We start from the raw sequence: 56643 nt of genomic DNA, 5'->3' as shown, positions 1-56643 counted from the left end.
CGACAACACCATCGGTTTTTCCCTGATGTCCTGGGAGCTGGTCGCGTACGACCACGACAGCGGGGCGCCGATTCGTGAAGCCAGTGGCTTGATGCGCAAGGTCGCCAAGGGCGAGCAAGGGCTGTTGCTGGCAAAAATCGACGACAAGGCTCCGCTGGACGGCTACACCGACCCGCAGAAAACCGCCAGGGTCGTGCTTGAGGATGTGTTCCAAAAGGGTGACCGCTACTTCAACACCGGCGACCTGTTGCGCAGCATCGGCTTTGGTCATGCGCAGTTTGTCGACCGCCTGGGCGACACCTACCGCTGGAAGGGCGAAAACGTGTCGACCACGGAGGTCGAGAACATCCTCCTGCGGCACCCGCATATTTCCGAAGCCGTGGCCTACGGCGTGGAAATCCGCAACACCAATGGCCGGGCCGGGATGGCCGCGATCACTCCCGCCGAATCCCTGGCCACCCTGGACTTCGGCGAACTGCTGGCCTTTGCCCGTGAGCAAATGCCGGCCTATGCGGTGCCGTTGTTCCTGCGGGTGAAAGTGAAAATGGAAACCACCGGGACTTTCAAGTATCAGAAGACCCGGCTCAAGGACGAAGCCTTCGACCCGGGTAGAACCGGTGATGATCCGATCTATGCCTGGCTGCCGGGAACCCAGACTTACGTGCAGGTCACGGAGCAATTGTTGTCCGACATTCACGGCGGCAAGTACCGCTATTGAATCTGGCTATGGCCGCCCATGAGAAAAAACAAGTGACAGTGCCAGGACCGCTCGGGAAACTGTCGGCTTTTACGAGTGACAGAAAAGGGAGTGCCCAATGTCAGACAAAAGCCGCCAGATGACCCCCGAAGAAGCCGCTGAATTTGCCGAACAGGTATTCAACAAGGCACGGGAGGGCGATGCGGCGATGATGGCCGCGCTGCTGACCAAGGGTTTGCCGCCGAACCTGCGTAACCACAAGGGCGATACCTTGCTGATGCTGGCCGCGTACCACGGTCATGTGGACACGGTAAAAGTCCTGCTGGAGCACAAGGCCGACCCGGAGATCCGCAACGACAACGGCCAGAGCCCGATTGCCGGGGCAGCGTTCAAGGGCGACCTGGCGGTGATCAAGGCCTTGGTCGAGGGCGGCGCGCAGGTTGAGGGCTCGTCCTTCGATGGCCGCACGGCGCTGATGATGGCGGCGATGTTCAACCGCGTCGAAGTGGTCGACTACCTGATCAGCAAGGGGGCCGACCCGCAGGCCAAGGACGCCAATGGCATCACTGCGCTGGAGGCTGCCAGGACCATGGGGGCTTCCGATACGGTTGCTCAACTGGAAAAACTGCTGGGCTGACGTTGAACCCTTTGGCGAGGGAGCTTTTGTGGCGAGGGGGCTTGCCCCCGTTCGGCTGCGAAGCAGTCGTAAAGTCAGCATATGCGGTCTTTCTGATGTACCCCAATTGAATGTTTCGGGGCCGCTTCGCGACCCAACGGGGGCAAGCCCCCTCGCCACAGGTCCGCATTTCCCTCATTAATGCGCTATCCTTCGCGCCCTCAAAATCCCCCTCGCTACAGGATCCGCCCCATGAAAACCGCACTCGTCGAACTCATCAGCAAAATCAGCTCCGGGTGCATGGGCGAAGACGAAATCCTCAAGGTCGCAGACGAAGCGGCCCAGGCCTACGCCGATCCGCAGGCTTTTCTGAGCGCCAATCCGGACATCAACTACGACGAAACCTTCCCGATCCCGTTGGGTGAATGGGTGGTGGTCGGCAGCCTGCCGGAAACGGTGCTGTTCCAGGCTGACACCTACATGGACCTGTTCGCGCAGATCGTCGCCTCGTTCGGCCCGGGTGTGGAATTCAATCTAAAGCCCAAGCAACTGGCCAAGACCGAAGCCTTGACCGCGCTCAACCGCATCCAGGTGCAAATGAGCAGCCTGAACAAGGAAAACGGGGGCTACACGCTGATGAATTTCAGCCAGTTGCTCGATGACGAATTGCAGGTGGTGCTGGTGTACGGCAATGACGTGCCTCGCGTGCTGCAATTGTGCGCAGAAGCCGGCATCGCAGCCGCGCCCGCCCTGGAAGCCCTGAAAGTGGCGATTCACGTCTGATAGCCAAATACTGTCAAATCAAAGGGAACCCTCACGACGACCGTCTATCCTAAGAGGGCAAATCACCTTTCAGGAGCGTCACCATGGGTTCCACGTTCAACAGCCTGGTTGCCTTGATCATTTTTGCCCTGGACATCTGGGCCATCATCAACGTATTCAAAAGCAGCGCCGAGACCGGGATGAAAGTCCTCTGGGTACTGTTGATCGCACTGTTGCCGGTGCTGGGGCTGATCATCTGGGCCATCGCCGGACCGCGGGGCAACGTCAAAATCTGACCGAATCCCCACAAACAACACCGACCCTGTGGGAGCGGGCTTGCTCGCGAAAGCGGTGAATCAGTCAACATTGATCGTGACTGACACTACGCCTTCGCGAGCAAGCCCGCTCCCACATTCGACCTGTCATGTTCCGCAACGTAGAATGCGCGCCTTTCCCGGTCATTCGAGACGAACGAATGGCCATCATGGGCGGGTAACCGTCCGTTGCCACCCGCATTCATCGGAGCACTTCCCATGAGCAATACCCCGACCAGCGACTACCTGGAAACCCTCTACGAAGGCTACGGCCAGCGTTTTCGCATGGAAAAACTGCTGCACGAAGTGCGCACCGAACACCAGCACCTGGTGATCTTCGAGAACCCGCGCATGGGCCGCGTGATGGCGCTGGACGGCGTGATCCAGACCACCGAAGCCGACGAGTTCATCTATCACGAAATGCTGACCCACGTACCGATCCTCGCCCATGGCAGCGCCAAGCGCGTGCTGATCATCGGCGGCGGCGACGGCGGCATGTTGCGTGAAGTAGCCAAGCACCGCAGTGTCGAGCACATCACCATGGTCGAGATCGACGGCACCGTGGTCGACATGTGCAAGGAATTCCTGCCGAATCACTCCAAGGGTGCATTCGACGATCCACGCCTGAACCTGGTGATCGACGACGGCATGCGTTTCGTCGCCACCACCACTGAAAAGTTCGACGTGATCATTTCCGACTCCACTGACCCGATCGGGCCGGGCGAAGTGCTGTTCTCGGAAAACTTTTACCAGGCTTGCCACCGCTGCCTGAACGAAGGCGGCATCCTGGTGACCCAGAACGGTACGCCGTTCATGCAGATCGAAGAAGTGAAGACTACCGCCGGTCGCCTGCGCAGCCTGTTCCCGGACTGGCACTTCTACCAGGCTGCTGTGCCGACCTACATCGGCGGCTCGATGACCTTCGCCTGGGGCGCGACCGATACCGCTTATCGCAAGTTGACCCGCGAAACCCTGCAACAGCGTTTCACGGGCAGCGGCATCGTCACGCGCTACTACAATCCTGAGATCCACATCGGCGCTTTCGCCCTGCCGCAATACGTGTTGCAGGCAGTGAACAAGCCAAGCAACGATTGATTGGATGAAATGCAACACCTGTGGGAGCGGGCTTGCTCGCGAAAGCGGTGTATCAGTTAGCAATTCTGTCAACTGACACACCCCTATTCGCGAGCTAGCCCGCTCCCACATTGAATTGCGGCGGAACAATTAGCCAGCTAACAAGGTCGAGATGAAGGTAAGCCCATCCATGGGTTTTATCGAGGAGGCATCAATGCAAAAGTGGAAAATCACTTTCGTGGATGATCATGGCGAAACCGTTAACGAGGTCTTTGAGTGCGATGAGCGCCCGGACAACGAGTGCGCCGCCAAGCTCATCAAGTCCCGGCTTCTTCCTGTCGCTGCCGAACTGGATCTGAACGATCTGGAAGGGCGGACCGCCGATGCGAGCGTCAAAGAGCTCAAGTCCCAGAACAGCATTGAAATCCTCGACATTACTGCAATCTGAACAACACCTGTCGCATTCACATCCGGGCCTTGGCAGAGGCTCTATCTTGAGGCTACTCTGCAAGCGAGATCAGCGAATGAATCGCTAAGGTCTGGTCTTGTCAGCTCCATGCTTGTTTCCCGCCGGCACATCGTTTGCCGTCGCTCGCGCTGTTCGGTTGCGGGTGAGGGAGTACGGAAAGTCTATCCATCGTTTTGAGGAGGACGTTTCATGAGCACAGCCTATCAAGAAGACATCAGCAGCAGCGTGCTGCGCCGCATGAAAGAAGGCGGTTTTGACTTTTCACGGTTTCATCCCATCGAGTTCTACGCCATTTTCCCGGATGAGGAGCGGGCACGCAGGGCGGCAGGTCATTTCCACCGTGGTGAATCCCTGGATGCGCAAGTCAGTGTGCGCGACGATGGCGCCTGGGCGCTGGAGTTGTGCAAAGTCATGTATGCCACCTACGACGACATCGGCGACTTCGAACAGGGTTTCGAAGCGGTTGTCGAGCCGTTGGGCGGCATCATCGAAGGCTGGGGTGTGAAACAGGAGGTACGAGGGCGACTCGCATAGGCTTATGAACAGTGACAACCGGCATTGACGGCTGACCTTCGGGTTGGCCGTTTTCATTTATGGCCTGTAGGAGCTGCCGCAGGCTGCGATCTTTTGATTTTGATTCTCAACATTTCAACAAGGCAAAAAAAAGCCGCCTGAGCAGGCGGCTAAAAGGGAAGTTCGGTGTGCTTTTCAGCTAATGCCTAGATTATCCGCACCTGTTACCGGGCAGTGAAATCAACTCTGGCTATGCTGGTGATAGGCGATAGCCACGCCTTGCAATGAAGCGGGGGCGATCAGATTGGAGCATTTGCCGCACAGGAATGGTGCGGTACTTGCGCATTGATTATCCAACTGATTGATATCAAAGCGTTTATGCCGCTGGCACGGGCCTTGCGAAGGTCTGGACGTCCGAGTGACAAGGAGTACGGCATGATCCGCACCTATTTTGATGAGATGTACGATGCCGGCGGCCAGGTCCGCCCGCATTATCGGGAGTTTGCCCGTTGGCTGGCCGAGACGCCTGACGAGCTTCTGGCACAACGGAGACGCGAGGCCGATCTGTTGTTTCATCGCGCCGGGATTACCTTCACGCTCTATGGGGACGAGCAGGGCACAGAGCGCCTGATTCCCTTCGACACCATCCCCCGCAGTATTCCCGCCAGTGAATGGCGGGTCGTCGAGCGCGGCTGCATCCAGCGGGTCAAGGCGTTGAACATGTTCCTCGCCGACCTGTATCACGAGCAACGCATCATCAAGGCCGGCATCATTCCGGCCGAGCAGGTGCTGGCCAACGAGCAGTACCAGTTGGCGATGCAGGGGCTGGACCTGCACCGCGATATCTACTCGCACATCTCAGGTGTCGACCTGGTGCGCGACGGCGACGGCACCTACTACGTGCTCGAAGACAATCTGCGCACACCGAGCGGCGTCAGCTACATGCTCGAAGACCGCAAGATGATGATGCGCCTGTTCCCCGAACTGTTCGCGGCGCAACGCATCGCGCCCATCGATCACTACCCGAACCTGTTGCTCGATACCCTCAAAAGCTCAAGCCCCATCGATAACCCCAGCGTGGTGGTGCTGACGCCGGGGCGCTTCAACAGTGCGTTCTTCGAGCATGCGTTTCTGGCGCGGGAAATGGGTGTGGAACTGGTGGAAGGCGCGGACCTGTTCGTGCGTGACGACAAGGTCTTCATGCGCACCACTGACGGGCCGAAAGCGGTCGACGTGATTTATCGTCGCCTCGACGACGCCTTCCTCGATCCGCTGGCCTTCAACCCGGAATCGATGCTCGGCGTGCCGGGGCTGCTGTCGTCCTACCGTTCCGGCAACGTGGTATTGGCCAATGCCATCGGCACGGGGGTGGCGGACGACAAATCGGTGTATCCGTTCGTGACCGACATGATCCGTTTCTACCTCGATGAAGAACCGATCCTGAAGAACGTGCCGACCTGGCAGTGCCGAAATCCGTCTGAGCTTTCCCACGTGCTGGCCAATCTTCCAGAACTGGTGGTCAAGGAAACCCAGGGCTCCGGCGGTTACGGAATGCTGGTGGGGCCGGCGGCGACGGCGGCGGAAATCGAAGCCTTCCGCGCGCGCATCATCGCCAAGCCCCATGCCTATATCGCACAACCCACGCTGTCGCTGTCGACCTGTCCGACCTTTGTCGAAAACGGTATTGCGCCACGCCACATCGACTTGCGGCCGTTTGTCCTGTCGGGTCGTGAAACCCGGGTGGTGCCCGGCGGCTTGACCCGTGTCGCCCTGCGCGAAGGCTCCCTGGTGGTCAACTCCTCCCAGGGTGGCGGAACCAAGGACACCTGGGTGGTCGAGGATTAAAGGAAGCCTGCCATGTTAAGTAGAACTGCCTCGGATTTGTATTGGATGTCGCGTTACCTGGAGCGGGCGGAAAACCTCGCACGGATGCTCGACATCAGCTATTCACTGTCGTTGATGCCGCAAGACGGCCGTGGCGACGGTTTGCACGAATTGGCCATGCCGCTGTTGATCACCGGCACCCTGGACGATTACCTGGAGCGCCATGGCGAACTGCATGCCGAACGGCTGCTGCATTTCTTCGCCCTGGATGCGGCCAACCCGGCGAGCATCTACAGCTGCCTCGGTGCTGCACGGGCCAGCGCCCATGCGGTGCGTGGGCGCATCACCGCCGACATGTGGGAAAACATCAATGCCACCTGGCTGGAAATTCGCGGCATCGCCGAGCAGGGCCTCAGTCGCTACGGCATGAGCCGTTTCTGCGAGTGGATCAAGGAGCGTTCCCACCTGTTCCGGGGCGCGTCCTACGGCACCATCATGCGCAACGATGCGTTTCGCTTCATTCGTCTGGGGACCTTCATCGAACGGGCGGACAACACCTTGCGCCTGCTCGATGCCCGCTACGAAATGGCCGGCGACCAGGCCGAAGCGGTCAGCGATGGCACCGCTCACGCGTATTACCAGTGGAGCGCGTTGTTGCGGGCGTTGTCATCGTTCGAGGCCTACACGGAAATCTACCGCGACGCCCCTGGCGCCCGGCATGTTGCCGAATTGCTGTTGCTGCGCGCCGATGTGCCGCGTTCCCTGCGCGCCTGCACCGAAGAAATCGACCAGATCCTCGCACAATTGCCGGGGGCCAACGGTCGTCCTGCACAGCGCCTGGCGGCGGAAATGGATGCACGCCTGCGCTACACCGGCATCCATGAAATTCTCGAAGAAGGCCTGCACGCCTGGCTGACCGAGTTCATCCCGCTGGTGCGCCAGTTGGGTAACGCGATTCACAGTTCTTATCTGGAGGCGGCATGAGACTTTCCATTAGCCACGAGACCACCTATCACTACGAAGACAAGGTGCGGGCGAGCATCCAGTATCTGCGGCTGACACCCCACGACAGCGAGCGCCAGCACGTGCTCAGCTGGCAGCTCGACCTGCCGCGTCCGGTGCGGGCGCAACTCGATCCGTTCGGCAATATTCTGCATGTACTGACCATGGATGAGCCTCATGAGGCGATCATCATCGGTGCCCGCGGCCAGGTTGATATCGATGAATTACGTGAGGCCGAACACGAGAGCCAGTCGGCACTGCCGTTTCTGCGCTTCACCCGTTTGACTGAAGCTGATGGCGCCCTGCGTGCGTTCGCCGAGAAGGCGTGCAAGCAACGCCGCGACCGCACGGCGTTGATCGATCTGATGCATGGACTCAACCAGCATATGACCTACACACCCGGTTCCACGGAAGTGGACACCAGCGCGGCCCAGGCCTTTGCCGGACGCTCCGGCGTATGTCAGGACCATACCCATGCGTTTCTTGCCTGTACCCGCAGCCTGGGCATTCCTGCACGTTATGTGTCGGGCTATCTGTACAGCGAAAGCAGCGAACACCTGGCCAGCCACGCCTGGGCCGAAGCCTGGCTGGATGACGCCTGGTACAGCTTCGACGTGACCAACGAACTGGCCCGGCCGGAGCGTCACCTGAAACTGGCGGTGGGCCTGGATTACCTGGATGCCTGCCCGGTACGCGGGATGCGTCGGGGCGGCGGGTGCGAGCAGATGCACGCGAAGGTGCTGGTCTCACCGACGCCAGCGCCGGTGATTTCAGTGCAACAACAGTAGAATCGGGGATACCGCTTCGCGAGCAAGCCCGCTCCCACAGGGGGAACGCATTCCAATGTGGGAGCGGGCTTGCTCGCGAAGAGGCCGGTCCATGCAGCACAAGACTCAGGGCTTGATTTTGCGCCCGACCATATGCTGCAAATACCCCACCAGCATCCCCAGATCCCCATCCGGTAACACCTCGGCCGAGAACCCGGGCATCTTCGCCTGCGGCCATTGGCGCAAACTCTGTGGATCGCGAATGTAGCGCTTGAGGAAGTCCGCGCCGAAATACTCGGTCGGGCTGTATGGAATATTCAGGTCCGGCCCGAACTGCGCATCCCCGGCACCATTGAGTCGATGGCATGCCAGGCAGTTCTTCTGGAACAATGCAAACCCCTTGTTCACCGGATCATCCGCCTTCAAGGACGGATCGGGCAGCAGGGCAGGAAAGCGCTCGGCCACGGGCGCCAGGCGCTTGATGCTCGCCACCTGGAACGGCCATTGCTCGGGGCTGATGTTGCCGGCCTGCGGATCGGTCCAGACCAGGTAGAACGGCCCGGCACCCGGCTTGCCTTCCGATAGCGCTGGCCACGGTTTGGCCAGGTCTTCAATCGCCAGCCAGGCCCGCGCCCCTTGGGTATTGAGTAACGGCGCCGCGGCCATTTCGGCGGCAAAGCCATCCAGGGCCACGGCTTGCAGGTGGTCGTCCGGCTTGATGCCGGTCAGCAGCGCGGACAGAGGTACGGCGCGGTAGCTCATGTCCCGTTTGTAGGAAACGTCGTTGCTGATGTTGATGGTTTGCACTTGGGGATGCTTGAGCAATTCCTCCGTCCGCCAGGTGCGACTGTTCGCGCCCAGCTCCAGATTTAGCTGTGCGGCATAAAGGGGCGAGCCGAACAGCAGGGCCCCGAGCAGAATGAGCATTTTCAAAGTGATTGCCGTCCATGTCGTGGAAGTGCCATGAAGGGTGGCACAGCCACGCTGGCCCGGGTAGCGGGCCAGTCACATTTTGATAGTGGCAATTCAAAAACTGTGACGCCGTATCTTTCAGACGCGACTAGCCGATGACCTTGGTCAGGTTCGGCACTATCAACAACAGCGTGGTGGCAAAAAGGATGAGCCCGGCTTGACGTACTTTCGATTGTTTGAACATGGCTTGACCGCCTTTATTGTTATTTCCTGATGCCTGCCTGCATATCTCCATGTTGGCAGCGCGTTGCACTTCCTGTAGTGACGAGCGCCTCGGCAAAACCCGACGACAACTTCGTACAAGTTCACCTTAGAGCCCGCGCAGCGCTTGGTTTAGATCCATTTCGTATGGTGTTGTCACGATTTGCTTTAAAAAAGGTATGAGGCCTATTGCCAGCTTCTTTGCCGCCCGTTGGCTAGACAGCTTGGTGTCCTGAATCGGTTAATCCGGTCGTTCACGACCGTCCGTCTGAGCGTGTGCGTCAACATCTGTGAGCGCTGCGGTCATTGAATCAAACGCGGCTCGGGCCAAGAGTGAGCGCTCTGCTTTTACTCTCCTGCACTGCGGTTCGAGGACGTCATGACCCAAGCATTGATTTTCGACGCATTACGCACGCCCCGTGGCAAAGGCAAGGCCGACGGCGCCTTGCACAGTGTCAAGCCGGTGAACCTGGTGGCCGGTTTGCTCACCGCGCTGCAGCAGCGCACGGCGCTGGACACCAGCCAGGTCGATGACGTGGTGCTCGGCTGCGTGACGCCGATTGGCGATCAAGGTTCTGACATCGCCAAGACCGCCGCCCAGGTGGCCGATTGGGATGTCAGTGTGGCGGGGGTACAAATCAACCGTTTCTGCGCTTCGGGGCTGGAGGCGGTCAACCTCGGCGCAATGAAAGTGCGTTCCGGCTTCGAGGATCTGGTGGTGGTCGGTGGTGTCGAGTCGATGTCACGGGTGCCAATGGGTAGCGATGGCGGCGCCTGGGCGCTGGACCCGGCGACCAATCTGCACAGCCATTTCACGCCGCAAGGGGTGGGTGCCGACCTGATCGCCACCCTTGAAGGCTTCAGCCGTCAGGACGTCGATGCCTACGCCCTGCATTCCCAGCAGAAGGCAGCGCGGGCGCGGGCCGATGGTTCGTTCAACAAGTCGCTGGTGCCGGTGCAGGACCAGAACGGCATCATTCTGCTCGATCATGATGAGTTCATCCGCGCCGAATCGACCCTGGAAGGTCTGGGCAAGCTCAAGCCGAGTTTCGAGATGATGGGGCAGATGGGGTTCGATGCCACCGCGCTGCGGGTCTACAGCCATGTCGAACGGATCAATCATGTTCACACCCCGGGCAACAGCTCCGGGATTGTCGATGGCGCGGCGCTGATGCTCATCGGCTCCGAAGCCAAGGGCCGGGAGTTGGGGCTGCAGCCCCGGGCGCGGATTGTCGCCACGGCGGTCACCAGTACCGACCCGACCATCATGCTCACCGGTCCCGCGCCGGCGACCCGCAAGGCGTTGGCCAAGGCCGGGCTGCGGGTCGAAGACATCGACCTGTTCGAGGTCAACGAGGCGTTCGCTTCGGTGGTGTTGAAATTCATCAAGGACATGGCGGTCGACCCGGACAAGGTCAATGTCAACGGCGGTTCCATCGCCATGGGCCACCCACTGGGCGCCACCGGTTGCGCCATTCTCGGCACGCTGCTGGATGAACTGGAAGCCCGACGCTTGCGTTATGGCCTCGCGACCCTGTGTGTCGGCGGCGGCATGGGCATTACCACCATCATCGAACGCCTCTGAGCCCGGACTTCAAGGAACCCCGTTATGAGCGAAGCCATTCGTTACGAAAAAGACCAGGACCGCATTGTCGTCCTGACCATCGACCTGCCGGACCAGAGCGCCAACACCATGAACGCGGTGTATCGCCAGGCCATGGCCGACTGCGTCGCGCGCCTGGTGGGCGACAAGGACAACATCGCCGGTGTGATCATCACTTCGGCCAAGAAAACCTTCTTTGCCGGTGGCGACCTCAATGAATTGATCAAGGTCGGCAAGCCCGAAGCCAAAGCCTTCTACGACATGGTGCTGACCCTCAAGGGGCAGTTGCGCACCCTGGAAACCCTGGGCAAACCGGTGGTTGCGGCGATCAACGGCGCGGCACTCGGCGGCGGCTGGGAAATCTGCCTGGCCTGCCACCATCGGGTGGCGCTGGATAATCCTGCGGTGCAACTCGGCCTGCCGGAAGTCACCCTCGGCCTGCTGCCGGGCGGTGGTGGCGTGGTGCGCATGGTGCGTATGCTCGGGATCGAAAAAGCCCTGCCGTACCTGCTGGAAGGCAAGAAGGTGAGGCCGCAACAGGCATTGCAGGCAGGTTTGATCGACGCCTTGGCGACCGACCGCGAAGATCTGTTGGCCAAGTCGCGGGCGTGGATTCTCGCCAACCCGGTGGCGGTACAACGCTGGGATGTGAAGGGCTACCAGATTCCGGGCGGTACACCGTCAAGCCCGAAAGTCGCCCAGATGCTGGCGATTGCCCCGTCTATCCTGCGCAGCAAAACCCAGGGCACGATGCCCGCGCCGGAGAAAATCCTCTGCGCAGCGGTCGAGGGCGCGCAGGTGGATTTCGACACCGCGCACCTGATCGAAACCCGCTACTTTACCGAACTGACCACCGGCCAGGTCTCGAAAAACCTGATCGGCACGTTCTGGTTCCAGCTCAACGAAATCAATGCCGGCGGCTCGCGACCTCAAGGTTTTGCGCCTTATGTCACCCGCAAGGTCGGCGTGCTCGGCGCCGGGATGATGGGCGCCGGTATTGCGTTTGTCAGCGCGTCGGCGGGTATCGATGTGGTACTCAAGGACGTCAACCTCGCCGCAGCCGAGAAGGGCAAGGCGCATTCGGCAGCGCTGCTGGACAAGAAAGTCGGCCGCGGACAAATGAGCATCGAGCAACGTGACGCGGTGCTGGCGCGCATTCAAACCACTGAAAACGATGCTGACCTGGCTGGTTGCGACCTGATCATCGAGGCGGTGTTCGAGGATCGTGACCTGAAGGCCAAAGTCTCGTTGGCCGCGCAGAAGGTCGTCGGTACGGACGCGGTGATCGCGTCCAACACCTCGACCTTGCCGATCAGCGGCCTGGCGTGCGCCGTGCCCGATCAGAGCAAGTTCATCGGCCTGCATTTTTTCAGCCCCGTGGAAAAAATGCCGCTGGTGGAAATCATCAAGGGTGCCAATACCAGCGACGAAACCCTGGCCCGCGGATTCGATTACGTCCTGCAAATCAGGAAGACCCCGATTGTGGTCAACGACAGCCGCGGTTTCTTCACGTCGCGGGTGTTCGGCACCTTCACCAACGAAGGCATTGCCATGCTGGGCGAAGGTGTGAACGCGGCGATGATCGAGACTGAAGCACGCAAGGCCGGCATGCCTGTAGGACCGCTGGCGATCTCTGATGAAGTTTCCCTCAGCCTGATGAGCCATATCCGCCTGCAAACGGCCAAGGACCTGCAAGCAGAAGGCAAGCCACTGACAGAACATCCTGCGTTTGCCGTCATCGACTTGCTGCTCAATGAGTTCAAGCGTCCGGGCAAGGCTGCCGGTGGAGGTTTCTACGAGTATCCGGCGGGCGGCCAGAAACACCTGTGGCCGGAGTTGAAAAAACGCTTCGAGAAAGCCGACGGGCAGATTTCGCCAGTGGATGTGCGTGATCGCCTGCTGTTCGTGCAAGCCATCGAAACCGTGCGTTGTGTGGAGGAGGGCGTGTTGACCTCGACGGCGGACGCCAACGTCGGCTCGATCTTCGGCATCGGTTTCGCCGCCTGGACCGGCGGTGCACTGCAGTTCATCAACCAGTATGGCGTACAGGACTTTGTCGCCCGCGCCCAGTACCTGGCCAAGCAGTATGGCGAACGGTTCGCGCCGCCTGCACTGCTCCTGGAAAAAGCGGCAAAAGGGGAGGCCTTCTAAGGGCGCGATGACACATTTCGGGGCTTGCCTTGTTACCGTGTTTCGAGGCAGGCTCTGGGGTGTGCATTATTCCCATCACGTGTCAGGTATTTTTTATGTCGTTACGCATCTGCATTCTGGAAACCGACCACCTGCGTCCGGAATTGGTTGACCAATATCAGGGCTACGGGCAGATGTTCAAACACCTGTTTTCGCAGCAGCCGATTGCCGCCGAGTTCACCGTCTACAACGTGGTGCAGGGTGAATACCCAAGCGACGACCTGACATTCGACGCCTACCTGGTGACGGGCAGCAAGGCCGACTCCTTCGGCACCGACCCGTGGATCGAAACCCTCAAGAAGTACCTGTTGACCCGCTACGAGCGTGGCGACAAGTTGCTCGGCGTCTGCTTCGGTCATCAGTTGCTGGCATTGCTGCTCGGTGGCAAGAGTGAGCGTGCGAGCCAGGGTTGGGGTGTCGGCACCCACAACTACAAACTGGCTGCCAAGGCGCCATGGATGAGCCCGGTGCGCGAGGAGCTGACACTGCTGATCAGCCACCAGGATCAAGTCACGTCGCTGCCGGAGAACGCCACGGTCATCGCCTCCAGCGATTTCTGCCCCTATGCCGCCTATCACATCAACGATCAGGTGCTGTGCTTCCAGGGGCATCCGGAATTCATCCACGACTACTCCCGCGCCTTGCTGGAGATTCGTCAGGATGCGCTGGGCCAGCAGATTTACTCCAAAGGCATTGCGAGCCTGGAGCAGGAGCACCACGGCACCACGGTTGCTGAATGGATGATGCGGTTTGTCGCGCACAAGCCGGCCGCTGTCAAAGGCTGAAAACATCGCGAGCAAGCTCGCTCCCACAGTGGATCTTCGGTGTTGCAGAGATCAATGTGGGAGCGAGCCTGCTCGCGAAGGTCGTGAACGATAGCGCGTTGAACCAGGTACACAGCGGCGCCCCTGGATTTTTCGCGAGCTCGCTCTTACAACCAGCCGGACCTCTTGAAACTGGCCCACAATCCCACGCATCCCACCGTAATAAACCCCAGCACCCCGAAATAGCCGTAGTGCCAGCCCAACTCCGGCATGTTCTGGAAGTTCATCCCGTAAATCCCCGCCACCGCCGTCGGAAAGGCCAGAATCGCCGCCCAGGCCGCAAACTTGCGTTGCACCACGCTCTGGCGAGAGGCCTCCAGCAGCACCCCGACCTCAATCGTCTGGCTGGCAATATCCGCCAGGGTTGTCAGGTCTTCCATCTGCCGCGTTACATGGATCTGCACATCGCGAAAGTACGGACGCATGTTCTTGTCAATGAACGGGAAGCTCAGCTTTTGCAGTTCTTCGCCAATCTCCACCATCGGCGCCGCGTAACGACGCAGGCGCAAGACATCCCGACGCAAGCCATGAAGTTTCTGAATGTCATGCTCATTCAGCGCACTGCACAGCACGTTGTGTTCCAGCTCATCGATTTCAGCATGGATGGCTTCACCCATTGGCTGGTAGTTTTCGATGACGAAGTCGAGGATGGCGTAAAGTACGAAATCTTCTCCGTGCTCCAGCAGAATCGGACGTGCCTCACAGCGCTGTCGGACATAGGCGTAGGAAGCCGAATGGCCATTGCGTGCGGTAATGATGTAACCCTTGCCCGCAAAGATATGTGTTTCGATGAACTCGAGCTTGCCTTCATTACGAATCGGCGAGTAGGTAACGATGAACAGCGCATCGCCGAAGGTTTCCAGCTTCGGCCGACTGTGCTTTTCCAGGGCGTCTTCAATGGCCAGTTCGTGCAGGTTGAACTGACGTTGCAGGTTGTAGAGTTCCTCGGCATTCGGCTCTTCCAGGCCGATCCAGACAAAGTGCCCGGGCTTTGCCGCCCAGGCTGCGCCTTCGTCGAGGGTGATATTGGTGACTTTCTTACCGGCGCTATAAACCGCAGCAGCAACAACTCTACCCATGATGGTGATTCACTTCTTCTTGGCCGCTTTCAATTGGCAACAAATGCAATGGCAGTGTCGATCAGCTTAGCCTCGCGAGGGTTTGAGAGTCAGTTAAATCTGCCGAGTTCGCCGGTAAAGTCTCGCAGGCAAAAGAAAACCCGCACCAGGCGGGTTTTCTTGTTCAGGCGGCTTGCAGTTGCCGGTCCATCGACTCGATGCATTCACGCATCTGCTCGCGGCACTGGGCAATCAACATGGGCATGTCGTCCAGGCTCAATCCGGCGGTAGGAATCGCCGGCAACGAGCGAATCAGGATTTTCCCGCTGCGCCAGCGGTTCAATTGCATGTGTTTGACGTAACTGCTGACACACACCGGCACGATGGGTACCCCGGCGGCAATGGCCATCTGGAATGCGCCTTTCTTGAAGGGGAGCAACTCCTCACCCAGGTTGCGCGTGCCTTCCGGGAATACCCAGATCGAAGTGTCTTTGTTTTGCAGGGTGTGGGTGGTGGTCAACATCGACTTGCGCGCCTTTTGCGCATTGCCGCGGTCGATCAGCACATTGCCGGCCAGCCAGAACAACTGCCCGAACAGTGGCACCCATTTCAGGCTCTTTTTGCCTATGCACACTGTACGGCGGGGCACCACGTTGCCAAACACAAACAAGTCATAGTTGGACTGGTGATTGGCGATGATCACGCAGCTGTCAGGTTTATCCATCAAAGGCCCGACATCGGTCTTCACCCGCAAACGCAAAATACACATGGCCGGCCACGCATACAGGCGTGCGCACAGGCGGCTGTTGTCCGGGTTGAAAGGCCGGCACAGGCCGAGGATTACACCCAGCACACCCGCCACGATAAAATGCATGCCCATCAATGACATACGGAACAAAAACAGCATTTACAGGCCCCACCGGGACAAAAGGTGGCGCAGTGTACGGATGTGCACTGTTTTCGGCAATTGCTGCCAGAGTAGTGAGAGATAGCCGATGTTTGTGCTGATGTTTCCGACCAATTGGTCAGATGCGGTCTAGAGCGGTTACAGATGTTTAACCAGGACAGATACGAAAAAGCCCGACACGACGGTCGGGCTCTTCGTTGCAGCAGATCAGGGCTTAACCCAAATGCTCCTGGTCCTGGATGATCGCGTTGTCCAGGGCTTCCAGCAGTGCTTTGCGCACTTTCAATTTGGTGTTCTTGTGCGCGGTCATGTTGATCTTCTTCAACTGACGAGCCGCCGCCAGTGCCGTGCCTTGCAGTTCTTCCGCCGACACCACGACATCCAGGAAACCGGCAGCCACGGCGCCTTGTGGATTGAACATCTCACCGTTGACCACCGAGCGCTGAAGCGCCACTTTGTTCAGGCGGTCACGGGCAATCTCGATGCCCGCGTGGTGCATGGTCATGCCGATCTGCACTTCGTTCAGGCCAATGCTGAACGGACCGTCTACGCCGATGCGATAGTCGGCCGACAACAGCAGGAACGCACCCTTGGCCACCGCATGCCCCGGGCACGCCACGATCACCGGGAAGGGGTGCGACAGCAGGCGGCGGGCCAGGGTCGAGCCGGAGGTCACCAGTGCCACGGCTTCTCTAGGACCGGCCGTCATCACCTTCAAGTCATAACCGCCAGAGAGAATGCCCGGCTGCCCGGTAATGATCACCACCGCACGATCAGTCACCGCCTGATCCAGCGCAGCGTTGAATTCGGCAATCACATCCGGGGAGATGGCATTGACCTTGCCATTGCTCAAGGTCAGGGTCGCGATACCGTCTTCGAGATGGTAGGAAATCAACTCACTCATGACGCTATTCCTTTCAATAAAGTTGGGCAGACGTTACCCACCGCCGCAGGCCAGGTAAAGCGCCGTGACTGACCCGCCAGTCACCCTTTGCCTGCCCGCCAGGCGCAGCCCGCCGCGCCTGCTGCGCATTCCCCTCTATATAGATGAGGGTACGAAGCCGGAGATTGGCCGGTTTGCCATGGCCCAGAGGGCGCGCAAACGCTGAATCGCGTTAACCGCATGAAAATTCTGAAAAAAATGTTTGCCATCGGAAAAGCTTTCGACTACATTAGCGCGCCTCGACAGACAGAACATGTTTGAAGAGATACGGTGAAGTGTCCGAGTGGCTTAAGGAGCACGCCTGGAAAGTGTGTATACAGGAAACTGTATCGAGAGTTCGAATCTCTCCTTCACCGCCACATTCTGAAAACCCCCGCAAGCTTACGGTTTGCGGGGGTTTTTCTTTTTCAGTTGTGCCAATCAATACATCCCGCCACTTCCCGAGTCTCCGCTACGTCAGCTCAAACCGCTCTTGCGCATAGTCCTTACCTGCCAGGGTAAGTTCAAAAATGGTGGCGCCGAAAGTACCCCGTGTCACTTTTTGATTCACAAGACGTTTAGCCTGGAGTTGCTTCAGACCCTCTTCCACTTCAAGCTTGCTGAGTGAGACCAGTTTGCAAATCGAGTCCAGGTTTGCAACTTTTCTGAAGTTTGCGTGATAGGCCAAAGCTTCCATCAGCAGCGTTTGGTTATCTGTCAACTGTGGAAACTGTGGGTTGTTCTTTTTGTAAATTTTTCGCTCTATCTCATGTAGCTCGCTGTAGGCTCCCTCATTGCCGCGGTAGTAGATCACTAAAGTCAGGGTGCTGACGAAAGCCACGATAATCGTCAGTAGTGACCAATTCGGCATTGGCGTTTCCAGCTGAAGCCAACTCCATGTACGTAGCAGCCAGCCCTTGGTCTCAGCCAACAACGTCAGCTCGAAGTAAGTGTCGAGCAGCTTTGTGGCAATGATCAAGGCTATAAGGAAGCCTGTGGCCGAGTAGGCCATAGCCTTGCAAGTGAACGGGGAATGATTGCCTTCTGCCGCCATGCTGATGGTCTCAAGTGCAGGGAACCGATTTTTTCAGCATAGCAGCAGGGCACTCTGGCATTGGCCACGCAAGCAGTGAACAAGGCGAGCCGGCTGTTAGACTGTCCGGATTCTTCGAATGGAATCGACATCATGCTCCATCCTCCGCAAGTTTTCGTGGCACAGCCAGGTTCATAGCGACTGTGCCGATGGTCATCGTTCGTTACGCATTACACCCGGTGACCAGCAACTCGGCCAATGATCCCGTGACTTTGCCGGCGTTTGATGCGCTGGCTGAATATCTGAACAGGAATAAACAGCAATGATCACCACCACAACCCACTCCATTGAAGGCCGGCAAATTACCGCCTACCTGGACATCGTCAGCGCCGAGTCAGTGCAAGGGATCAACGTTGTTCGTGACGTATTTGCCGGGATGCGCGACATTTTCGGCGGGCGCTCCCAGACGCTGGAGCGAGCGTTGAAGGAAGCACGCATTCAGGCCACCGATGAGATCAAGGAGCGGGCGCGGGCGCTTCAGGCGGACGCGGTGGTGGGGCTTGACTATGAGATCAGCATGCCGGCCGGCAAGGGCGGGATGGTCGTCGTGTTTGTGACCGGGACAGCGGTCAAGTTGCGATGAGGGATCGCGGCCATTCGTCGGTCACATGGAAATTCGAACGGACAGTCCATTAGTGACCAGCTAGTCTCAAAAGCCTTGGCGGTCGATATTTTTCAGGCAAAGGGCTTGCCGGTGTCGATCCCGCTCTTTGAAAGGGGTGAAGAAATGGCTGATCCGTATATCGAGGACGATGGCGCAGAGTTTCCGATCAACAATTGCGTGCAGTGTGGCCAGACCCAGTATGTGGCCAGTTTCGGCGAAGACCAGACAGAGGTCGACAAGATCAAGACCAGGGCGTGCCGGGTCCTGAAGGGCAAGTTCCTGCCCAAGGTGACAGCACCGGTCAGGAAGTAGACGAACGCAGGCAGACCCCGTCATTGAACGGGGTTTTTCATGTCTGAAAGGTTTTCATGACAAGTTCTTTAAAGTGGGGATCTTTCACAAACTTTTCACAACAGCTGCCGTAGTCTCGACTTATCCGTTAGAAAGCAACACCTGGCCCGTTTCCCCAGCGGGCTTTTTTTTGCCCGTCGTAAAACCTTTTCCAAAATAGCTGTCCAACCGTCGCCAATCGCGAAGTTGGACCGGCGTGCTGGACTCTATCCGCGCAAAAGCATTCAATCTCGCCCCTTTTGTGTACCCCTATTTTTTGAGGTTTTTGTCATGCGTTTAACACTGCCTGCTCTGGTTCTGGGGCTTCTGGTTGCTCAAGGTGCAATGGCCGGTGACGGTACTGCCGCACTGGGTGGTGGCTTGGGCGGCGCATTGGGTAACGTGGTCGGCCAGAAGATGGGCGGCAGCACTGGCGCAGTGATCGGTGCGGGCGTTGCTGGCGCGGCGGGCAGCGCAGTTGCCGCCAAAAAAGGTCATCGCACCAGCGCTGCAATCGGTGGCGGTGTCGGCGCAGCCGGTGGTTCGGTGATCGGTAAAAGCCTGGGTGGCAAGTCCGGTGCCACCATCGGCGCAGGCCTGGGCGGTGCATTGGGCGGCGGCGTAGGCAGCAACCTGGCCAACGGTCACAAGCGTCACTGATGCTGATCCAGATTTGAAACAGCCCGGCTTGATGCCGGGCTTTTTCATATATGAACGATTCCCGCCGCAGCGGCTCAAATCTTCCATACCCCTGAAGAATGCGAGGCGTGCCATGAACTCCAAAACCGACGGCAAACAGAACGCAAGCCCGATGACTCGACGATTGATGTTGCCTGCGATTGTTTTTGGATTGCTGCTTTCCCAGGTAGCGCTGGCAGGCGGTAATGGAGATGCCGCGGTGGGCGGTGGTCTCGGTGGAGTGCTGGGCAACGTGGTTGGTGGCCAGGTGGGTGGCAGTACTGGCGCAGCGATTGGTGCAGGTGTCGGCGGAGCGGCCGGTAGTGCCGTTGCCGCACCCAAGAACAATCGCACCGAAGCGGCGGTAGGCGGTGGTTTGGGCGCGGCGGGCGGATCGGTGGTCGGCAACAGTCTTGGCGGTTCGACCGGATCGGCCATCGGTGCCGGCCTTGGCGGTGCAGCCGGCGGTGCGATCGGCAATGATCTGGGGGATGACAGTGGCCGATCCCATTCCGGTGGCGGCCATAAACACTCGAACAAGCACCACAAAAAGCATCACTGATTGAGTGAGGCATACCATGACTCTGGAATCCGAAGGCACGGAAGACAAAGACCCAAGTGGACAGCCATCCATCAACGATCCCGGCAATGAAGATCCAGGGTCGCTGATGGATGATGCGACGGTGCCACTTAACGATGCTGATGACGCAGGCGATGTGGGAAATATCGAGTTTGATGATGAGGAAGAGGACGAGGACTGATTGAGCCCTGTTGCCGCATCAACCGATCGTCTACCTGGTCGAACGCGTCCATCGCGCAGTCCTCGATATGCCATGACCTGCTCTTGAGGTCAGATGAGAGGTGCGATATGAACACTGATCCAAAGGCCTTCGACGTTGATGAAACTCCGGAATATCCGCTGCCGTCACCTACCGACTCCTTGAGCCGCGACCAACGACCGCCGGACGATGATGCCGGCGTGGAGCAAGTGCCGAGCGACGAGAGCGACGAGAATGTCGAGGCAGATCCGCACGATCGCGGCGATGCAGATACCGAAGGTGCGGGAGAGCCGGCTACTTCGAAGCGGCGGTGAGGATGTCCGGGACTTGAGTGCTTCCTGAAGGAATCGATCCGAGGGGATCGCCCGATCCCAGCGGATCCACCCACCCCGTCGGGTTGCGGGTGTACCGATACGGGTTCAACCCAGCGCCCGGCCTGAGCGGATCCGGCGTCAGAAAACGACCGAAGTCCGGATGGTAATAGCGATGCCGGTTGTAGTGCAGTCCACTCTCAGCGTCGAAGTATTGCCCCTGAAACCGTAAGGGTTGTTCGAGCCATTCGCGACTCGATTTGCGGAGTTTGCCGTGGGCGGTGTATTTGGCCGACCAGACGATCGCACCGCCGTGGCCGGTCAGTTCCTGCGGGGTGCCGAGGTGGTCGAGTTGAAAGTAGTAGGCGCAGGCTTGTGCCCGGCCTTTGCCGTCGAGCAGCGCCAGCGGGCGGAAGCTACCGGGCTCGCCGGGCTCGCTGCACTCGTAGATGTAGCTGCGGTAGTGCCGGGGGCCGCTTTCGGCGATCAGCCGGTCGTCTTGCCAGAAGTATTGCGTGGTGTAGCCTTCAACCGTTTTCTGAACGCGCCGACCGAAAGCGTCGTAGCGATAGCTGACAATTTTACCGTCCGGGGGGCTGACGCCGATCAGGCGGTGCTGGCTGTCGTAGGCGTATTCGGTCACCAGGGGCGGCAGGCCGCGGCGTTCGCGGATCAGATTGCCGAAGGCGTCGTAGTCGTAGTAGCTGCCGTCATTGCCACTGCCACTGCGCTGCAGGCGGTTGCCCTGGAAAACACACGGGCCGGGACGCTCGTGGATCAGCAGGTTACCGGCCGGGTCGTGGGTGAAGTGCTCTGCGCACTGGTTGCGGGCGTGATATACGCCGGTCAGGCGGTCGAGTGCATCGTATTGATAGCGGCGTGAACCGTGGCGGCTGTCGGTAACCTTCAAGAGGTTGCCCTTGGCGCTGTAGGCATACTCACGGCGGCACAGCGGTCGTTGTTTTTGGCTGATGACATGGGCCTGCAAACGGCCTTGCTCGTCGTAGGCGTAATCGCTGAGCAGAAGGCCCTGTTGGCGCTGCTGTTCGCGCCCGCCGACAATACGATGGCGGGTCAGGGGTGTACCGTTGAGGTCGATGGCCGTGAGGGCGCCTCCCTTGGCGTGGTGGTAGACGAGGATACAGGCGTCGGGCAGGTGCAGGCACTTGAGCCGACCACAGACGTCGTAGTCGTAACGCAGGGTGCCCCAGCCCTGATGCTCGGTGATCAGTCGGTCCTGAAGGTCGTACTCGAACTGCAACGGAGAATCCCGGCCGTCATCGACGCTGACCAGTCGCCCGAGCGTGTCGTAGCGGTACTCGACCCGGACCCCATCGGGCAAGGTTTTGACCCGTAACCGCCCGGCGCTGTCACGCTGATAGCCGGTAACCAGCTGCGAACCTTCGTCGCCAAACTCGGTTTTCTTCAGCAATTGGCCTTTGGCGTCGTAGCTGTAGGTGGTACGACGTCCATCGAAGGCGGTTTCCTGTCGGATCAATCCTCCCGGGGTGTAGTCCAGACGGTAAGTGTCGCCCACCTCGTTTTCAATCTCGGTCAGCAACAATTGCGCATGGTCGTAGCGGTACTTCAGCGCGCTGCCGTCGGGGTTGATCCGACGGCTGATCAAATGCAGGTCGTCGGCGTATTCGTAACGGGTTACCCGTCCCAGTTCGTCGGTCTCGGCGGTGATCCGACCGTAGGCGTTGTAGCGCCAGGCACGGCAGGCGCCCGTGGGCAACGTGGTCCGGCTCAGTCGACCCACGGAGTCCCACTCATAACGGGTGATGGCACCGTGTTCGTTCTGCCCGGTAATCCTCCGCCCCAACGCATCGTAGGAAAAAATGCGCTGAGAACCATCGGGCAAGGTTTCTTCCAGCAATTGCCCCAGGACGCTCCAGACAAACCGGTGAATGCTCTGGTCTGGAAAGCGGATCGTCAGCAAGCGCCCCAGCGAGTCGTAGGAATAGTGGGTGGTTTGTCCGTCGGGATCGGTGACGGCAGTGATGTCTCCCTGGGCATTGCGCTGGTAGCTCCACGTCGCCTGAGCGCGGGTGCGGGCGTGCAGGAAACCGTGGCGATACTTGTAGGACGTGGGCGCCTCATCCGGCGCAAGCAGCGCGCTCAGTCGACGGGCTTCGTCATAATGGTATTGGGTGACGGCACCGAGGGTGTCCTGCTCGAAAATCAATCGACCCAGATTGTCGTAGGCCTTGTGCTGTTCGCCGCCGTCCAGCCCGATGTGGCGCACCAGTCGCGCGTATGGGTCATGAACGTAAACCTCTTGGCTGCCGTTGGCGTTGTTCACCGTCACGGTGCCTTGATCGTCCCAGACGTAACGCGCCTCCATCTGCGCAAACGAGGCCCAATGATGGACGCAACGGGCGGTTTTGCCGGAGCGTTCCCACGCCCAGAAGAAACTCGCGCCGCCCGCCAGTTGCCGTTGCAGGATCACGTGCTGCTCGTCGTAGTCATAACGCTCGCTTTCACCTGCGGCGTTGGTCACCTCGACCAAACGCTGGCGGGCGTCGTAGCGGTAGTTGGCCAGTGTCTGTTCGGTGCGCCAGGTGTACGCCTTGGGCCCGCAGCGCTGAAACACCTGATAGTCGACGGCCACCAGGTGCTTGAGGTCATAACGCAGCAGCAAGGCACGATCAGCGCCGTTGTCCAGGCGCTGAATCCGCTCAAGGTCGTCCCGATGTACCGTCAGGCGATTGTCGTAGGCGTCACTGATCGCGATCAGTCGGCCATCGCGGAAATGAAAAAAGCGTGCCGCGTCGCCAGCCTGGGCGAGGATCAGTTCGCCCGGTTCTTCGCCGAGGTAAATCGTCGCCCGCGACAGTCTGTTACGGATCAGTGGGCGCGCCGTCGTCGGCCATGGAAATGGCGTGCGGCGGTTTTCGGCGTCGATCCACAGCACCTGCTCGCCGTGGAATTCCAGATGCTGTGACAGCGAATGCTGCCAGCCGAAACCGAGCCCGTTGTCGAGTTCGACGGTACGGGAGCGATAGAGGCGGGTGAAGTCGAACGGCAAGTTCCCGTCGAGGGTGCCGTCCGTGAGGGCCAGCGAAACTTCACCGGTGACCATCGACACCGGACCGTTTTGGGGGGCGGTGCGCTCGATGGTATCGATACTGGCGGCGAACCTGTGTGCCTGTGTCAGGGAGCCGCTGGCGGGACATGCCAATACCTTTTGGGGATCGAACATCTGCAGACTTTCGCTTGGCGGAATGTAGGACCTGAGACTCTGCGGAGGATCTTCCAGGAAAGAAGTCGGGTAAGTTGGCGTTTGATGTAGGGCGAATCGCTAAATCACGAGAGCCATTCGGCGTGGATCGGGATTTCATCATTGCTCTGAGACAGCCACGCTCGTTATGCTGCTGAATCCTTTAATCCATTCGGGGGCGGGCCTCACCTGCGCCGTCCGGGATGCCTTGGAAAACGGATCAGATGCGATGAATGCACCGCTGAAAACATTCGGCCCGATCAAGGCCGTGATTTTCGATATGGACGGCTTGCTGCTGGATACGGAGGGCATCTACACCGAAGTCACGTCCATCATCGCCGCGCGTTATGGCCGAACGTTCGACTGGAGCATCAAGCAGAACATCATTGGCCGGGGCGCAGGGGATCTGGCGCGCTATGTGGTTGAAGCGCTCGACCTGCCGATTACCGCCGAAGAGTTTCTGGTGATCCGCGAGCCGCTGATGCGCGAGCGCTTTCCTACAGCGCAGGCGATGCCTGGCGCACAGGAACTGGTACGGCATCTGAAGGCCAACAACATTCCCATTGCCGTGGGTACCAGTTCATCGAGCCAGTCGTTTGGTCAGAAAACCACCCTGCACCGCGACTGGTTCACCTTGTTCGACTTCATCGTCACCGCCGATGACCCCGAGGTGGGGGCAGCCAAACCGGCGCCGGATATTTTCCTGACGGCGGCGCGGCGTCTGGGCGTCGCGCCCGAGGATTGCCTGGTGTTCGAGGATTCGCCCTTCGGTGTCACCGCGGCGAAAGCGGCAGGGATGACGGCGATTGCGATTCCGGATGCGGCAATGGCCGACGCCAGGTACGCACACGCCGATGGCATTCTTCGTACGTTGAAGGCGTTCGAGCCGGACGCCTTTGGTTTGCCTGCGCTTGAGTGGGTCTGACAAAGGAAAGTGTGGGAGCGGGCTTGCTCGCGAAGGCGGTGTGTCATTCGACATTGAGGTGACTGACACTCCGCCTTCGCGAGCAAGCCCGCTCCCACATTTGCTTTGCGTTCAACGCATCAGGCGCCGAAACCACCGTCGATGGTCAGGCTGGCCCCGGTGATGTAACCCGCTTCCGGGCTGACGAGGTAGGCGACGAAGCTGGCGATCTCTTCAGCCTTGCCGTACCGGCCCACGGCCATCAACGGGATCAGGCTCTCCGCAAAGTCACCCTCGGCCGGGTTCATGTCGGTGTCGACGGGACCCGGCTGCACGTTATTGATGGTGATGCCTTGCGGGCCGAGGTCACGGGCCAGGCCTTTGGTCAGGCCCACCAGTGCCGATTTGCTCATGGCGTACGGGCCGCCACCGGCAAAGGGCATGCGATCGGCGTTGGTGCTGCCGATGTTGATGATGCGACCGCCTTCGGTCATGTGCCTGGCGGCGGCTTGGGTGGCAATGAACACGCTGCGTACGTTGATGGCCAGGGTCTGGTCGAAGTCTTCGAGTTTAAAGTCGGCCAGTGGTGCGACGGCCAGCACGCCTGCATTGTTGACCAGGATATCCAGGCGACCGAAGGCTTCCACCGTGGCGGACACGGCGCCGCGGATCGCGTCGGCGTCGGCGCTGTCGGCCTTGATGGCCAGGGCCTTGCCACCCTTGGCGGTGATGCTGTGTTGCAACTCTTCGGCTTTGGCTGTCGAGCTGACATAAGTGAAGGCAACGGTCGCGCCTTCAGCGGCCAGGCGCTTGACGATGGCTGCACCGATACCGCGGGAACCACCTTGAATCAATGCCACTTTGCCGCTGAGGTTCTGAGTAGTCATGTCGATCTCCAAGTCCCGAGGCGAGATGTCCCGGTTGATGGAGGCTAGTATCGATTCAGGATTACGAGCTGTGTAGACCATAATTGCGATAGTCTGTGTAAACCAAAAGTTTATAGTGGCGCCTATGGAAACCTTCAGCAGTATCGAATGCTTTGTGCGCAGCGCCGAGGTCGGCAGCTTCGCCGAAGCGGCGCGACGCTTGAGCCTGACGCCAGCGGCGGTGGGCAAGAGCGTTGCCAAGCTTGAGGCGCGTCTGGGCGTCAGATTGTTTCAGCGCAGCACGCGCAGCCTGACGCTGACCGAGGCCGGTCAGTTGTTTCTCGGCGAAGTCAGCACCAGCCTGCACACCATCCAGAATGCCGTGGCCAACCTCGCCAGCGCCGGTGGGCAGCCAGCGGGTACGTTGAAGGTCAGCATGGGGACGGTATTCGGTTGCCTGTACATAGTGCCGATGCTCGGCGAGTTTCTGCGGCGATTCCCGGCGATCAACCCGGACTGGCACTTCGACAACCGCCAGGTCGATCTGATCGGGCAGGGGTTCGACGCGGCAATCGGCGGCGGCTTCGAATTACCCCAGGGCGTAGTCGCGCGCAAGCTGAGTCCGGCGCATCGGGTACTGGTGGCTTCGCCGGATTACCTGGCGGTACATGCGTCAATCACCGAGCCGGACGACCTCAAGCACCACGACGGAATTCTGATCCGCTCGCCGCAAACCGGTCGCGTGCGCTCCTGGCAGTTGACCCACCGCAATCAGCAACACAGCCCGTTGACGCTCAAGGCGCGGATGACCATGAGCGACTCCGAGGCCGCCTGCGTCGCCGCCGAACAAGGTCTGGGCATTGCGCTGGTGAGTATGCCGTTCGCCTCGGGTTACCTGGAGGCGGGCAGGTTGCAGCGGGTGTTGCCGGACTGGTACATCGACGACGGCTACACCTCTATCTATTACACCGAACACAAACTGCTGCCCGGCAAGACCCGGGTGTTTGTCGATTTCATCATCGAGCAGTTTGCCGAGCGGGGGTTGGGGCAGAGGTTCAGTGCGGTTTGAGGCAGGCTCGGGACCGAGGCGTGGCCATCGCGGGCAAGCCACGCTCCCACAGGTATTGCTTCGTTCTCATCACCGCGATACGACGCAGAACCTGTGGGAGCGAGGCTTGCCCGCGATGAACGATAACGCGGTCTACCGGGCAAACCGCCCCGGCCAGCCAATGATGTTTTTCGGCCGCGGCGTCGCATAGGTCCGCACCTTCGAGGTCGACAGTCCCAACCGCACCAGCGACTCGGCAATGGTCACCGCCGCCGTCACCCCATCCACCACCGGTACCCCGGTACGCCGGCGAATCTGCTCGTCCAGCCCGGCCATGCCGCCGCAACCGAGGCAAATCACTTCGGCCTTGTCCTGGGTGACCGCCAGTTCGGCCTGGTGCACGATGGCTTCCAGTGCGCGTTGCGGTTCGTGTTCCAGTTCCAGCACCGCCAGGCCACTGGCCCGAACCGAGGCGCAACGGTCCCACAGGCCCGAGAGCTTGAGGCGGTCTTCGATCAGCGGCACCGTGCGGTCGAGGGTGGTGACCACGCAATAGGCGTGACCGAGAAACATCGCCGTGCTGGCGGCGGCATCGGTGATGTCCACCACCGGCACGTTGAGCAGTTCCTGCAAGCCTTCGCGGCCGTGCTCGCCGTAGCCGGCCTGGATTACCGCGTCGAATGGCTGGTCGTAGGACATCACCCGGTCCATGACCGCGATGGCCGCCAGGTAACTTTCGAAATTGCCTTCGATGGAGTCGGCGCCGAAGTGCGGGGTTAGGCCGACGATTTCCGTGCCGGGTGAGGCCACGGCCTGCGCCGAGCGGGCGATGGCCTGGGTGATGGATTCGGTGGTGTTGACGTTGACCACGAGAATACGCATGGGGAGTCCTTATTGCGGATGGTTCTGCGGCCCGACTTTGCCGGGCCGCCATGGAGTCAATGGCTGACGTTTTCGACCGCGATGGTTTCGCCGCTGACATCGGCGTAGTGCGGCTGTCGCTTGGCGATGATCAGGTAGAGCATTCCGGCGATGCCGGCACCAATCAGCCAGGAGAACGGCGACACGCTGTGGAACCCCGGCACCAGGGCCAGGACGATGGCGATCAGGGCGGCGGGAATGAACGCCGCCACGGCGCGCAAATTGACCCCGCGGCTGTAGTAATAAGGACCGTTGGGGTCTTCGCTGTACAACTGCGGCACGTTGACCTGGCTTTTTCGTACCAGCCAGTAGTCGACCATGATCACGCCGTACAACGGGCCGAGCAGGGCACCGAGGCCGGACAGGAAGTAAACGATCACCAGCGGACTGTCGTAGAGGTTCCACGGCAGGATCAGCACGGCGATGGTCGCGCTGATCAGTCCGGCGCGACGGAACGTCAGGTATTTCGGCGCCAGGTTACTGAGGACGAACGCCGGGGCGACGAAGTTGGCCATGATGTTCACCGCCACGGTGACGATCAGGAACGCCAGGCAACCGAGTACCAGGAAGAAGGTGTTGGGGATCGAGGCGATGATTTCGGTCGGGCTTTCGATGATCCGGCCGTTGATCTGAAACTGCGCGCCGCACAGCAGGACAGTGATGCTGGCGAACACCAGAATATTCACCGGCAAGCCCCAGAAATTTCCGACCTTGATGGTCTTGCGGCACGGTGAAGAGCGGGCGAAGTCGCAGAAATTGAGGATCAAGGTACCGTAGATCGCCAGCCACAGTGCGCCACCGGCAAAGATATTGCGCCACATCTCGCCACCGGTCAGCGGCTCACGGATCGACCAGGCAATGGTCGCGTTGGCCTGCAAGTACATCCACGCGGCGAGGGCGGCAACGGTCAGCAGAATCACCGGGCCGGCGAACGCCTCGTAGCGCCGCACCATCTCCATGCCATAGGCAAGGATCGCCAGTTGCACGAACCAGATCGCGACAAAACACACCCAGCCCAGGGTCGACAGGCCGAGGATCGAGTTGTGGTCGTAGTCGGCGAACCCGGGATGGATCGCCGTCAACAGCACACGGAAAACGACGGACGCGAGGTACGTCTGAATTCCGAACCAGGCGATGGCGATCACGGCGCGGATCAACGCAGGAATCTGCGCCCCATGAATACCGAAACTGATCCGGCTGATGACCGGAAACGGCACCCCGGTTTTCTGGCCCATGTAGCCAGACAGGTTCATGAAGAAGTAAACCAGCGCCGCACCGATCCCCAGGGACAACAGGATCTGCCAGCCGCCCAGGCCCAAGGCATACAGGCCGATGGCAAAGGAGTAGTTGGCAATGTTGTGAACGTCATTGGTCCACAGGGCAAAGATGCTGTAGCGACCCCAGCGCCGGCCTTCGGCCTTGGTCGGTGCCAGGTCCTTGTTGTGCAGTCGAGGACTGAGCACCACGGGGGAGTCCTGCGCCTGATTGTCGGCGGTGTGGGTAGATTGGGGGGAGGGTAGATCCAGAGCGATATTGTTATTGGAGAGACTGGTACGCATTCCGGCAGGCTCCTGATGCTCGACGCCGCGATGACTGTGCATGAGCCTTGGCTCGACAAATCTTCGTCGCGGGTGGCGAATATCATTGGTTACGGGGCATCTGCAGCCTGTACGGGATAGGGCGCTTCAGGCTTGCGGATCTAAAGTGTGTGTATGTTTTGAATTGATTGTATACAAAACATGTATGCACTTAAGCCAGATCCATGCCAGTCGAACGTTCTATGAACGGCGCCGTTCATTTCGTTTTGTTATGGTTTTTCGCCAACTTATTGAAAAATTGACAATATAAATTGACCGCTTGAACAGGTATTTATTTTGAATGGGGGATTCAGGAGGGCGTGGCGGCGCACGTCAGGGGGGAGGAATGTAACTTTCTGGGGCGCAGAAACTAAAAGTGCACACACAAATGGCACCTATGGTGACAGTCGTGTGTACACACTTTTTGAAGCTGCAGATAACACTGTAGGAGCGAGCCTGCTCGCGATGGTCGTCAACGATGACGCGGGGTGCCTGATACCCCGCTGCGTTCTCGGGTTCATCGCGAGCAGGCTCGCTCCTACAGTGGGTTTACGCTTTGGACTTGCTGATGATATTCCCCGCGTGCAACCCGCATTCCTTCTGCGTCGCTTCTTCCCACCACCAGCGGCCTTCGCGCTCATGCTGGTTCGGCAATACCGGGCGGGTGCAGGGTTCGCAGCCGATGCTGATGAAACCGCGTTCGTGCAGGCTGTTGTAAGGCAGCTCCAGCATGCGGATGTAACCCCAGATCTCTTCGCTGGTCATTTGCGCCAGCGGGTTGAACTTGTACAGGGTGCGTTCCGCGGTGGAGAACGCGGTGTCGATTTCCATTACTGCGACGGCGCTTCGAGTGCCTGGGCTCTGGTCCCGACGCTGGCCGGTGGCCCAGGCTTTCACGCCGGAGAGCTTGCGGCGCAGCGGTTCGATCTTGCGGATGCCGCAGCATTCGCCATGTCCGTCCTTGTAGAAGCTGAACAGGCCTTTTTCCTTCACGAAGGGTTCGAGTTTCGTGTAGTCCGGCGACACCAGCTCGATGTCGATCTTGTAGTGCTCGCGTACCTGATCGATGAAGCGGTAGGTCTCGGGGTGCAAGCGGCCGGTGTCGAGGCTGAACACCTTGACGTTCTTGTTCAGCTTCCTGGCCATGTCCACCAGCACCACGTCCTCGGCGCCGCTGAAAGATATCCACAGGTCATCGCCGAACTCGGCAAACGCGAGTTTCAGGATGTCCTGGGCGGATTTGTTGGCATAGGTCGTGGCGAGTTCCACGACGTCGAACGTTGGGCTCATCAGGGCGGCTTCCTACAGGTCGGTGGCGCTGGGCGCTCTATATAGGGCCGATGGTAACAAAAAGCTGCATGGGCCGGGGCATCCTCTGCGTTGCGCAGGCAGGCCCTAGCCGCTAGAGTTCGGCAATCTTTTTGCTCGCTCGACTCAATAATCAATACAAATGGGAGTGTCTTGTGGAAATTGCCTGTCTGGATCTTGAAGGTGTGCTGGTCCCGGAAATCTGGATCGCCTTCGCCGAAAAAACCGGGATCGAATCCCTCAGGGCCACCACCCGGGACATTCCCGACTACGACGTGCTGATGAAGCAACGCCTGCGGATTCTCGACGAGCACGGCCTGAAGCTTTCCGACATTCAGGAAGTGATCGCCACGCTCAAGCCACTGGACGGCGCCATCGAGTTCGTCGACTGGCTGCGCGAGCGCTTCCAGGTGGTGATCCTGTCGGACACCTTCTATGAGTTCTCCCAGCCGTTGATGCGCCAACTGGGCTTCCCGACCTTGCTCTGCCATCGTCTGATTACCGACGACAGCGGGCGAGTCACGGGCTATCAACTGCGTCAGAAAGATCCAAAGCGCCAGTCGGTCCTGGCCTTCAAGAGCCTTTACTACCGGGTTATCGCGGCGGGGGATTCCTACAACGACACCACGATGCTGGGCGAGGCCGATGCCGGGATCCTGTTCCATGCGCCGGATAACGTGATCGCCGAGTTCCCGCAGTTCCCGGCGGTGCATACGTTTGAAGAGCTCAAGCAAGAGTTCATCAAGGCTTCGAACCGCCCCCTGACCTTGTAAGCCGACCCCCCTGTAGGAGCGAGCATGCTCGCGATGAACCCGAGAGCGCCGCGGGGTGTCAGGTACCCCGCGTCATCGTTGACGTCCATCGCGAGCATGCTCGCTCCTACAGGTTTTGCAGGGTATCGAGCAGGATTTTCACCTTGGTGATCGACTCCTGATACTCAGCCTGCCACTCCGAATCCGCGACTATCCCGCCGCCGCCCCAGCAACACACCTGCCCGTCCTTGACCAGCAAACTGCGGATGGCGATGGAGCTGTCCATCTCGCCGCGCACGTCCAGGTACAACAACGAACCGCAATACAGGCCGCGTCGGGTCGGCTCCAGTTCGTCGATGATCTGCATAGCGCGAATCTTTGGCGCGCCAGTGATCGAACCGCCAGGGAAGCTGCCGGCGATCAGGTCCAGAGCGTCGCGATCATCCGCCAGTTCACCGGTGACGCTGCTCACCAGGTGATGCACGTTCGGATAACTTTCCAGGCTGAACAACTCCGGTACCCGGACCGAGCCGATGCGGCAGGTCCGGCCGAGATCGTTGCGCAGCAGGTCGACGATCATCAGGTTTTCCGCGCGATCCTTGGGGCTGGCCAGCAGTTCGGCGGCATTCGCGGCGTCTTGCCCAGGCGTCTGGCCCCGAGGCCGAGTGCCCTTGATCGGGCGGGTTTCCACATGGCGCTGGCTGACTTTGACGAAGCGTTCCGGCGACAGGCTGAGTACGGCATCGCCGTCAGGCAAGCTCTGGAATCCGGAAAAAGGCGTCGGGCACGCTTCACGCAAGGCGCAATAGGCGGCCCACGAATCACCTTGGCAGGGCGCGCGAAACCGTTGGGCGAAATTGACCTGGTAACAGTCACCGGCCTGAATGTACTGCTGGATGCGCTCGATGGCCTGTTGATACTCATCAGCGCTCAAGTCGGCGGTCATCGGGGTGAGCAGTTTGAAGGGCGCGATCGCTTCAGGTGCCGGTTGGCTGAACAGCCCGATCAGGCGCTGACGCTCGCTGTCGGGCAGGGTCGGGTGGAACACCAACTGGCTGGTCAGCGCCAGGTGATCGCTGACCAATGCCCAGTCGTACAGGCCGAAACGCGCGTCGGGCAGATGCAGGTCGTCACTGGCCCGGCTCGGCAGGCGCTCCAGATGTCGGCCGAAGTCGTAACTCAGGTAGCCGATCAACCCACCGGCAAACGGCAACTCATAAGGTGCCGGCAAAGTGGCTTCGCTCAGGCGTGTCAGGTTATCGCGCAGGCGTTGCAGGAAAGCCTCGCCACTTTCGTCGGGCGATACCGTCAGTTGTTCCAGCGGCCAGGCGCTGAGCAGGTCATAGCGGCCGCGGTCGGCGCTGGGGCGGCCGCTGTCGAGCAGCACGGCGCCGGGGGCATGGCGAATCGCCGCGAAATATTGGGCGGGGTTGGCGCGATAGGGCAGCGGGTGTACGGAGCAGGTCAACATGGGCGGAGGAGATCAGCCATCGAGGCGGGGTGGCGATTGTAGTCCCCTCGGGGAATTGCTCCTAGAGGGGATGTCGGGGATTGGCAGATTACGAGCGGCTGCGGGAAACCTGTGGTGAGGGGCTTGTCGAAATGCCGCACCACCCCGTGAGCGTTTAGCCCAATTTTTCTCGCCAGGTGAATGTCCTCTTTTGGCCGATTCTGTTGAAAAAGTCGGACTGCCCAAACTGCCTGATCATTTACTGGCGAAAACGCCTTTTTCGTACGCTGCTACGTGAAATCCGAGTCCGGAAGCCCTCTGCCAAAAGTAACTTTTCGGATGCGCAAACCATGGCCGACTTTTTCAACACAATCGGCCAGAGGCTGTCAGTCGCTCAAAACACTTAAAAACCACTGATTGCTAAAGTAACCAGGATCCGAAAATAGCTCACTCGGTCGAAGGGACGGATGCTTTGCTGCCCAAGCGAATCAGTTCATTGGAGAAACACAGGCCGACGATGATCAGTGCCGCTCCCGCGTACAGGCTTTCGCGCGGTACTTCATTGAGCGCCACAAACGCCAGCAGCGCGGCGAACAGTGGCTCGGTCAGCTCCAGCGCTTGCACTTGGGAAGGCTTGAGATACTCGATGGCCTTGGTGGTGCAGAAGAAGCCCAGGATTGTCGGCAGCGTGGCCAGTGCCAGCAGCGCGGCGATCGCCAGCGGCGACAACTCGCCCATCGCGAAACCATCGGCCGCAGCCGGCATCAACAGGTACAGGCTGCCAAAGAACAACAATTGTCGGGTGAAATGCAGCCCCCCCGACACACCCATACGCTTCATGGCAACCGAAAAGGCCCCATAGCCGCAGCCGGCCATGGAGGCGAGCGCAGCACCTTGCAGGGTAAAGCCCTGCTGCAGGTCGCCGCCGAAGATCACCGAGATCCCGGCGATTGCCAGTGCGGCGCCAACGGTAGCATTCGCGGTGATGGCATCCTTGAGTAAAATGCGCCCCAGAATGATCGAGGAAATTGAGGCACTGGCCATCAGTACCACCACCACACCTGCCGCAGCGTAGTGTCGATAGGCGGACGTTTCGAAATGGAACAGCACAAAGATGCCAAGGAATGCGCAGATAGCCGCCTGAGTCCATTTGATCGACGGCGCCGGGCGCTTGAGGAAAAACAGTAGGATCGAGAGAAGCACGCAACCCAGTACAGTCTTGATGACAGCGACACTGCTGGCGGTGAAACCATTACTCATGAGTACTTTGCTGAGTACACCGATCGTTGCGTTCAGTGCCGCAGCGCAGAGTGCAAATATGACGCCTTTGCTGAAAGTAGATTGCATTGTTGACGATCCCTGTCGCTGAATTGTCGTTCGATAGAATGCCGCCCTGCATCGACGGCGCAAAGTTTGCGGATAGCCCCAAGGGAGCAGTCAGAGGGCCTGGCCCTTGGCTATGCAATATGAGTTGACGAACGTTGCCGTGTGCTGCAAAGACTGACGTATATCCGGTTTGGCTATTCCATGCCTGTTGGCAAATTGCCCGACCGCCGTTGTATCAAAACGAGTGGTCTGGATAAAGTCCAGGGCTTCGGGTTTTGTATTCAAAAAACGCGCAACGGGAGGAATACTCAGTAGCAACTTCAGCAAGCGCAGTGGAATGTAATGCTTGGGAGACTTTAAGCCCAACGGTTGTGCCACCTGTACCAGCAGTTCTCGCAAGTTGGGAGTCTGGTCATCGAGCGCCAGCAGTTCCTGGCCCGCCATGGCAGGATCAAAAGCACAAACCGCCACCAGTTCGACCAGGTAATCCACGGTAACCAGTGGCAGCCAGTGCTCGGCGGTACCGGGCACTGCAGTCAGCTTTCCCAGCACAAGGTTGCGTATCAGCTCCACCAGCGGCTGACCGTCAAGGATATGCCCCGTGCGGCTGTGGCCACAAACCGTCGCAGGGTGGACAACGGTAATCTCCCCGCCCTTGGCGGACATGACCTCCAGGGTCGCAAAATGCGCCTCCAGCTTGCTCCCCTCGTAACCACCGACACGTCGGTAGACAGCAGGCCAGTTCGTCAGCTCCGGGTAACGAGGGTCAATTCCGATGCGTTGCAGATGTTCATGATTTTTCAGCATGTAGCCGCCGATCATCACTAACCGGCTTTTTTGCTCAGCCGCCAACAGCGCCACGCGCTTTGCCCCTTCCACATTCACCGCACGAGAATGCTCCACGGAAAGCCCCCATGCGAAGTGGGCGCCTAAGTGGAATATGACTCTGGCGCGCCTTAATACTTCTCGGTCAGGAAGGCTCAGCCCGAGGTTGTCCCGTTCCAGATCGCCAGCCACGGCAAACACCCGGGTCGCGCAGCCTCCCAAATTGTCGACTTGCTCGCGCAATGCAGCCAGTCGCTCTGGGCGCCGCATCAACACCCGAATGGTGTGACCTTTTGCACTCAGGTACGCCACCAAATGTTGACCGATAAAGCCGGTACCCCCCGTGACAAAGCACTCCACGCTCATTTCCCTGCTCCTTGTTCAAGGTGAAAAATCAAGCGTAAACTATCGACCCAACTCTATAGTCAAGCGGTGTTTTCATGAAAATCGGCGAACTCGAGACCCGCAGCGGCGCCAGCCGCCATACGTTGCGTTACTACGAGCAAATCGGCCTGATCTCACCGCTGCGGCAAACTAACAACTATCGCGTTTACACAGAGCAAACTCTGCAGGATCTGGACTTTATCCAGCGCGCGCAAAGCATGGGGTTTTCCCTGGGGGAAATAGGCGAGATTCTGGATGCGCAGCGCAACAAACTGATCGATTGTGCTGACGGCGCCAAGCTAATTGAAAAGAAGATGGCGGAAATCAAACAGAAAATCGCCAACTTCCAAAGCATTTATCGGTATCTGGACCAAGAGCGTGCAAACCTCGAAGCCAGTGCTGCCAAGCAACTTGAGCTTCAGCAGCTGAACAACTCTTCCAGCTGAACTGTCAGCATCTGAGTAACGGAAGCTGCAGCTTGCTTTCAGTTTCAAGCCCATGAGCCGGGCATTTGCGCTTTGTGCGACTGTCCACGGACACACCCGAGGGCGCTGCCTTTTACCTGCGCTGCGGGTTCCAGCCGATACGGGATGACTATGCGACACATATGAAGCCCACTTCATAACTCGGCAGCCGCTATGTATTATCGACATCGGCCCGATGCTGCCCGCCGCTCGCTCCCGCTGGGAAAGGTGAAAGCATCTGCGCCTCATGCAAACCCTGTCGCCTCTCTTGACGGTCGAGGTTTGGCAATGCGAGCACCAAAGCATCTCGGCTACAGGAGCAGACATGTTTTCAATCGAGCAAGCCAAGCAAATGGCCAAACAGTTGCGCGCCTCGCTGGAGGAACGCAATCAGGCGGTGACCCATTCCACCGCGCTGGAACTGGTCGCGCAGCAGCTGGGCTACAAGGACTGGAACACCGCGTCGGCGATGCTGGCCCAGGCCGATACCCCGCCAGCGCCGAGCATTACCTTCGATAAACCCATCCCCATTTTGCGCAGTTTCGACGAAGCCAAGGCCCGGGAGTTCTATCTGGATTTCCTGGGTTTCAGCGTCGAGTTCGAGCACCGTTTCGAGGCTGATCTGCCGCTGTACCTGGGCATCAGTCGCGACGGGTTGCAACTGCACCTTTCCGAACATCACGGCGATGCCAGCCCGGGCTCGACGGTGTTTGTGCCGATGCAAAACATCGAACTGCTCAGGGACGAATTGCAGGGCAAGCGCTACGGCTACGGACGCCCGGATATTGTTCAGCAGGGCTGGGGCAAGGAGTTGCAGGTCTACGACCCGTTCGGCAATCGGATTCGCTTCTGCCAATATTGATCACGCGGTGCGGGCTGGGGCGACCGGGTCCGCTTTGAACCAGCAGCTACTCAGGATGAACACGCCATGACCACGCAGGACATTTCGCTTCAAGACATCGCCGCGCCTGAAGGCGTTTGTTATGGCTGCGGCAGCCAGAACCCGCACGGGCTGCACATCAAGAGCTTCTGGCATGAAGACGGGGTGCATGTCATGGCCGAGCATATGCCCGATGACAAGTATTGCGGTTGGCCGGGGCTGGTTTACGGCGGTTTGATCGCGATGCTGGTCGATTGCCACTCCAACTGGGCCGCGATGGCTTATCACTACCGCGCCGAACAGCGCGAAGTGGGCAGCTTGCCCCACGTCACCTGCGTCACCGGTAACCTGGGCATCAAGTACCTCAAGCCCACCCCGATGGGCGTACGCCTGACATTGCGGGCAAAAGTCGAGGGTGATGTCGGACGCAAAAGTCGCGTCATCTGTGAGGTTTTCGCCGGGGATGTCCTGACCGCTGTCGGGGACTCCACGTTTGTCCGCGTCGATACCGAGCAACTCAGGGCCGCCGCGCACGACAACAAGGTCGATTCCTGATCCCGGCGTCTTCGCCGTTCGTCAGCGAGACAGCACCTTTTACGATGCCGGGTCTTCCAAGGTTTTATACCTCACCGGGGAGACCCAAATAATGAACAGGAAAATGCTCGCACTCATGGCTGCGGGTCTGTTGTCGACGGGCTCTTTTTTTGCGCTGGTCTCCGAGAACGCGACGGCGGGTTCCGCTGTCCCGCCTGCTGCCGTGCCTGGCATCAACCAGCCTCAAGGCGCTGAAGCCAAAGACGAGAAGGCCGACAAGATGGGCGAGGAGGCCGCAGGCTCAAACTCCGGCGCCGATTCGCAAGCGATGGAGAAGGATGCCGCGACCTCAAGTGGTTCGAAGGACGAAGAAAAAGAACCCACGCAGTGACAGCCTGAATCGACCGGCTTTTCCCGGCCATTACGCGACGTCTACGCCATCACCCGGTTGCGCCCGCTCTGCTTGGCCAGATAAAGACGCTCATCGGCCAGTTTCAGTACGCTTTCGGGTATCGGGGTGTCCGCATTCCGGCAAGCCACGCCGATGGACATCGTCAGCTTTCCAACCTGCGGCACCTCGGTCTGCGCGATGTGCTCGCGTATCCGTTCTGCAATGACCCTGGCGGTATCCAGCGGCGTATCCGGAAGGATCAGCGCGAACTCTTCACCACCGGAGCGGCAGGCGAGGTCGCCGGTCCGGGAGTTCTGCTTGAGTATGCCGGCGACCTCTTTCAGGGCCACGTCACCAGCGTCATGCCCGAAGGTGTCGTTGACCTTTTTGAAGTGATCGATATCCAGCGCCAGCACCGAATAGGCTTGCCCGGTTTTTGCCAGCAGATCCAGTACGCCGCCCATGGCCCTTCGATTGGCCAGGCCGGTCAGGGGATCGCTTTGCGCTTCGTGGCTGAGCTGGCCAAGCTTTTGCTGGAGCAGTTGCACACCGGTCAGCATGGCCTGGCGAATGGCCGAAGCGTCGCGGTACCAGGCATGGACTTGTCGAAGTTGCTCGGTCGTTTGCGGGGCAGCCAACTGGTCGGCGGCTACCGACAACTGGCGCAACGGGCGGGCGATCAGTGTGGTCCCGAGCAAAATCAGCCCCAGACCCAACAGCCCGGCAGGGATCATGCCCAGGACCATGTCGCGCATGAGTTGTCCCAGCGGTGCCAGGCTGAGGTCCCGGGGTTGTTGCGCGACAACCGCCCAGTTGGCGTCCGGCACCTGGGCAAAACCGGCGAGCATGGGCACACCTTTGTAGTTCGGGCCTTCCAGGGAGCCACGTTCGCCGCGCAAGGCCGCATCGACCGTCAGGCTCCAGCCCAGGACCTCACCGATGCGCTTCTGGTCCGGGTGATACAGCAGCCGCCGATTGCCGTCGGCGATGAACGCAAAGGTCCCTTCGTGATGGAAGTGACGGCTGATGATCGTATGAAAGGTGCTTTGCTTGAGCAGGTAGACCGAGCCGCCGACGACGCCGATGAACGCCCCTGACGGGTTGAAAACCGGTTGTGAAATGAACACCACCAGGTTGCCCGCTGCGGAAACGTAAGCTGCGCTGACCGATGGACGACGTTCCTTGAGCGCCTGCTGGATGCCCTCCGACGTCAACGTGGCGCCGACAATCTGCGAGGTATCCGGATAGGCCTGCAGGACTTTGCCTGTCGCATCCACAATGGCAATGGAGTTGAAGTCGGCATCCTGGGCTTGCAGGCGAATGGCTTCTTTGCGCAGCACTTCGGGGTCGTTCCAGTGCCGGCCAAGTGTATTGGCGCTGTAGTTCAAGCGACTGTGCGCCGAGTTCAGGAACTCACCGATGCTGGAAGCGACTTTTGCGGCGTAGGCTGCGTTGGCCTCAAGCGTCGTATGGATCAGGGATTGACGCTGCACCCGGTAAGCGACATAGAGGCTGTTGCACAGCGTCGCCAGGACCGACAGCAGGACGAAGAAAAGAATCAGTCCGCGCAGGTTGATGGGCAGGGGCCTGGACAGCTTCGCGCGGCTACCTTGCTCGTTGATGGCACTGTTGGGGGCATCCGCAGGCGTCGCCATTTTCGATCCATGAATGGTGTGTTGTGAGGGGGGCAAAGACTGCCTTGCAGGATAGGCAGAGAGCGCCGAGTTGTCACATGCACGCCACAGAAAACAGAATCGGGCAAGGCTTTGGCCGCTGCAACTTCTGTGGGAGCGAGCTTGCTCGCGATAGCGCAATGTCAGTCAACGATGATGTTGACTGTGCAATCGTCATCGCGAGCAAGCTCGCTCCCACAGGTTCTGCGCCTCGGCTGACAGGCATAAGCTGCCGGCAATCAGTACTGTGCGCGCAGGCTCAGGGTCACGGTGCGCGGGTCGCCGTAGAAGTTGGTGCCCCAGGAGGCATCGACGCGGTCGTAGTACTTGCGGTCGAACAGGTTGTTGGCGGTCAGTGTCGACGACAGGTTTTCGTTGAACTTGTAGCCAACCTGCGCCGAGGTGACGGCATAGCCGCCTTGTTCGAACTTCACGTCACGCTGGTAGTAGGTGTCGCTGACCGCACGCACGCCACCGCCGACGCTGAAGTCCTTGAGCGGACCGTCGGTGAACTCGTACTTGGTCCACAGATTGAAGTTGTGCTTGGGCGTGATGGTGTTGAAGGTCTTGCCTTTGTTGGCCGCGTCGCCGTCCAGGAACTTGGTGGAGGTGTAGGCGTAACCGGTAACGATGCTCCAGTTCTCGGTCAGGTTGCCGCTCAGCTCGGTTTCCCAACCTTCGCTGCGTGCCCGGCCTTCGGTCATGTAGGCACCGGAGTTGTTGTCGTATTCGGCGCGGTTTTCATCGTAGATGCGGAACGCCGCGATGCTGGCGTTCAGGCGACCGTCGTAGAACTCGCGCTTGAGGCCAATCTCGTATTGCTTGCCTTTGCGCGGGCCGACCGGCTCGCCGTCCGTGCCGATTTCGCTTTGCGGTTTGAACACGCCGGTGTAGCTGAAGTAGGTCGACAGTTCCGGGGTGATCTTGCCGATGAGGGCGCCGTACGGCACGACCTTGCGGTTGATGCTGGTGTGGGCTTCGCCGAAGTTGTTGAAGAAGGCGTTGGCGTTCTTCGCGTCGGCTTCGTACCAGGTCACACGGCTGCCGCCGATGACATCGAGCCAGTCGGTGACGTTGAACTTGGCACGGGTATAGACACCGTACTGGTCGGACTTGGACCAGTTGCCGTTGACGTGCGCATAGTCGTTGCGGGGAATGTCGATGCTGCCCGGATCCCACACGTTGATCGGGAAGTACTCACCGCCGCCGTAGGTGAAGTCCTTGTCCAGGTGCTGGTACTCGGCACCCAGGGTGAACTCGTGGCGGCGATCGGCGAACTCGAAGGGCGTAGTGACGAAGCTGTCGACGCCGATGGTCTTGATGTGGGTGTAGTAGTCGTAGGCCACGGCCCAGCTGTCACCGGTGGCCGGGTCGACCGCGCCGTCGGCCCAGGTGAAGTTACGCTCCGGGGTTTCGGCGTCGCGGTAGGTCAGGGTGGTCTTGAACTGCCCGCCGTTGTCCAGCTCGTGATCAACTTCGGCAAAGGATTCCCAGACCTTCTCGTTCAGGGTGTTCCACTTGGCGTCGACGAAGGTCGAGCGCGGAACGTCCAGCAAGGTGCCATCGGCATAGGCCGGCAAGCCGAACGCCGGGGTCGAGTTGTTCTTCTGGTAAGCGCCACCGACCGACAGGGTGGTGGCCGGGTCGAGGTCGAACTCCAGGCGACCATAGACCATCGGGCGTTCGTTCTGCGCGTAGTCGACGTAGGACTGGTTGTTCTCGTAGGCGGTGATGAAGCGGCCGCGCACGGTACCCTGGTCGTTCAGCGGGCCGGTGACATCGACCATGGAACGGTAGTGGTCGTAGGAGCCCGCGGCCAGTTCGCCACCGAGGGCGAATTTGCCCAGAGCGCGCTTGCGCACCACGTTGATCGTACCGCCGGGTTCACCTGCGCCCTGGTACAGGCCCGACGGACCGCGCAGCACTTCGATGCGGTCGTACATCGCCAGGTCGAAACTGGTGGCCATGTCGCCCTGGCCGGTGGGTTGCGAGACGCCGTCGACCTGCACCTGGTCGACGAGGAAGCCGCGCATGTAGACGTCGTTGAGGCTGGAGCCGGAGTTGTAGGTCTTGATGGTCACGCCGGTAACCTGGCGCATGGCGTCCTGCAGGCTGTTCATGTTCTGGTCGTCCATGCGCTGGCGCGTGACGACGGACACCGACTGCGGCATGTCCTTGAGCTTGATGTTGCCTTTGCCGATGGTCACTTCATCGCTGGTGTAGGAATGCGTGCCTTCGGTGGTCGGGCCCAACGCCACGCCGGTGATGGAGGTCGCACCCAGTTGCAATGCACTGGAGTCACCGACCGCTGGCACCAGCGACACGGTGTTGCCATTCAACTGAAAATTGATGCCGCTCCCCAGCAGCAAGGTTTTCAGTGCCTGTTCCGGTTCCATGTTGCCGGACACTGCCGTGGACTTGATGCCGTTGACCATGTCCTGGCTGTAGAGAATCTGCAGGTTGGTCTGCTGGCCCAGTTCGCGCAATGCACTGGCCAGCGACTGGGCCGGCACGTTGACGTTCACCGGGGCCGCCTCGACCTGGGAAGTGCCCAGCAGCAACAGGGTCAACAGCGCACCCGGCACGACCGTTCGGAATTTCTTTTGCCGATCGATGGCTAATGCCAAGGGTGCGCGGGACAGAGTAAGGCTTTGCATTGCTCGAATCGCTCCAGAAGTGTGTGTGCAGTTTTTTAGTTAATGATAATTATTATTAGACGGGCCACTTTGCCTAAACCGGAAAACAAACTTCAAAAAAACAACAACCTGCTTGCAATCACCGCTTTCAGGCGGTCGTGCGCTCGGTGATGACCCGGCCCGATTCCATGCGCACCAGTTGATCGGCCATGTCGAAGTAGCGGTCGTCGTGGGAGATGACGATGATGGTCTTGCCCAGGCGTTTGAGGTCCGGCAGCAGCTCGGTGTAGAAGATGCGGCGGAAGGTCGGGTCTTGGTCGGCGGCCCATTCGTCGAACACCAGCACCGGGCGTTCTTCCAGCCAGGCATTGACCAGCGCCAGGCGCTTGCGCTGGCCGGTGGACAGGTCGGTGGTGGTGAAACTGCCGTCCCTGACGCTGACCTTGTGCGCAATTTCCAGGCGTTGCAGGTAGGTATTGGCATCTTCGGGGATGTGCTGGTCACCCTGCACCACGTCATCGAACAGGTAGTAGTCGGCAAAGATCGTGGTGAACAACTGGCGATAGTCGTCTCGATTGTGTGCGTCGATGCCTTGGCCGTTGAGCAGGATTTCGCCGTGTTGCGGGGCGTAGAGGCCCAGCAGCAACTTGATCAGCGTGGTCTTGCCGCAGCCGTTTTCGCCGACGATGAAAATGATGTCGCCTTGCGCGATGGTCAGGTTCACCGGGCCCAGGCGAAACGCGTCGCTGCCCGGTGCGGCGGGGAAGGCGTAGCTGACGTTGTTCAGTTGCAGGCTGTTGACCACGGCCGGCGGGGTGCCTTGGTCGTTGAGCAGCAGGTGCGGTTCCGGCGAGGAAAACCGGCTCGACAGTTCGGCGATGCGGCGAAAGGCGATGCGCGCCCGGCTGACGATCGGCAAGGTGCTGACCAGGTGCTCGATCGGGCCTTTCATGTACAGCAGCACCAGCACGAATCCGCTCATCACCGCTTTGTCGGCGCTGGGCCAGAACGATTGCAGGGCCAGCGCCAGGCCGATGACCACGAAGAACAGCATCGAGCCGAGGGTCTTGGCGATCACGAAGGTGTTGATCGAACGTACCTGGGTGTCGCAGATGAAATCGGCGGTGCCCTGGATGCCCTTGACGAACATGCGCTGGCGGCGCGGACGGTGGATGCGCAATTCCTTGGCGCCGCCGGCAATGGCGTTGTAGTGCTTCTGCAATTCGTCTTCGGCGTCGCGGGCGGCCATGAAACCCTGGATACCCTTGCCCTGCGCGTAGAACTGGATGCCGGTGCCGATGACAATCGCCAGCACCATCATCAGGAACATCGGCCACGACAACATCGCCAGGTAACCCATGCAGCCGAGGGTCACGGTCAGGGAAATGGCGAGCGGCGCGAAGGCGAAGGCGAAGTCGCTGATGGTGTCGACGTCGTGGGTCAGCACCGGGATCAACCGGTGGCTGCGGTAGCGCTCGATCTGCTCGATGGGCGCCGAGAGTACTTTTTCCCCCAGCTCTTTGCGCAGCTTGGCAATGATGTGCTGGCCGACGTAGTTGGTGCCGATGTCCGAGCAGATCGAACTGCCCAGGGCCAGCAGGCACAGGCCACCGAACAGCGCGACCACGCCCTGCGTCAGGCCGTCCGGCGAATGCAGCGCGTTGTTGATGGTGGCCAGCAGCACCGTGACGCTCAGGCCGCCGACCATGCCCAGGACAATGGACGTGGCAACGATCAGTCGAAACGGTTTCAACAGGGCCAGTAATTCGCCGATGGCGCCTCGGGTAGGCTGGGTCATGGCAAGTAGTTCCTTGGGTCGTAAGGCAGATACCCAGTAGAACGACTGATGAAGGGCTTTATTTAAACGGCGGGCGACACAAAACCTGTGGGAGCGGGCTTGCTCGCGAAGGCGGCGGGTCAGAAAAGTTGATGTTGGCTGACAAGACGCCTTCGCGAGCAAGCCCGCTCCCACACGGGGTAAGGGGAGGTCAGAGGCTGCGCACGACTCGGAATCCAATCCAGTCGCCACGGGTCTGCGGGTCGATGTCGTTGCGGTTGCCCGAACGGGAAAACACCGGCGCTTCGCCCCAGTCGTTGCCACGGATGCGCAGGGTGTCGCAGTCGGGCTCGGTCCAGGCGCTGCCGTCGGTGGGTGCGCCGACATAGTCCGGGTGGTAGCAGTCGGCGATCCACTCGTAGACGTTGCCGTGCATGTCGTACAGGCCAAAGGCATTCGCTGGGTAGCTGCCGACCGGCGAGCTGTAGCTGTAGCCGTCGGTCGGGCCGTAGGTGTTGGCGTGGGTGGCGATGCTGTACTCGGTGCCGGGATCGAACGGGAAGGGGAACGCTCCCGTCGATCCGCCACGGGCCGCGTACTCGCGCTGGGCTTCGCTGACGATGTGGTAGTGCTGGCCGGTTTTCATCGACAGCCAGGCGACGTAGGCGCTGACCTCGGCGAAGTTCATGCACACCGCCGGCTGGCGGGGGCCTTGGGGGTAACTCGGCTTGCCGTTGGTGCACGCGCGGCCGGGGCGGGTGTCGCCGTCGGGCAGGGTGATGCCGGTTTCCTTCATGTATTGGTTCCATTCGCCGGCGGTGATCTGGTAACGGCTCATGGCGAACGGTTTGTCGAACGTCACCTCATGCATCGGGCCTTCATCAGGCTCGCGGCCGACTTCGTCGTCCGGAGTACCCATGGTGAAGGTGCCGGCGGGCAGCACGACCATTTCCGGGCAGTCACGACAATCCTTGAAGACTTTGCCCGGTAATGGCGCCGTATAGGCCTGGGCCAGGCCTGGCACGGTACTGCCGAGCAATCCCAGCAGCATCAGGGCGCCCAGGTTTTTGAGGGGGCTTTTCATAGAGGTTCTCGCTTCTTGAAATCGGTGGGTCAGAGCCGGCTGGCCATCAGTTCCATCAACCTGTCGATGTGCGCTTGGGTATTGAGCAACCCCGGCGACACTCGAATGATCGGCCCGACATCACGGTCCACGGCATCGCACACCACGCGCTGATCCATCAGGTAATTGGCGACTTCTTCGCAGTCGCGGTTCTTGATGCGGAAGAAGGTGAAACCGGCGGAATACTCCGGTGACAGTGGCGTGACCAGCTCCACCGACGGGTGCTGCTGCAAGCGTTTTTTCAGGTAGCTGTTGATGTCATGGATGCGTGCCGCGACTTCGGCCTTGCCCAGATCCAGGTGCAGCTTGAAGGCTTCGGTCAATGCCCAGCGGTGTTCGAACGAGTGATAGCCGCCGTAGGTCATCACCGTGGAAAATTGCGTGGCTTCGGAGAAGGTCGGGATGGTCGGGGTCACGTCCTTGAGCTCGTCGGACCGGGCGCAGATGATCCCGGTGCCCCGTGGGCCGAACATCCATTTGTGGGTGCCGGCGATGAAGAAATCGCAGTGCATGTCCGGGAAGTCGACGTTCTCCACGCCGAAGCCGTGGACGCCATCGATCACGTAGAGGATGCGATCCTTGTCCTCGCGGCCACGGTTTTTCTCTTCCACCAGTTTGCCGATCTCGCCGATGGGCAGCTTCACGCCGCTGCCGGAGTGCACCCAGGTCATGCCCAGTACGCGGGTCTCGGGGCGAATGTTGCGTTCAATCGCGGCCAGCACTTCGGCGGTAGAGACCTTGTACGGGTCTTCGAACAACCTGATCTTGCGAACCTGGGTGCCGTCTTTCTGGGTGCGGTATTCGAACACACTGTTGGCGGCGTAGTGCTCGTGTTCGCTGGTGAGGATTTCCTGGTCCGGGCGCACGTGGATGCCGGCGTAGATCATCGCCAGGCCTTCGGTGGTGCTGCCGGTCAGGGCGATCTGCGATGGCTTGGCTTTCAGATAGCGCCCGGCCCAGACGCGCACCTCTTCTTCGCGGCGTTCGGTTTCGCCGCGATGCCAGTCCATGGCAAGGCCCGGGTTGCGATCGAGGTTGGCGCGGTGCATCTCGATGGCTTCACGCACCTGACGCGGGTGCGAGGTCACCAGGAAATTGGCGAAGTGCAGGTAGTTCGGGTCCTGCGTGAACAACTGGCGCAACTGGTCCCATTTGTCCTTGGGCAAGGGCGCCGGGGCAGCGGCCAGTGCCGGCAGGTTCACGGCCGAGGCCGAGGCCAAGGGCATGCCGGCCGCCAGAATGCCGGCCTGCTTGAGGAATGAACGACGGTTGGTCATGGGTTCGGTTCGCTTTGGCAAAAGGAAAAATCAGTTCTGGACCACGGGCCGGGAGGACTTTTGCACCTGGTCCCAGACCCGCAGGAAATTGCCGCCCCAGAGTTTGGCGATGTCGGCCTCGCTGTAGCCGCGGCTGATCAGTTCGGCGGTCACGTTGCGGGCTTCGCTGACGTCTTTCCAGCCGTCGAGGCCGCCGCCATCGTTGAAGTCGGAACTGATGCCGACGTGGTCTATGCCGATTTTTTTTACGGCGTAATCGATCGCGTCGCCGTAATCCTTGAGACTGGCCTTGGGTTCTTCGTCGAGGATTGAATAGAGCTGGCTGGCGTATTCGCCGAAACGCTGCTCGGGCCAGACGGTGATCACCGGGTCACCCGGCATCAGCGCCATTTCCAGGCCTTGCAGCGGTTGCAGGTCGAAGCGCGCGCGCAGGGCGTTGAGCTTGTCCTGGGTGGCCTGGCTCAGCGGGCGGATGTAGGTCGGGAAACCGACAATCTGCACCACGCCGCCGCTGTTCTTGATCAACTGCATTTCCGCATCGCTGAGGTTGCGCGGGATGTCCACCAGAGCCCGCGGCGCCGAGTGCGAGGCGACCATCGGCGTGCGGCTCAGGTGCGCGACTTGCTCCAGGGCCTTGGTCGACATCTGCGACACATCGATGATCACGCCCAGGTCGTTGAGACGCTGCACCGCTTGCTTGCCGATGTCCGACAGCCCGCCGAGGGCGTCCCGCGAGTCATTGAAGAACGGCAGCGGCCGCGACGAGTCGGCCCAGGCGTTGTTGCCCACGTAGCTGAAGCCGAACATGCGCATGCCTCGCGCCGCCCACTTGTCCAGGGCGTTGAGGTCATTGCCCAGCGGGTAGGCGTTGAGCATGCTGATGAAGATCGCGAACTTGCCTTCGCCGTGCAGGCGACGGAAGTCGTCGGGGGTGTAGGCGATGGCGACTTGATTGGGGAAGTCACGCACCATCGTGCTGATGATCTTGTAGCGGGTTTCCTGCTCGTGTCGGGCCTCGTCGACGAAACCGGCGGTCGGGCGATGGGGCGCGTTGGGGCCGTTCCAGATTTCCGGCCAGCCGAAAATCGTCAGCGCCGCCCCGGACAGGCGCCCGCGTCCGGTCTTGACCAGGTCGAACTGGCCTTCGCCGTCCTTGTCGACTTCGTTGCCGGCGGTGCCGAAGTCCATCGGTATGGTGATGTGGCTGTCGAACGAGAGGATACGCTCCTGCAGTTGATCGGCCTGTTTCATCACCTTCACCGGGTAGCCGGGATTGTCCCTGAACCAATAGTCCCAAGCCCCGAAGCCTGCCCCCGCGCTGATCGCCAGGGCCAGCGGCAAGCCGATGAAAAGAGCCTTTTTCGAACGTGGTTTTGTCATTGCCGTCTCAGTCAGGTTCGCCGTCGGGGATCAGGCGCGGGGGCCTTTGCTATCTGGGGGGAACGAGTGGCCGGGCTGAGAATTTAGTTGTTTGTGCTGGCCTCTTCGCGAGCAAGCCCGCTCCCACAGGTGACCGCATTCCAATGTGGGAGCGGGCTTGCTCGCGAAGCTCTTAAATTCTGCGGCACAACAAACGTTCTAGCTTGGATAAAGCCTGCTCCATGGCTGACACAGGTAGGGCAATGACGATTTCTCGACGATGGTTCCTCGCGGGTCTGGCGCTGACCGGTGCCGCCGTGCCTGCGGTCTATTACGGGCATCGCGAACTGACCAAGCCGGACCCTGCGATCACCCCGGACGAAGCCTCGTTCGACGTGGCGGACGTGGCCGGCCAGCGGTTGGCGGACGCCTTGCGCGGGGTCTGGCAGATTCGGTTCGAAGGTCGTGACGCCGGTCTAGAAGGCTTGCCGCTGGAAGGGCTGGAGGTCTTTCTCGACATCGCTCACAAAGGTCGTGGCGTCGTCGGTTTCCTCGACACTGCCGAGCGTTTGCGCTGCGCCGAGGAGCCCCGTTACCGGGTGCTCGGCGATCTGTCCGGGGCCAACCCGAAGCAGCTCGGTTGGCGACTGCTGGGAGCCAGCGGCTGTTGCGATTACGAATTCGAAATGACCCTGGATGAGGTCTGGGCCGGTTTCGGTAACGCCGGCAGCGGCAGTCTCAGCGGGCGTGTGCTGGACCTCAAGCGTCCGCTGATGCTGACGGCCCAGGACAATCGCTTCATTGCCGTCAAACAGGTGTTCCCTGAAGCACGTGAACGCACTGTCCTCAATCCGACCCTGCTGGCCTGGCTGGTATCGCCGGAGCACCGTCTGTTCCACCAGCTCTGGCATGCCTCCCGGGACAAGTGGCACAAGCTGTCCGAAGACCAGCGCGGCGCCCTGCGCGGGCTCGGCTGGCAACCCGGTCCGCGAGACAGGGAGCGCGATGGCCGAGGTGTGCGCAAGGATCGCAACGGGTCGGGCGTGGACTTTTTCTTCATGCACCGGCACATGCTTGGCACGGCGCGTTCGATGCAGGACTTGCCGTCCTGGAAGCACTTCCCGTTGCCGCAACCGGAGCTGGCGCGGGACCGGTCCGGCTTTGCCCGATACTTCGACAACCACGACGGCACCGCGCTGCCACCGACCTGGCTGGCCGAGGACGATGATGAATACTCGCAATGGGTCAGTGACATCAAGACCGGCGAGACGTATCACAGCAATTTCCAGGTCTGGGAATCGCGCTACCGTGATCCGCGTTACCTGTCGACGCTGACCCTCGGCCAGTTCGGTTCGGAGGTTGAACTGGGCCTGCACGACTGGCTGCACATGCGCTGGGCTTCGGTGCCGCGTGATCCGTCCAACGGTCAGCCGGTGCCCTTTGCCCGTGATCCGGCGGACTTTTCCGCGCGCTGGTTCGCCGCGGAAAACGACTTCCTCGGCGACCCGTTTTCCTCCCATGTGAACCCGGTGTTCTGGTATTTCCACGGCTGGATCGACGATCGTCTGGAGGACTGGTTCCGCGCCCATGAGCGCTTCCACCCGGGGCAGGTCAGTCGGCTGCAGGTCAATGGCGTGCCCTGGTTTGCGCCGGGGCGCTGGGTCGAAATCGATGATCCGTGGCTCGGCCCGGTCACCCATGGCTGCAGCACCACGCCGGGGTTGCAGGCGGGCAAGTCAGTGGAAATGGACCCGGAAACCATGAAGCTGGCGCTGCGCATTACCTTTGGCGAGGACGAAAAGAAGTTGAAGGATTTGTTCCGCAAGGTGCCGCAGCGGCCGTGGTATGCGCGCAATCTGAAGGCTAAGCAATCTCAGGCTTGATAACAGCGTTACCGTTAAATCGAGAAAGTATGGGCATTGATGTTGAATGTTCCTGCCCCTTCGCGAGCAAGCCCGCTCCCACAATTGATCTGTGAACACAGGTCAAAATGTGGGAGCGGGCTTGCTCGCGAAGGCGTCCTGACAGACACCACGATTAAAGAGCCTGCCACCCCCCACCCAACGCCTTGTACAACGCAATACTCGCCTGCATCCGCGACAAGCGCAGTTGCACATTCAAATCCTGCGCCGCATACAGCGTGCGTTGGGTCTCCAGGACCGTCAGCAAATCCTCGGCCCCGGCCTGGTAACGGCTTTGCGCGATGTTGAACGCAGTCTGCGCCTGGCTCAGTTCCTCACTCTGCCAGCCGCGCTGTTCGTCCAGCCCGCGAATGCTGTTGAGGGCTTTTTCGACGTCGGCGAAGCCGTTGATGATCGCGCCGCGATAGGTTTCCAGCAGTTCTTGCTGGCGCGCCGTGGCCTTGTCGCGCTGGGCGCCGAGGCGGCCGTTGTTGAACACCGGCGCAAGCAGCCCGGCGCTGAGGTTGTAGAAGGGACTGCGCAGAATATCGTCGGCCCGGTCGGCCCCGGAGCCGATTTCGGCGGTGAGGGTCACGGTGGGCAGCATGGCGGCCCGGGCGACGGTGACGTCGGCCTGGGCGGCGGCCAGTTGCGCCTCGGCCCGGGCAATGTCCGGACGGCGGCTGAGCAACTGGCTGGGTACCCCGGCGTCGATGGCGGGCCAGGTCAGTTGATCGAAGCGTTCCTGACCCAGCGACAGTGCCTGTACCGGGCGGCCGAGCAGGGCGGCGAGGCTGATTCGTGCCTCCTCGGCCTGTTGCCGCACCAGCGGCAGCTGGCGTTGCTGCGCCGCCACCAGGCTTTTTTGCTGCGCCAGTTCAAGGGCCGTGGCCGAGCCCGAATCGAAGCGGGTCTGCACCAGTTTCAGCACGCTTTGCGCATTGGCCAGGTTCAACTCGGCGATGCGGCTCTGCTCCTGCAACGACAAGGCTTGCGCGTAACTGTTGGCCACGCCGCTGAGCAAGGTCAATTCCACGGTGGCCTGGTCGAACTCGCTGGCGTTCAGACTGAATTGCGCACTGTCGCGGCTGGCCTGCTGGCCGCCCCAGAAATCGATTTCGTAGCTGGCCACCAGGTTGGCATTGAAGTAGTCGACGGCGTCGTTATCGCTGTCGGCATCGAGCTGACTGTAGCCGCTGCCCCGCATCAGCTTCTGGCGATTGGCATTGGCCCCGGCCTTGACCTCCGGCAGTTGCGAGCCGCCAGCGATGACCGTGTCGGCCTGGGCCTGGCGCACTCTGGCGATGGCGGCGGCCAAGTCGTAACTGCCGAGGCGCGCCTGTTCGATCAGGCGACCCAGTTGCGGGCTGCCGAAGCGATTCCACCATTGCTGGTTGTCACGGACAGCGCCTGCGGTGTGTGGCGATTGCCAAGAGGCCGGCGGCTGGATGCCGCTGTCGGGGCGCTGGGCCGGGGTGCCGCAGGCACTGAGCAACAGGCACAGGGTTAATACACTGAGTGGCGGCTTCATCAATCGATCATTCACTGGTAAGGGCCGTGACCGGGTCGAGTCGGGCAGCTTTGCGGGCCGGCATAAAGCCGAAAACAACACCGGTGACCAGGGCGCAGCCGAAGGCGCCCAGCACCGCTATCAGGGAGAACGCGACAGCCACTTCGCTGAAAATCAGCACGCCACCGACGATCAGCGCCAGGGCGATCCCGGTGAGGCCGCCCACCACCGAGAGCATCACCGCCTCGGTGAGGAACTGGCGCAGGATGTCGCGCTGGCGCGCACCGGTGGCCATGCGGATACCGATCTCGCGGGTACGTTCGCGCACGGTCATGAGCATGATGTTCATCACGCCGATCCCGCCCACCAGCAGCGAAATGGCGGCAATCGAACCGAGCATCAGCGACAGGGTGTTTTGCGTGCGTGCCTCGGCCTGGATCATTGCGGCATTGTTGGTCAGTTCGAAGTCGTGCTTGCCGTCGTGCAGGCGCAGCATCAATTGCTCGATGGCTTTTTCGGTTTCCTTGACCTTGCGCGCGTCGGCGGCGGCGATGGCGATGTACTCGGGATTGTGCGTGCCGAACAGGCGCACACTGGCGGCGGAGTAGGGGATGGCAATGCGGTCGTCGCTGTCGGAGTCGCCGGAGCTGGCGCCTTTTTCGGCGAGCACGCCGACCACCTGGAAGGGTACGTTTTCGATCAGGATGTACTGGCCGATCGGGTTGGCCACATCCTTGAGCAACCTGGTCCGCACCTTGTGCCCGATCACCGCGACCGCCGCGGCGTTCTGTTCATCGGCTTGGGTGAAGTAGCTGCCTTCGACCACCGGCCAGTTGAAGATCGCCGGGAAGTTGGTGTCGTTGCCACCGACATAGCTCATGTGATCAAGGTTGCCGAAGCGCACCCCGGCTTCCTGGCCGTTGACCGGCATGATCCGCATGACCTGGGGCAAGCTGGCAATCGCTGCGACCTCATCGAGGGTGATGATGCCCATCGGCGTACGCGGGTTGGGCGCCGAGCCGCTGAGGTAAATGATGTTGGAACCGAACGCGCCCATCTGCGCCATCACCTGGCGTTTGCTGCCTTCACCCACGGCCAGCATCACCACCACCGAGGCGACGCCGATGATGATCCCGAGCAGGGTAAGCGCGGTGCGGAACTTGTTGATCCACATCACCCGCCACGCCGCGTGCACGGCATCGATCAATTCGCCTTTCCAGGCGCCGGTGGCTTCGGCGCCTTCACTCAAGCGCTTGCGCAGGTCGACGGCTTGTAGCGCACCCGGGTTGGCCGAGTTTTGCGCGGTCGGGTTTTCACTGGTGCTGTCGCTGATGATCAGGCCGTCGCGGATCTCGATGATGCGTTTGGCCCGGGCCGCCACTTCGCGGTCGTGGGTGATGAGGATCACCACGTGGCCCTGGCTCGCCAGCTCGTCGAGCAGGCTCATGACCTCGGCACCGCTGTGGCTGTCGAGGGCGCCGGTGGGTTCGTCGGCAAGGATGATGTGGCCGCCGTTCATCAACGCGCGGGCGATCGACACCCGTTGCTGCTGGCCGCCGGAGAGTTGATGGGGGCGGTTGCCGGTTCGCGAAGCCAGGCCGAGGCGCTCGAGCAGGGCGGCGGCGCGGGCGTGGCGTTCGGCGGCCGGAGTGCCGGCATAGATGGCCGGCATCTCGACGTTCTCCTGGGCCGAACCCGACGGAATCAGGTGATAGCCCTGGAACACAAAACCGAAGGCTTCGCGCCGCAGCCAGGCCAGTTCGTCGCTGTCGAGGGCGGCGACGTTTTCCCCGGCGAAACGGTATTCGCCCGAGGTCGGACGGTCGAGGCAGCCGAGGATGTTCATCAGCGTCGACTTGCCGGAACCGGAGGCGCCGACAATCGCCACGAACTCTCCGGCATGGATCGACAGGTCGATACCGCGCAATACGTGAACTTCAGGCGCCTCGCCACCGCCGTAGGCTTTGCGGATGTCCGAAAGTTCGATCAGGGGCGTCAGCATTCAGCCGCCACTCCCGTCGACCGGGCCGATCAACAGGTGATCGCCTTCTTGCAGGCCGTCGAGGATCTGCACCCGCAGGCGATCACTGATGCCGGTACGCACGTTGCGCTGTTCGATGCTGCCGTTTTTGGCAACCACTTGCGCGGTCTGCAGGTCTGGCTGCGCGCCGGTTTGCAAGGCGGCGATGGGTGCGGTGAGGACGTTCTGCGCCTGGTTGGCGACGAAGAACACCTGGGTGGTCATTTCCGCCATCAGCGCGTTGTCGGCGTTGTCGACGTCCAGCAGCACGGTGTACAGCACCACGCGGGCACTCCCGCTTTTGCTGGTGCTGGCGGGGCTGCCGCCGCCCTGGCTGGTCTGGTCCAGTGGCTTGGGCGGCACGGGGAGGATTTGCCGCACGGTGCTGGTCCAGCGCCGGGTGCCGCCGCTCAGGGTGGTGAACCAGGCGTGCATGCCGGGTTTGACGTGGCCGATGTCGGCCTCCGAGACCTCGGCCCACACAGTCATTGGCGACAGCTTGGCGATGCGCAGGATCAGCGGTGTCTGCTGTTGGGCATTGAGGGTCTGGCCCTCGCGGGCATCCAGCGCCACTACTGTGCCGGCCATCGGTGCATAAATCCGCGTGTAGCCGAGCTCCGCCTGATCGCTGCGCAGGCTGGCTTCGGCCTGGCGGATCTGCGCCTGGAACATGTCGATGCGCGCCTGGGTCACGCGCAGTTCGGCCTGGGCGGTCTGCACGTCTTCTTCACGGGTGGCGCCGCCAGCGGCGAGGTTCTGCTGGCGCTGGTATTTCTGCCGGGCCAGTTCGTGTTGCGCCCGCTGTTCCTGCAGCTGCGCCTTGAGGTTTTCGATGGAGAAGCGTCCGGCATCGAGTTTGGCCTGTTGCGTGGACGGGTCGATTTCCACCAGCAACTGGCCTTCCTTGACCCGGTCGCCGACTTCCACGTGGATCTTGTGGATTTGCCCGGAGGCCTGGGCGCCGACGTCGACATAACGCCGCGGTTGCAGGGTGCCCAGGGCGGTGACGCTGCTTTCAATGTCGGCGCGGCTGACCTGGACGGTGGTGAACCGGTCGCGGCCCGGCGGGATGAACTGCCAGGCGGCGACAGCCACCACGGGGATCAGACAAAGTGCTGCAAGCAGGGCGCGTCGGGTCTGTCGGGGGCGTTTCATGCAGGGTTCCGGCCTTGGGAAATCGGCCCGTCCGGGCAGAGACGGGGAGCTGTCCTTAATACGATGAAAGCCCCCGTGAATTTAGCTACAGACACACGACGTAACACCTGCGGGGGACTATTTATCGGGCGAGGTGAAGCAGTACTTTAAATCTATATGAGAATTACTATAAATTACACTTCTAAAACTGCCACTATCGTGCCACTGCGTGTTCCAGCAGTCGCCGAAACGGCTCAAGGACAGCAACCGCACCCCCGTGCGGACGGGAGTCATGTTGGAGAACTACTATCGCGAGCTGGTGTGTTTCCTGAACGCCAGGCTGGGCAACCGTCAGGTGGCCGAAGATGTGGTGCATGACGCTTACCTGCGGGTCCTGGAGCGTTCCAGCGATACACCGATCGAGCAGCCCCGGGCATTCCTTTATCGCACCGCTCTCAACCTGGTCGTCGATGACCATCGGCGCAACGCCTTGCGTCGCACCGAGCCGCTGGACGTACTCGACAGCGAAGAAAGCTGCTTCATACCTTCACCGCACAAGGTCCTCGATCACGGCCAGCGTCTGGAAATGCTCCAGCGTGCCCTGGCGGAACTGCCACGGCTGTGCCGCGAGAGTTTTCTGCTGCGCAAGATCGATGGCCTGTCCCATCTGGAAATCGCCGGGCAACTGGGCATTTCCCGTGCGCTGGTGGAAAAGCACATCGTCAATGCCATGAAGCATTGCCGTACGCGGATGCGCCAGTGGGAAGGCCACTGATCCTCCGGGATTCATCAAGCCCGGTTAAATTTTGTTCCATTGTCCTCGTTCCTACTCAACAGACGACCTGTTGCCCTGCCCAAGGCCGGTCAGGTCACTTAGGTTCAATGCCCCGCTGTTGCGGGGAACATCCAGAGGACACTGGAAATGACACAGGCAATTGCATCGCCCCTCGTTCACGACCTGATCGGCGTCGGTTTCGGCCCGTCGAACCTGGCACTGGCCATCGCGCTGCAAGAGCGCGGGGCGAGCCAGGGCAACCTGGATGTGCTGTTTCTCGACAAGCAGGCCGACTATCGCTGGCACGGCAACACCCTGGTGACCCAGAGCGAGTTGCAGATTTCCTTCCTCAAGGACCTGGTGACCCTGCGCAACCCGACCAGCCCTTATTCGTTCGTCAATTACCTCAAGGCCCACGGGCGCCTGGTGGACTTCATCAACCTGGGCACCTTCTATCCGTGCCGCATGGAGTACAACGACTACCTGCGCTGGGTTGCAGGGCAGTTCTCGGCGCAAAGCCGTTACGGCGAAGAAGTGCTGACCATCGAGCCGGTGCTGCACAACCATCAGGTCGAGGCATTGCGGGTGATTTCCCGCGATGCGAGCGGCCATCAACAGGTGCGCACCACCCGTTCGGTGGTGGTCAGCGCCGGTGGCACGCCGCGTATTCCCGAAGTGTTCAAGGCGCTCAAGGATGACGGCCGGGTGTTCCACCATTCCCAGTACCTGGCGCAGATGGCCAGGCAGCCGTGCGTGAACAACCAGCCGATGAGCATTGCGATCATCGGTGGCGGGCAGAGCGCCGCCGAGGCCTTCATCGATTTGAACGACAGCTTCCCGTCGGTGCAGGTGGACATGATCCTGCGCGGCTCGGCACTCAAGCCGGCCGACGACAGCCCCTTCGTCAACGAAGTGTTCTCGCCGGAGTTCACCGACCTGGTGTTCCAGCAGCCCGACAGCGAACGCGAGCGCCTGGTCAACGAGTACCACAACACCAACTATTCGGTGGTGGACATCGATCTGATCGAGCGCATCTACGGCATCTTCTACCGGCAGAAGGTCTCGGGCGTCGCCCGTCATGCGTTCCATACCCTGACCACGATCGAAAAGGCCACCGCCAACGAACGCGGCGTCGAACTGGTGCTGCGCAACAACGCCACCGGTGAAGTCTCGGTGCGTCACTACGATGCCGTGGTGCTGGCCACCGGTTACGAGCGGCAGATGCACCGCAAGCTGCTGGCGCCGCTGGAAGAGTACCTGGGCGATTTCGAGGTCGATCGCAACTACAAACTGATCACTGATGAACGCTGCAAGGCCGGCCTTTACATGCAGGGCTTCTGCCAGGCCAGCCACGGGCTGAGCGACACCTTGCTGTCGATCCTGCCGATCCGTGCCGATGAGATTGCCGGCTCTTTGTATGAGCACGGCAAGCATCGCGGGCATGGGCGGTCGGTGGTGGATCTGTTGTTGGCCACGGCCAGCTGAGTTCTGCGGCGACTGACAGGCCGCCTTCGCGAGCAGGCTCGCTCCCACATTTTGCCCTGTGTTCGCAGATCAATTGTGGGAGCGAGCCTGCTCGCGAAGGGGCCAGAAAGAACACCGCAAACATTGATTCCTGAACCCTTCCTGAAGAACTCCGAGATTGCCCCTGCAAGACTATGTAACGGGTTTACTCCCCAAACATCGGGGCGTAAGCTTCGCGCGTTTTCATCCATTACGGAGACCCACAGTGGGTACTTGTTCGAGTGACAGTTGTCGGCCGGTCTCGGTAACCGGCATTTTCTCGGCAAGATAACGCGCAGTCTCCTGTGCCGTTGTCTCGCCGACAAGCGAGCAGCGGCATCCTGATCATGGCCAATCCCGGCCGTGTCCCGACGTCCCTCTCATCGACACTGAACAGTGCGTGGTTTCGACTTTTTGTCGTGGCCGCCGCTCTATCGACACGCCTGTCATTCGTGACCGGCGCGCCAGGCCTTGCTTTGCCGGTTGTTCCGGCGGCAAAGGCGTGGACCTGCCTGCTCGACGGTTTCCCGGCTGACCAAAGGGGCACCAGCCATGAAACTTATCCTCAAGGAATTCTTCGCAGGCTTCCTGC

51 protein-coding genes, 1 tRNA gene and 2 pseudogenes (2 of these 54 cut by a window edge) are annotated in these 56643 nt (G+C 60.4%); 32 read left to right on the top strand and 22 right to left on the bottom strand.

Annotated features, from left to right (window positions below; translation table 11 throughout):
- The 10 genes from KSS91_RS20040 to KSS91_RS19995 form a co-directional block, all read left to right on the top strand.
- Positions 1-718, top strand: the final stretch of a protein-coding gene (locus KSS91_RS20040; RefSeq protein WP_217835899.1) for a long-chain-acyl-CoA synthetase. It extends 1121 nt beyond the left edge of the window; 718 of the gene's 1839 nt are visible here — the last part of the coding sequence; its start codon lies off the left edge, out of view; its stop codon occupies positions 716-718.
- A 97-nt stretch (positions 719-815) separates the two neighbouring features.
- On the top strand, positions 816-1334 hold the full coding sequence (locus tag KSS91_RS20035; RefSeq protein ID WP_217835898.1) for an ankyrin repeat domain-containing protein: 519 nt from the start codon (positions 816-818) through the stop codon (positions 1332-1334).
- Positions 1335-1565: 231 nt separating this feature from the next.
- Positions 1566-2096: a hypothetical protein gene (locus KSS91_RS20030; protein ID WP_015096101.1), complete on the top strand. Its 531-nt coding sequence runs from the start codon at positions 1566-1568 to the stop codon at positions 2094-2096.
- A gap of 83 nt (positions 2097-2179) precedes the next feature.
- The gene (locus tag KSS91_RS20025) at positions 2180-2371 is read left to right on the top strand and encodes a PLD nuclease N-terminal domain-containing protein (protein WP_217835897.1); all 192 of its coding nucleotides are present in this window, start codon (positions 2180-2182) and stop codon (positions 2369-2371) included.
- Positions 2372-2608: 237 nt separating this feature from the next.
- A complete protein-coding gene (gene speE, locus KSS91_RS20020; RefSeq protein ID WP_217835896.1) occupies positions 2609-3484 on the top strand; it encodes a polyamine aminopropyltransferase in 876 nt (291 codons plus the stop codon).
- A gap of 193 nt (positions 3485-3677) precedes the next feature.
- Entirely contained in the window at positions 3678-3911 is a 234-nt protein-coding gene (locus KSS91_RS20015; RefSeq protein WP_217835895.1) for a hypothetical protein, read from the top strand.
- A gap of 210 nt (positions 3912-4121) precedes the next feature.
- On the top strand, positions 4122-4466 hold the full coding sequence (locus KSS91_RS20010; RefSeq protein WP_007971898.1) for a ribonuclease E inhibitor RraB: 345 nt from the start codon (positions 4122-4124) through the stop codon (positions 4464-4466).
- A 414-nt stretch (positions 4467-4880) separates the two neighbouring features.
- Positions 4881-6290, top strand: a complete 1410-nt coding sequence (locus KSS91_RS20005; RefSeq protein WP_007971899.1) for a circularly permuted type 2 ATP-grasp protein — start codon at positions 4881-4883, stop codon at positions 6288-6290.
- Between the two features lie 12 nt (positions 6291-6302).
- Positions 6303-7253 carry an alpha-E domain-containing protein gene (locus tag KSS91_RS20000; protein WP_007971901.1) on the top strand — a complete coding sequence of 317 codons (951 nt, stop codon included), beginning with the start codon at positions 6303-6305 and terminating at the stop codon, positions 7251-7253.
- Complete coding sequence (locus KSS91_RS19995; protein ID WP_217835894.1) at positions 7250-8059, top strand: transglutaminase family protein; 810 nt, start codon at positions 7250-7252, stop codon at positions 8057-8059. Before KSS91_RS20000 ends, KSS91_RS19995 begins: the two co-directional genes overlap by 4 nt.
- Before the next feature lie 105 nt (positions 8060-8164).
- Here KSS91_RS19995 and KSS91_RS19990 read toward each other — a convergent pair.
- Positions 8165-8987 (bottom strand): annotated as a pseudogene (locus KSS91_RS19990) (c-type cytochrome).
- A 603-nt stretch (positions 8988-9590) separates the two neighbouring features.
- On the opposite strand from KSS91_RS19990, the gene KSS91_RS19985 reads away from it, so the two are divergent.
- The 3 genes from KSS91_RS19985 (at position 9591) to KSS91_RS19975 (ending at position 13789) form a co-directional block, all read left to right on the top strand.
- A complete protein-coding gene (locus KSS91_RS19985) occupies positions 9591-10796 on the top strand; it encodes an acetyl-CoA C-acetyltransferase (protein ID WP_217835893.1) in 1206 nt (401 codons plus the stop codon).
- Between the two features lie 24 nt (positions 10797-10820).
- Positions 10821-12965, top strand: coding sequence for a 3-hydroxyacyl-CoA dehydrogenase NAD-binding domain-containing protein (locus KSS91_RS19980; RefSeq protein ID WP_217835892.1), 2145 nt, complete (start codon positions 10821-10823; stop codon positions 12963-12965).
- A 95-nt stretch (positions 12966-13060) separates the two neighbouring features.
- Positions 13061-13789, top strand: a complete 729-nt coding sequence (locus KSS91_RS19975; protein WP_217835891.1) for an amidotransferase — start codon at positions 13061-13063, stop codon at positions 13787-13789.
- Between the two features lie 146 nt (positions 13790-13935).
- Here KSS91_RS19975 and KSS91_RS19970 read toward each other — a convergent pair whose 3' ends face one another.
- The 3 genes from KSS91_RS19970 to KSS91_RS19960 form a co-directional block, all read right to left on the bottom strand.
- On the bottom strand, positions 13936-14907 hold the full coding sequence (locus tag KSS91_RS19970) for a magnesium and cobalt transport protein CorA (protein WP_217835890.1): 972 nt from the start codon (positions 14905-14907) through the stop codon (positions 13936-13938).
- A gap of 163 nt (positions 14908-15070) precedes the next feature.
- On the bottom strand, positions 15071-15793 hold the full coding sequence (locus KSS91_RS19965; RefSeq protein ID WP_217835889.1) for a lysophospholipid acyltransferase family protein: 723 nt from the start codon (positions 15791-15793) through the stop codon (positions 15071-15073).
- A 214-nt stretch (positions 15794-16007) separates the two neighbouring features.
- On the bottom strand, positions 16008-16697 hold the full coding sequence (locus KSS91_RS19960; RefSeq protein WP_217835888.1) for a crotonase/enoyl-CoA hydratase family protein: 690 nt from the start codon (positions 16695-16697) through the stop codon (positions 16008-16010).
- A 308-nt stretch (positions 16698-17005) separates the two neighbouring features.
- Between KSS91_RS19960 and KSS91_RS19955 the strand changes: the two genes are divergently transcribed.
- Positions 17006-17095 (top strand) — tRNA-Ser (locus KSS91_RS19955).
- Positions 17096-17187: 92 nt separating this feature from the next.
- Here KSS91_RS19955 and KSS91_RS19950 read toward each other — a convergent pair.
- Positions 17188-17769, bottom strand: a complete 582-nt coding sequence (locus KSS91_RS19950) for a hypothetical protein (protein WP_015096088.1) — start codon at positions 17767-17769, stop codon at positions 17188-17190.
- A gap of 301 nt (positions 17770-18070) precedes the next feature.
- On the opposite strand from KSS91_RS19950, the gene KSS91_RS19945 reads away from it, so the two are divergent.
- The 6 genes from KSS91_RS19945 to KSS91_RS19920 all read left to right on the top strand — a co-directional run bounded on the left by KSS91_RS19945 (position 18071) and on the right by KSS91_RS19920 (position 20513).
- A complete protein-coding gene (locus tag KSS91_RS19945) occupies positions 18071-18391 on the top strand; it encodes a YbjQ family protein (protein ID WP_015096087.1) in 321 nt (106 codons plus the stop codon).
- Positions 18392-18535: 144 nt separating this feature from the next.
- Complete coding sequence (locus tag KSS91_RS19940) at positions 18536-18724, top strand: hypothetical protein (RefSeq protein WP_033047548.1); 189 nt, start codon at positions 18536-18538, stop codon at positions 18722-18724.
- A 309-nt stretch (positions 18725-19033) separates the two neighbouring features.
- The gene (locus KSS91_RS19935; RefSeq protein WP_015096085.1) at positions 19034-19402 is read left to right on the top strand and encodes a hypothetical protein; all 369 of its coding nucleotides are present in this window, start codon (positions 19034-19036) and stop codon (positions 19400-19402) included.
- A gap of 112 nt (positions 19403-19514) precedes the next feature.
- Positions 19515-19982, top strand: a complete 468-nt coding sequence (locus KSS91_RS19930; protein ID WP_126046556.1) for a glycine zipper domain-containing protein — start codon at positions 19515-19517, stop codon at positions 19980-19982.
- 16 nt (positions 19983-19998) lie between these two features.
- The gene (locus KSS91_RS19925; RefSeq protein WP_015096083.1) at positions 19999-20181 is read left to right on the top strand and encodes a hypothetical protein; all 183 of its coding nucleotides are present in this window, start codon (positions 19999-20001) and stop codon (positions 20179-20181) included.
- A 107-nt stretch (positions 20182-20288) separates the two neighbouring features.
- Complete coding sequence (locus KSS91_RS19920; RefSeq protein WP_217835887.1) at positions 20289-20513, top strand: hypothetical protein; 225 nt, start codon at positions 20289-20291, stop codon at positions 20511-20513.
- Here the strand turns inward: KSS91_RS19920 and KSS91_RS19915 are convergent.
- Positions 20494-23715, bottom strand: a complete 3222-nt coding sequence (locus KSS91_RS19915; protein ID WP_217835886.1) for an RHS repeat-associated core domain-containing protein — start codon at positions 23713-23715, stop codon at positions 20494-20496. The two genes, KSS91_RS19920 and KSS91_RS19915, sit on opposite strands and share 20 nt — an antisense overlap.
- Before the next feature lie 247 nt (positions 23716-23962).
- Here KSS91_RS19915 and KSS91_RS19910 point away from each other — a divergent pair, with 247 nt between their 5' ends.
- The gene (locus KSS91_RS19910) at positions 23963-24658 is read left to right on the top strand and encodes an HAD-IA family hydrolase (RefSeq protein WP_217835885.1); all 696 of its coding nucleotides are present in this window, start codon (positions 23963-23965) and stop codon (positions 24656-24658) included.
- 119 nt (positions 24659-24777) lie between these two features.
- Here KSS91_RS19910 and KSS91_RS19905 read toward each other — a convergent pair whose 3' ends face one another.
- Positions 24778-25524, bottom strand: coding sequence for a 3-oxoacyl-ACP reductase family protein (locus KSS91_RS19905; RefSeq protein WP_015096079.1), 747 nt, complete (start codon positions 25522-25524; stop codon positions 24778-24780).
- Between the two features lie 124 nt (positions 25525-25648).
- Here KSS91_RS19905 and KSS91_RS19900 point away from each other — a divergent pair, with 124 nt between their 5' ends.
- The gene (locus tag KSS91_RS19900) at positions 25649-26572 is read left to right on the top strand and encodes a LysR family transcriptional regulator (protein ID WP_217835884.1); all 924 of its coding nucleotides are present in this window, start codon (positions 25649-25651) and stop codon (positions 26570-26572) included.
- 132 nt (positions 26573-26704) lie between these two features.
- Here the strand turns inward: KSS91_RS19900 and KSS91_RS19895 are convergent, their stop codons facing one another.
- The 3 genes from KSS91_RS19895 to KSS91_RS19885 all read right to left on the bottom strand — a co-directional run bounded on the left by KSS91_RS19895 (position 26705) and on the right by KSS91_RS19885 (position 30339).
- Positions 26705-27433, bottom strand: coding sequence for an aspartate/glutamate racemase family protein (locus KSS91_RS19895; RefSeq protein WP_217835883.1), 729 nt, complete (start codon positions 27431-27433; stop codon positions 26705-26707).
- 56 nt (positions 27434-27489) lie between these two features.
- Entirely contained in the window at positions 27490-29031 is a 1542-nt protein-coding gene (locus KSS91_RS19890) for an NCS1 family nucleobase:cation symporter-1 (protein ID WP_217835882.1), read from the bottom strand.
- Between the two features lie 567 nt (positions 29032-29598).
- The gene (locus KSS91_RS19885; protein ID WP_217835881.1) at positions 29599-30339 is read right to left on the bottom strand and encodes a phosphoadenylyl-sulfate reductase; all 741 of its coding nucleotides are present in this window, start codon (positions 30337-30339) and stop codon (positions 29599-29601) included.
- Positions 30340-30512: 173 nt separating this feature from the next.
- Between KSS91_RS19885 and thrH the strand changes: the two genes are divergently transcribed.
- On the top strand, positions 30513-31130 hold the full coding sequence (thrH, locus tag KSS91_RS19880; protein ID WP_095965141.1) for a bifunctional phosphoserine phosphatase/homoserine phosphotransferase ThrH: 618 nt from the start codon (positions 30513-30515) through the stop codon (positions 31128-31130).
- A gap of 106 nt (positions 31131-31236) precedes the next feature.
- Here the strand turns inward: thrH and pabB are convergent, their stop codons facing one another.
- The 3 genes from pabB to KSS91_RS19865 form a co-directional block, all read right to left on the bottom strand.
- A complete protein-coding gene (gene pabB, locus KSS91_RS19875; RefSeq protein ID WP_217835880.1) occupies positions 31237-32580 on the bottom strand; it encodes an aminodeoxychorismate synthase component I in 1344 nt (447 codons plus the stop codon).
- 426 nt (positions 32581-33006) lie between these two features.
- Positions 33007-33906, bottom strand: coding sequence for a DMT family transporter (locus tag KSS91_RS19870; RefSeq protein WP_217835879.1), 900 nt, complete (start codon positions 33904-33906; stop codon positions 33007-33009).
- 90 nt (positions 33907-33996) lie between these two features.
- A complete protein-coding gene (locus KSS91_RS19865) occupies positions 33997-35076 on the bottom strand; it encodes an SDR family oxidoreductase (RefSeq protein WP_015094157.1) in 1080 nt (359 codons plus the stop codon).
- 74 nt (positions 35077-35150) lie between these two features.
- Between KSS91_RS19865 and KSS91_RS19860 the strand changes: the two genes are divergently transcribed.
- The 5 genes and pseudogenes from KSS91_RS19860 (at position 35151) to KSS91_RS19845 (ending at position 37363) form a co-directional block, all read left to right on the top strand.
- Positions 35151-35540, top strand: coding sequence for a MerR family transcriptional regulator (locus tag KSS91_RS19860; protein ID WP_217835878.1), 390 nt, complete (start codon positions 35151-35153; stop codon positions 35538-35540).
- A 71-nt stretch (positions 35541-35611) separates the two neighbouring features.
- A pseudogene (locus KSS91_RS28330) lies at positions 35612-35719 on the top strand (GNAT family N-acetyltransferase); the annotation flags it as partial.
- Positions 35720-35883: 164 nt separating this feature from the next.
- Entirely contained in the window at positions 35884-36420 is a 537-nt protein-coding gene (locus KSS91_RS19855) for a glyoxalase superfamily protein (protein ID WP_217835877.1), read from the top strand.
- Positions 36421-36486: 66 nt separating this feature from the next.
- Complete coding sequence (locus tag KSS91_RS19850) at positions 36487-36993, top strand: PaaI family thioesterase (protein ID WP_217835876.1); 507 nt, start codon at positions 36487-36489, stop codon at positions 36991-36993.
- 91 nt (positions 36994-37084) lie between these two features.
- Positions 37085-37363 (top strand): hypothetical protein, encoded by a 279-nt coding sequence (locus KSS91_RS19845; protein WP_217835875.1) that lies wholly within the window; start codon positions 37085-37087, stop codon positions 37361-37363.
- Positions 37364-37404: 41 nt separating this feature from the next.
- Here the strand turns inward: KSS91_RS19845 and KSS91_RS19840 are convergent, their stop codons facing one another.
- The 6 genes from KSS91_RS19840 to pvdM all read right to left on the bottom strand — a co-directional run bounded on the left by KSS91_RS19840 (position 37405) and on the right by pvdM (position 47229).
- Positions 37405-39018 (bottom strand): diguanylate cyclase, encoded by a 1614-nt coding sequence (locus KSS91_RS19840; RefSeq protein WP_217835874.1) that lies wholly within the window; start codon positions 39016-39018, stop codon positions 37405-37407.
- Positions 39019-39275: 257 nt separating this feature from the next.
- Positions 39276-41693, bottom strand: a complete 2418-nt coding sequence (locus KSS91_RS19835; protein WP_217835873.1) for a TonB-dependent siderophore receptor — start codon at positions 41691-41693, stop codon at positions 39276-39278.
- A gap of 127 nt (positions 41694-41820) precedes the next feature.
- A complete protein-coding gene (locus KSS91_RS19830) occupies positions 41821-43470 on the bottom strand; it encodes a cyclic peptide export ABC transporter (protein WP_217835872.1) in 1650 nt (549 codons plus the stop codon).
- Between the two features lie 190 nt (positions 43471-43660).
- On the bottom strand, positions 43661-44533 hold the full coding sequence (gene pvdO / locus KSS91_RS19825; RefSeq protein WP_217835871.1) for a dihydropyoverdine dehydrogenase: 873 nt from the start codon (positions 44531-44533) through the stop codon (positions 43661-43663).
- Between the two features lie 29 nt (positions 44534-44562).
- Positions 44563-45849, bottom strand: coding sequence for a pyoverdine-tailoring periplasmic protein PvdN (pvdN, locus tag KSS91_RS19820; protein WP_217835870.1), 1287 nt, complete (start codon positions 45847-45849; stop codon positions 44563-44565).
- Between the two features lie 30 nt (positions 45850-45879).
- On the bottom strand, positions 45880-47229 hold the full coding sequence (gene pvdM / locus KSS91_RS19815; RefSeq protein WP_102674348.1) for a pyoverdine-tailoring dipeptidase-like protein PvdM: 1350 nt from the start codon (positions 47227-47229) through the stop codon (positions 45880-45882).
- Positions 47230-47471: 242 nt separating this feature from the next.
- Between pvdM and pvdP the strand changes: the two genes are divergently transcribed.
- On the top strand, positions 47472-49091 hold the full coding sequence (gene pvdP, locus KSS91_RS19810) for a pyoverdine maturation tyrosinase PvdP (RefSeq protein WP_217835869.1): 1620 nt from the start codon (positions 47472-47474) through the stop codon (positions 49089-49091).
- 154 nt (positions 49092-49245) lie between these two features.
- Here the strand turns inward: pvdP and KSS91_RS19805 are convergent, their stop codons facing one another.
- Genes KSS91_RS19805 through KSS91_RS19795 form a run of 3 tightly spaced genes read right to left on the bottom strand, consistent with a single transcriptional unit; the run spans position 49246 to position 53794 of the window.
- Complete coding sequence (locus KSS91_RS19805) at positions 49246-50640, bottom strand: efflux transporter outer membrane subunit (protein ID WP_217835868.1); 1395 nt, start codon at positions 50638-50640, stop codon at positions 49246-49248.
- Between the two features lie 7 nt (positions 50641-50647).
- Entirely contained in the window at positions 50648-52621 is a 1974-nt protein-coding gene (locus KSS91_RS19800) for a MacB family efflux pump subunit (RefSeq protein ID WP_217835867.1), read from the bottom strand.
- Positions 52622-53794, bottom strand: a complete 1173-nt coding sequence (locus KSS91_RS19795; RefSeq protein ID WP_217835866.1) for an efflux RND transporter periplasmic adaptor subunit — start codon at positions 53792-53794, stop codon at positions 52622-52624.
- A gap of 271 nt (positions 53795-54065) precedes the next feature.
- On the opposite strand from KSS91_RS19795, the gene KSS91_RS19790 reads away from it, so the two are divergent.
- The 3 genes from KSS91_RS19790 to mgtA form a co-directional block, all read left to right on the top strand.
- Positions 54066-54548: a sigma-70 family RNA polymerase sigma factor gene (locus KSS91_RS19790; RefSeq protein WP_302469571.1), complete on the top strand. Its 483-nt coding sequence runs from the start codon at positions 54066-54068 to the stop codon at positions 54546-54548.
- 147 nt (positions 54549-54695) lie between these two features.
- Positions 54696-56033, top strand: a complete 1338-nt coding sequence (locus KSS91_RS19785) for a lysine N(6)-hydroxylase/L-ornithine N(5)-oxygenase family protein (RefSeq protein WP_217835865.1) — start codon at positions 54696-54698, stop codon at positions 56031-56033.
- Between the two features lie 570 nt (positions 56034-56603).
- Positions 56604-56643 carry the beginning of a magnesium-translocating P-type ATPase gene (gene mgtA / locus KSS91_RS19780; RefSeq protein ID WP_217835864.1) on the top strand. Its footprint extends 2675 nt past the window's final position, so the window shows 40 of its 2715 coding nt (coding positions 1-40); its start codon is at positions 56604-56606; the stop codon falls past the right edge of the window.

The organism is Pseudomonas azerbaijanorientalis, assembly GCF_019139795.1.
Classification (GTDB): Bacteria; Pseudomonadota; Gammaproteobacteria; order Pseudomonadales; family Pseudomonadaceae; genus Aquipseudomonas; species Aquipseudomonas laurylsulfatiphila.
This window is presented reverse-complemented; position numbering and strand designations above follow the sequence as displayed.

Excerpts from the sequence above, each read along its gene's own strand:
- KSS91_RS20035 (WP_217835898.1), top strand. The coding sequence starts at position 816 with ATGTCAGACAAAAGCCGCCAGATGACCCCCGAAGAAGCCGCTGAATTT.
- KSS91_RS20030 (WP_015096101.1), top strand. The coding sequence starts at position 1,566 with ATGAAAACCGCACTCGTCGAACTCATCAGCAAAATCAGCTCCGGGTGC.
- KSS91_RS20025 (WP_217835897.1), top strand. The coding sequence starts at position 2,180 with ATGGGTTCCACGTTCAACAGCCTGGTTGCCTTGATCATTTTTGCCCTG.
- speE (WP_217835896.1), top strand. The coding sequence starts at position 2,609 with ATGAGCAATACCCCGACCAGCGACTACCTGGAAACCCTCTACGAAGGC.
- KSS91_RS20015 (WP_217835895.1), top strand. The coding sequence starts at position 3,678 with ATGCAAAAGTGGAAAATCACTTTCGTGGATGATCATGGCGAAACCGTT.
- KSS91_RS20010 (WP_007971898.1), top strand. The coding sequence starts at position 4,122 with ATGAGCACAGCCTATCAAGAAGACATCAGCAGCAGCGTGCTGCGCCGC.
- KSS91_RS20005 (WP_007971899.1), top strand. The coding sequence starts at position 4,881 with ATGATCCGCACCTATTTTGATGAGATGTACGATGCCGGCGGCCAGGTC.
- KSS91_RS20000 (WP_007971901.1), top strand. The coding sequence starts at position 6,303 with ATGTTAAGTAGAACTGCCTCGGATTTGTATTGGATGTCGCGTTACCTG.
- KSS91_RS19995 (WP_217835894.1), top strand. The coding sequence starts at position 7,250 with ATGAGACTTTCCATTAGCCACGAGACCACCTATCACTACGAAGACAAG.
- KSS91_RS19985 (WP_217835893.1), top strand. The coding sequence starts at position 9,591 with ATGACCCAAGCATTGATTTTCGACGCATTACGCACGCCCCGTGGCAAA.
- KSS91_RS19980 (WP_217835892.1), top strand. The coding sequence starts at position 10,821 with ATGAGCGAAGCCATTCGTTACGAAAAAGACCAGGACCGCATTGTCGTC.
- KSS91_RS19975 (WP_217835891.1), top strand. The coding sequence starts at position 13,061 with ATGTCGTTACGCATCTGCATTCTGGAAACCGACCACCTGCGTCCGGAA.
- KSS91_RS19970 (WP_217835890.1), bottom strand. The coding sequence starts at position 14,907 with ATGGGTAGAGTTGTTGCTGCTGCGGTTTATAGCGCCGGTAAGAAAGTC.
- KSS91_RS19965 (WP_217835889.1), bottom strand. The coding sequence starts at position 15,793 with ATGCTGTTTTTGTTCCGTATGTCATTGATGGGCATGCATTTTATCGTG.
- KSS91_RS19960 (WP_217835888.1), bottom strand. The coding sequence starts at position 16,697 with ATGAGTGAGTTGATTTCCTACCATCTCGAAGACGGTATCGCGACCCTG.
- KSS91_RS19950 (WP_015096088.1), bottom strand. The coding sequence starts at position 17,769 with ATGGCGGCAGAAGGCAATCATTCCCCGTTCACTTGCAAGGCTATGGCC.
- KSS91_RS19945 (WP_015096087.1), top strand. The coding sequence starts at position 18,071 with ATGATCACCACCACAACCCACTCCATTGAAGGCCGGCAAATTACCGCC.
- KSS91_RS19940 (WP_033047548.1), top strand. The coding sequence starts at position 18,536 with ATGGCTGATCCGTATATCGAGGACGATGGCGCAGAGTTTCCGATCAAC.
- KSS91_RS19935 (WP_015096085.1), top strand. The coding sequence starts at position 19,034 with ATGCGTTTAACACTGCCTGCTCTGGTTCTGGGGCTTCTGGTTGCTCAA.
- KSS91_RS19930 (WP_126046556.1), top strand. The coding sequence starts at position 19,515 with ATGAACTCCAAAACCGACGGCAAACAGAACGCAAGCCCGATGACTCGA.
- KSS91_RS19925 (WP_015096083.1), top strand. The coding sequence starts at position 19,999 with ATGACTCTGGAATCCGAAGGCACGGAAGACAAAGACCCAAGTGGACAG.
- KSS91_RS19920 (WP_217835887.1), top strand. The coding sequence starts at position 20,289 with ATGAACACTGATCCAAAGGCCTTCGACGTTGATGAAACTCCGGAATAT.
- KSS91_RS19915 (WP_217835886.1), bottom strand. The coding sequence starts at position 23,715 with ATGTTCGATCCCCAAAAGGTATTGGCATGTCCCGCCAGCGGCTCCCTG.
- KSS91_RS19910 (WP_217835885.1), top strand. The coding sequence starts at position 23,963 with ATGAATGCACCGCTGAAAACATTCGGCCCGATCAAGGCCGTGATTTTC.
- KSS91_RS19905 (WP_015096079.1), bottom strand. The coding sequence starts at position 25,524 with ATGACTACTCAGAACCTCAGCGGCAAAGTGGCATTGATTCAAGGTGGT.
- KSS91_RS19900 (WP_217835884.1), top strand. The coding sequence starts at position 25,649 with ATGGAAACCTTCAGCAGTATCGAATGCTTTGTGCGCAGCGCCGAGGTC.
- KSS91_RS19895 (WP_217835883.1), bottom strand. The coding sequence starts at position 27,433 with ATGCGTATTCTCGTGGTCAACGTCAACACCACCGAATCCATCACCCAG.
- KSS91_RS19890 (WP_217835882.1), bottom strand. The coding sequence starts at position 29,031 with ATGCGTACCAGTCTCTCCAATAACAATATCGCTCTGGATCTACCCTCC.
- KSS91_RS19885 (WP_217835881.1), bottom strand. The coding sequence starts at position 30,339 with ATGAGCCCAACGTTCGACGTCGTGGAACTCGCCACGACCTATGCCAAC.
- pabB (WP_217835880.1), bottom strand. The coding sequence starts at position 32,580 with ATGTTGACCTGCTCCGTACACCCGCTGCCCTATCGCGCCAACCCCGCC.
- KSS91_RS19870 (WP_217835879.1), bottom strand. The coding sequence starts at position 33,906 with ATGCAATCTACTTTCAGCAAAGGCGTCATATTTGCACTCTGCGCTGCG.
- KSS91_RS19865 (WP_015094157.1), bottom strand. The coding sequence starts at position 35,076 with ATGAGCGTGGAGTGCTTTGTCACGGGGGGTACCGGCTTTATCGGTCAA.
- KSS91_RS19860 (WP_217835878.1), top strand. The coding sequence starts at position 35,151 with ATGAAAATCGGCGAACTCGAGACCCGCAGCGGCGCCAGCCGCCATACG.
- KSS91_RS19855 (WP_217835877.1), top strand. The coding sequence starts at position 35,884 with ATGTTTTCAATCGAGCAAGCCAAGCAAATGGCCAAACAGTTGCGCGCC.
- KSS91_RS19850 (WP_217835876.1), top strand. The coding sequence starts at position 36,487 with ATGACCACGCAGGACATTTCGCTTCAAGACATCGCCGCGCCTGAAGGC.
- KSS91_RS19845 (WP_217835875.1), top strand. The coding sequence starts at position 37,085 with ATGAACAGGAAAATGCTCGCACTCATGGCTGCGGGTCTGTTGTCGACG.
- KSS91_RS19840 (WP_217835874.1), bottom strand. The coding sequence starts at position 39,018 with ATGGCGACGCCTGCGGATGCCCCCAACAGTGCCATCAACGAGCAAGGT.
- KSS91_RS19835 (WP_217835873.1), bottom strand. The coding sequence starts at position 41,693 with ATGCAAAGCCTTACTCTGTCCCGCGCACCCTTGGCATTAGCCATCGAT.
- KSS91_RS19830 (WP_217835872.1), bottom strand. The coding sequence starts at position 43,470 with ATGACCCAGCCTACCCGAGGCGCCATCGGCGAATTACTGGCCCTGTTG.
- pvdO (WP_217835871.1), bottom strand. The coding sequence starts at position 44,533 with ATGAAAAGCCCCCTCAAAAACCTGGGCGCCCTGATGCTGCTGGGATTG.
- pvdN (WP_217835870.1), bottom strand. The coding sequence starts at position 45,849 with ATGACCAACCGTCGTTCATTCCTCAAGCAGGCCGGCATTCTGGCGGCC.
- pvdM (WP_102674348.1), bottom strand. The coding sequence starts at position 47,229 with ATGACAAAACCACGTTCGAAAAAGGCTCTTTTCATCGGCTTGCCGCTG.
- pvdP (WP_217835869.1), top strand. The coding sequence starts at position 47,472 with ATGACGATTTCTCGACGATGGTTCCTCGCGGGTCTGGCGCTGACCGGT.
- KSS91_RS19805 (WP_217835868.1), bottom strand. The coding sequence starts at position 50,640 with ATGAAGCCGCCACTCAGTGTATTAACCCTGTGCCTGTTGCTCAGTGCC.
- KSS91_RS19800 (WP_217835867.1), bottom strand. The coding sequence starts at position 52,621 with ATGCTGACGCCCCTGATCGAACTTTCGGACATCCGCAAAGCCTACGGC.
- KSS91_RS19795 (WP_217835866.1), bottom strand. The coding sequence starts at position 53,794 with ATGAAACGCCCCCGACAGACCCGACGCGCCCTGCTTGCAGCACTTTGT.
- KSS91_RS19790 (WP_302469571.1), top strand. The coding sequence starts at position 54,066 with ATGTTGGAGAACTACTATCGCGAGCTGGTGTGTTTCCTGAACGCCAGG.
- KSS91_RS19785 (WP_217835865.1), top strand. The coding sequence starts at position 54,696 with ATGACACAGGCAATTGCATCGCCCCTCGTTCACGACCTGATCGGCGTC.